This window comes from Thermovenabulum gondwanense, assembly GCF_001601575.1.
GTDB classification, from domain to species: Bacteria; Bacillota; Thermosediminibacteria; order Thermosediminibacterales; family Thermosediminibacteraceae; genus Thermovenabulum; species Thermovenabulum gondwanense.
In genome coordinates this window covers 1-57,671 of the sequence record NZ_LOHZ01000036.1, presented here as the reverse complement: position 1 = coordinate 57,671, position 57,671 = coordinate 1, and the positions used below count along the sequence as shown (strand labels likewise).

At 35.8% G+C, this 57,671-nt stretch carries 56 protein-coding genes, 7 tRNA genes, 1 rRNA gene and 1 riboswitch (1 of these 65 running past the window's edge); of the genes, 61 read left to right on the top strand and 3 right to left on the bottom strand.

Going from position 1 to position 57,671, the window contains the following annotated elements; genetic code table 11:
• The 4 genes from ATZ99_RS08610 to fsa all read left to right on the top strand — a co-directional run.
• On the top strand, positions 1–272 hold the end of the coding sequence (locus ATZ99_RS08610) for a PTS galactitol transporter subunit IIC (RefSeq protein WP_068748833.1). 979 nt of this gene lie to the left of the window's left edge; only the last 272 of its 1,251 coding nucleotides appear in the window; its start codon lies beyond the left edge, outside the window; it ends in the stop codon at positions 270–272.
• 136 nt (positions 273–408) lie between these two features.
• Complete coding sequence (locus tag ATZ99_RS08605; RefSeq protein ID WP_222927102.1) at positions 409–1,230, top strand: transketolase; 822 nt, start codon at positions 409–411, stop codon at positions 1,228–1,230.
• Positions 1,231–1,309: 79 nt separating this feature from the next.
• Entirely contained in the window at positions 1,310–2,245 is a 936-nt protein-coding gene (locus ATZ99_RS08600) for a transketolase family protein (protein ID WP_068748832.1), read from the top strand.
• Between the two features lie 53 nt (positions 2,246–2,298).
• The gene (gene fsa / locus ATZ99_RS08595; RefSeq protein WP_068748831.1) at positions 2,299–2,946 is read left to right on the top strand and encodes a fructose-6-phosphate aldolase; all 648 of its coding nucleotides are present in this window, start codon (positions 2,299–2,301) and stop codon (positions 2,944–2,946) included.
• 24 nt (positions 2,947–2,970) lie between these two features.
• On the opposite strand, the gene ATZ99_RS11875 is transcribed toward fsa, so the two are convergent.
• A complete protein-coding gene (locus ATZ99_RS11875; RefSeq protein ID WP_157074740.1) occupies positions 2,971–3,132 on the bottom strand; it encodes a hypothetical protein in 162 nt (53 codons plus the stop codon).
• Positions 3,133–3,291: 159 nt separating this feature from the next.
• Here ATZ99_RS11875 and ATZ99_RS08590 point away from each other — a divergent pair, with 159 nt between their 5' ends.
• The 27 genes from ATZ99_RS08590 (at position 3,292) to cobC (ending at position 30,389) form a co-directional block, all read left to right on the top strand.
• Positions 3,292–4,422: a saccharopine dehydrogenase family protein gene (locus ATZ99_RS08590; RefSeq protein WP_068748830.1), complete on the top strand. Its 1,131-nt coding sequence runs from the start codon at positions 3,292–3,294 to the stop codon at positions 4,420–4,422.
• A 156-nt stretch (positions 4,423–4,578) separates the two neighbouring features.
• Positions 4,579–4,941, top strand: a complete 363-nt coding sequence (locus tag ATZ99_RS08585; RefSeq protein ID WP_068748829.1) for a PTS glucitol/sorbitol transporter subunit IIA — start codon at positions 4,579–4,581, stop codon at positions 4,939–4,941.
• Positions 4,942–4,956: 15 nt separating this feature from the next.
• Entirely contained in the window at positions 4,957–6,255 is a 1,299-nt protein-coding gene (locus ATZ99_RS08580; RefSeq protein WP_068748828.1) for an NAD(P)H-dependent oxidoreductase, read from the top strand.
• A gap of 184 nt (positions 6,256–6,439) precedes the next feature.
• Entirely contained in the window at positions 6,440–7,405 is a 966-nt protein-coding gene (locus ATZ99_RS08575; protein WP_068748827.1) for a sugar-binding transcriptional regulator, read from the top strand.
• Between the two features lie 45 nt (positions 7,406–7,450).
• On the top strand, positions 7,451–8,620 hold the full coding sequence (locus tag ATZ99_RS08570) for an ABC transporter substrate-binding protein (protein ID WP_068748826.1): 1,170 nt from the start codon (positions 7,451–7,453) through the stop codon (positions 8,618–8,620).
• A 100-nt stretch (positions 8,621–8,720) separates the two neighbouring features.
• Positions 8,721–9,578: a branched-chain amino acid ABC transporter permease gene (locus ATZ99_RS08565; protein WP_222927101.1), complete on the top strand. Its 858-nt coding sequence runs from the start codon at positions 8,721–8,723 to the stop codon at positions 9,576–9,578.
• Positions 9,579–9,594: 16 nt separating this feature from the next.
• Positions 9,595–10,476, top strand: a complete 882-nt coding sequence (locus ATZ99_RS08560) for a branched-chain amino acid ABC transporter permease (RefSeq protein ID WP_068748824.1) — start codon at positions 9,595–9,597, stop codon at positions 10,474–10,476.
• Complete coding sequence (locus tag ATZ99_RS08555) at positions 10,473–11,249, top strand: ABC transporter ATP-binding protein (protein WP_068748823.1); 777 nt, start codon at positions 10,473–10,475, stop codon at positions 11,247–11,249. The genes ATZ99_RS08560 and ATZ99_RS08555 overlap by 4 nt, the downstream gene beginning before the upstream one ends.
• On the top strand, positions 11,243–11,944 hold the full coding sequence (locus tag ATZ99_RS08550; protein ID WP_068748822.1) for an ABC transporter ATP-binding protein: 702 nt from the start codon (positions 11,243–11,245) through the stop codon (positions 11,942–11,944). The genes ATZ99_RS08555 and ATZ99_RS08550 overlap by 7 nt, the downstream gene beginning before the upstream one ends.
• Positions 11,945–11,960: 16 nt before the next feature.
• Complete coding sequence (locus tag ATZ99_RS08545; protein WP_068748821.1) at positions 11,961–12,938, top strand: sugar phosphate isomerase/epimerase family protein; 978 nt, start codon at positions 11,961–11,963, stop codon at positions 12,936–12,938.
• Between the two features lie 13 nt (positions 12,939–12,951).
• Positions 12,952–14,001, top strand: a complete 1,050-nt coding sequence (locus ATZ99_RS08540; protein WP_068748820.1) for an alcohol dehydrogenase catalytic domain-containing protein — start codon at positions 12,952–12,954, stop codon at positions 13,999–14,001.
• 37 nt (positions 14,002–14,038) lie between these two features.
• Positions 14,039–15,232 carry a trans-sulfuration enzyme family protein gene (locus tag ATZ99_RS08535; protein ID WP_068748819.1) on the top strand — a complete coding sequence of 398 codons (1,194 nt, stop codon included), beginning with the start codon at positions 14,039–14,041 and terminating at the stop codon, positions 15,230–15,232.
• Positions 15,233–15,259: 27 nt separating this feature from the next.
• A complete protein-coding gene (locus ATZ99_RS08530) occupies positions 15,260–16,744 on the top strand; it encodes an FGGY-family carbohydrate kinase (RefSeq protein ID WP_068748818.1) in 1,485 nt (494 codons plus the stop codon).
• Between the two features lie 20 nt (positions 16,745–16,764).
• Entirely contained in the window at positions 16,765–17,412 is a 648-nt protein-coding gene (locus ATZ99_RS08525) for an L-ribulose-5-phosphate 4-epimerase (RefSeq protein ID WP_068748817.1), read from the top strand.
• A gap of 22 nt (positions 17,413–17,434) precedes the next feature.
• On the top strand, positions 17,435–18,478 hold the full coding sequence (locus ATZ99_RS08520) for a zinc-binding dehydrogenase (RefSeq protein ID WP_068748816.1): 1,044 nt from the start codon (positions 17,435–17,437) through the stop codon (positions 18,476–18,478).
• 39 nt (positions 18,479–18,517) lie between these two features.
• On the top strand, positions 18,518–19,042 hold the full coding sequence (locus ATZ99_RS08515; protein ID WP_068748815.1) for a C-GCAxxG-C-C family (seleno)protein: 525 nt from the start codon (positions 18,518–18,520) through the stop codon (positions 19,040–19,042).
• Positions 19,043–19,232: 190 nt separating this feature from the next.
• The gene (locus ATZ99_RS12020; protein WP_068748814.1) at positions 19,233–20,192 is read left to right on the top strand and encodes a thiamine pyrophosphate-dependent dehydrogenase E1 component subunit alpha; all 960 of its coding nucleotides are present in this window, start codon (positions 19,233–19,235) and stop codon (positions 20,190–20,192) included.
• A 24-nt stretch (positions 20,193–20,216) separates the two neighbouring features.
• Positions 20,217–21,194, top strand: coding sequence for an alpha-ketoacid dehydrogenase subunit beta (locus ATZ99_RS12015; RefSeq protein ID WP_068748813.1), 978 nt, complete (start codon positions 20,217–20,219; stop codon positions 21,192–21,194).
• An 11-nt stretch (positions 21,195–21,205) separates the two neighbouring features.
• The gene (locus ATZ99_RS08500; RefSeq protein ID WP_068748812.1) at positions 21,206–22,516 is read left to right on the top strand and encodes a dihydrolipoamide acetyltransferase family protein; all 1,311 of its coding nucleotides are present in this window, start codon (positions 21,206–21,208) and stop codon (positions 22,514–22,516) included.
• Positions 22,517–22,534: 18 nt separating this feature from the next.
• Positions 22,535–23,917 (top strand): dihydrolipoyl dehydrogenase, encoded by a 1,383-nt coding sequence (gene lpdA / locus ATZ99_RS08495; protein ID WP_068748811.1) that lies wholly within the window; start codon positions 22,535–22,537, stop codon positions 23,915–23,917.
• Between the two features lie 68 nt (positions 23,918–23,985).
• Positions 23,986–24,312: a bh protein gene (locus ATZ99_RS08490; protein ID WP_068748810.1), complete on the top strand. Its 327-nt coding sequence runs from the start codon at positions 23,986–23,988 to the stop codon at positions 24,310–24,312.
• Between the two features lie 13 nt (positions 24,313–24,325).
• On the top strand, positions 24,326–26,059 hold the full coding sequence (gene ptsP, locus ATZ99_RS08485) for a phosphoenolpyruvate--protein phosphotransferase (protein ID WP_068748809.1): 1,734 nt from the start codon (positions 24,326–24,328) through the stop codon (positions 26,057–26,059).
• 18 nt (positions 26,060–26,077) lie between these two features.
• A riboswitch (cobalamin riboswitch) is annotated at positions 26,078–26,255 on the top strand.
• 150 nt (positions 26,256–26,405) lie between these two features.
• A complete protein-coding gene (locus ATZ99_RS08480) occupies positions 26,406–27,377 on the top strand; it encodes an ABC transporter substrate-binding protein (RefSeq protein ID WP_068748808.1) in 972 nt (323 codons plus the stop codon).
• A gap of 15 nt (positions 27,378–27,392) precedes the next feature.
• Positions 27,393–28,424, top strand: a complete 1,032-nt coding sequence (locus ATZ99_RS08475; RefSeq protein ID WP_068748807.1) for a FecCD family ABC transporter permease — start codon at positions 27,393–27,395, stop codon at positions 28,422–28,424.
• 19 nt (positions 28,425–28,443) lie between these two features.
• The gene (cobU, locus tag ATZ99_RS08470) at positions 28,444–28,998 is read left to right on the top strand and encodes a bifunctional adenosylcobinamide kinase/adenosylcobinamide-phosphate guanylyltransferase (RefSeq protein ID WP_068748806.1); all 555 of its coding nucleotides are present in this window, start codon (positions 28,444–28,446) and stop codon (positions 28,996–28,998) included.
• A gap of 11 nt (positions 28,999–29,009) precedes the next feature.
• Positions 29,010–29,741: an adenosylcobinamide-GDP ribazoletransferase gene (cobS, locus tag ATZ99_RS08465; protein ID WP_068748805.1), complete on the top strand. Its 732-nt coding sequence runs from the start codon at positions 29,010–29,012 to the stop codon at positions 29,739–29,741.
• Between the two features lie 24 nt (positions 29,742–29,765).
• Positions 29,766–30,389, top strand: coding sequence for an alpha-ribazole phosphatase (cobC, locus tag ATZ99_RS08460; RefSeq protein WP_068748804.1), 624 nt, complete (start codon positions 29,766–29,768; stop codon positions 30,387–30,389).
• A 32-nt stretch (positions 30,390–30,421) separates the two neighbouring features.
• Here cobC and ATZ99_RS08455 read toward each other — a convergent pair whose 3' ends face one another.
• Positions 30,422–30,646, bottom strand: a complete 225-nt coding sequence (locus tag ATZ99_RS08455; RefSeq protein ID WP_068748803.1) for a NifU family protein — start codon at positions 30,644–30,646, stop codon at positions 30,422–30,424.
• A gap of 166 nt (positions 30,647–30,812) precedes the next feature.
• Between ATZ99_RS08455 and hisC the strand changes: the two genes are divergently transcribed.
• The 27 genes from hisC (at position 30,813) to ATZ99_RS08325 (ending at position 52,737) form a co-directional block, all read left to right on the top strand.
• Positions 30,813–31,916, top strand: a complete 1,104-nt coding sequence (gene hisC / locus ATZ99_RS08450; protein WP_068748802.1) for a histidinol-phosphate transaminase — start codon at positions 30,813–30,815, stop codon at positions 31,914–31,916.
• Between the two features lie 52 nt (positions 31,917–31,968).
• Entirely contained in the window at positions 31,969–32,208 is a 240-nt protein-coding gene (locus ATZ99_RS08445; protein WP_068748801.1) for an alpha/beta-type small acid-soluble spore protein, read from the top strand.
• A 143-nt stretch (positions 32,209–32,351) separates the two neighbouring features.
• Positions 32,352–32,427: transfer RNA gene (locus ATZ99_RS08440), tRNA-Val, on the top strand.
• A 5-nt stretch (positions 32,428–32,432) separates the two neighbouring features.
• Positions 32,433–32,510 (top strand) — tRNA-Asp (locus tag ATZ99_RS08435).
• A 10-nt stretch (positions 32,511–32,520) separates the two neighbouring features.
• Positions 32,521–32,596, top strand: a tRNA-Phe gene (locus ATZ99_RS08430).
• Between the two features lie 7 nt (positions 32,597–32,603).
• Positions 32,604–32,678 (top strand) — tRNA-Gly (locus ATZ99_RS08425).
• Positions 32,679–32,691: 13 nt separating this feature from the next.
• Positions 32,692–32,766, top strand: a tRNA-Cys gene (locus ATZ99_RS08420).
• Positions 32,767–32,777: 11 nt separating this feature from the next.
• A tRNA-Leu gene (locus ATZ99_RS08415) sits at positions 32,778–32,866 on the top strand.
• A gap of 293 nt (positions 32,867–33,159) precedes the next feature.
• The gene (locus ATZ99_RS08410) at positions 33,160–33,528 is read left to right on the top strand and encodes a LysM peptidoglycan-binding domain-containing protein (RefSeq protein ID WP_068748800.1); all 369 of its coding nucleotides are present in this window, start codon (positions 33,160–33,162) and stop codon (positions 33,526–33,528) included.
• 125 nt (positions 33,529–33,653) lie between these two features.
• A tRNA-Val gene (locus ATZ99_RS08405) sits at positions 33,654–33,728 on the top strand.
• Positions 33,729–33,835: 107 nt separating this feature from the next.
• The gene (gene ytxC / locus ATZ99_RS08400) at positions 33,836–34,711 is read left to right on the top strand and encodes a putative sporulation protein YtxC (protein ID WP_068748799.1); all 876 of its coding nucleotides are present in this window, start codon (positions 33,836–33,838) and stop codon (positions 34,709–34,711) included.
• A 15-nt stretch (positions 34,712–34,726) separates the two neighbouring features.
• Entirely contained in the window at positions 34,727–35,323 is a 597-nt protein-coding gene (locus ATZ99_RS08395; protein ID WP_245641349.1) for a DUF445 domain-containing protein, read from the top strand.
• 279 nt (positions 35,324–35,602) lie between these two features.
• Positions 35,603–37,510 carry a threonine--tRNA ligase gene (gene thrS / locus ATZ99_RS08390; protein ID WP_068748798.1) on the top strand — a complete coding sequence of 636 codons (1,908 nt, stop codon included), beginning with the start codon at positions 35,603–35,605 and terminating at the stop codon, positions 37,508–37,510.
• 211 nt (positions 37,511–37,721) lie between these two features.
• Positions 37,722–38,264, top strand: coding sequence for a translation initiation factor IF-3 (gene infC / locus ATZ99_RS08385; protein WP_083947430.1), 543 nt, complete (start codon positions 37,722–37,724; stop codon positions 38,262–38,264).
• Between the two features lie 5 nt (positions 38,265–38,269).
• On the top strand, positions 38,270–38,467 hold the full coding sequence (gene rpmI / locus ATZ99_RS08380; protein WP_068748797.1) for a 50S ribosomal protein L35: 198 nt from the start codon (positions 38,270–38,272) through the stop codon (positions 38,465–38,467).
• 26 nt (positions 38,468–38,493) lie between these two features.
• Positions 38,494–38,850, top strand: a complete 357-nt coding sequence (gene rplT, locus ATZ99_RS08375; RefSeq protein ID WP_068748796.1) for a 50S ribosomal protein L20 — start codon at positions 38,494–38,496, stop codon at positions 38,848–38,850.
• A gap of 90 nt (positions 38,851–38,940) precedes the next feature.
• Positions 38,941–40,242 (top strand): TrkH family potassium uptake protein, encoded by a 1,302-nt coding sequence (locus ATZ99_RS08370; protein ID WP_425428308.1) that lies wholly within the window; start codon positions 38,941–38,943, stop codon positions 40,240–40,242.
• A 29-nt stretch (positions 40,243–40,271) separates the two neighbouring features.
• Complete coding sequence (locus tag ATZ99_RS08365; RefSeq protein ID WP_068748794.1) at positions 40,272–40,922, top strand: potassium channel family protein; 651 nt, start codon at positions 40,272–40,274, stop codon at positions 40,920–40,922.
• A gap of 19 nt (positions 40,923–40,941) precedes the next feature.
• Positions 40,942–41,760 carry a 23S rRNA (guanosine(2251)-2'-O)-methyltransferase RlmB gene (rlmB, locus tag ATZ99_RS08360; RefSeq protein WP_068748793.1) on the top strand — a complete coding sequence of 273 codons (819 nt, stop codon included), beginning with the start codon at positions 40,942–40,944 and terminating at the stop codon, positions 41,758–41,760.
• A gap of 49 nt (positions 41,761–41,809) precedes the next feature.
• A complete protein-coding gene (locus ATZ99_RS12325) occupies positions 41,810–41,917 on the top strand; it encodes a YqzL family protein (RefSeq protein ID WP_083947423.1) in 108 nt (35 codons plus the stop codon).
• Positions 41,918–42,006: 89 nt separating this feature from the next.
• Positions 42,007–43,023 (top strand): phenylalanine--tRNA ligase subunit alpha, encoded by a 1,017-nt coding sequence (gene pheS / locus ATZ99_RS08355; RefSeq protein WP_068748792.1) that lies wholly within the window; start codon positions 42,007–42,009, stop codon positions 43,021–43,023.
• 12 nt (positions 43,024–43,035) lie between these two features.
• Entirely contained in the window at positions 43,036–45,438 is a 2,403-nt protein-coding gene (gene pheT / locus ATZ99_RS08350; RefSeq protein WP_068748791.1) for a phenylalanine--tRNA ligase subunit beta, read from the top strand.
• A 14-nt stretch (positions 45,439–45,452) separates the two neighbouring features.
• On the top strand, positions 45,453–45,728 hold the full coding sequence (locus tag ATZ99_RS08345; protein WP_068748790.1) for a cell division protein ZapA: 276 nt from the start codon (positions 45,453–45,455) through the stop codon (positions 45,726–45,728).
• Positions 45,729–45,732: 4 nt separating this feature from the next.
• Positions 45,733–47,454, top strand: coding sequence for a DNA polymerase/3'-5' exonuclease PolX (gene polX / locus ATZ99_RS08340; protein WP_068748789.1), 1,722 nt, complete (start codon positions 45,733–45,735; stop codon positions 47,452–47,454).
• Positions 47,451–49,877, top strand: coding sequence for a U32 family peptidase (locus ATZ99_RS08335; RefSeq protein ID WP_068748788.1), 2,427 nt, complete (start codon positions 47,451–47,453; stop codon positions 49,875–49,877). Before polX ends, ATZ99_RS08335 begins: the two co-directional genes overlap by 4 nt.
• Positions 49,878–49,894: 17 nt before the next feature.
• Positions 49,895–52,270 carry an endonuclease MutS2 gene (locus tag ATZ99_RS08330; RefSeq protein ID WP_068748787.1) on the top strand — a complete coding sequence of 792 codons (2,376 nt, stop codon included), beginning with the start codon at positions 49,895–49,897 and terminating at the stop codon, positions 52,268–52,270.
• Positions 52,267–52,737, top strand: coding sequence for a 2-thiouracil desulfurase family protein (locus ATZ99_RS08325; RefSeq protein ID WP_068748786.1), 471 nt, complete (start codon positions 52,267–52,269; stop codon positions 52,735–52,737). Before ATZ99_RS08330 ends, ATZ99_RS08325 begins: the two co-directional genes overlap by 4 nt.
• Positions 52,738–52,821: 84 nt before the next feature.
• Here the strand turns inward: ATZ99_RS08325 and ATZ99_RS08320 are convergent, their stop codons facing one another.
• Positions 52,822–55,167, bottom strand: a complete 2,346-nt coding sequence (locus ATZ99_RS08320) for a transglycosylase domain-containing protein (protein WP_068748785.1) — start codon at positions 55,165–55,167, stop codon at positions 52,822–52,824.
• Positions 55,168–55,298: 131 nt separating this feature from the next.
• Here ATZ99_RS08320 and tyrS point away from each other — a divergent pair, with 131 nt between their 5' ends.
• From tyrS to ATZ99_RS08305, 3 genes are all read left to right on the top strand, one after another.
• Positions 55,299–56,522: a tyrosine--tRNA ligase gene (gene tyrS, locus ATZ99_RS08315; RefSeq protein ID WP_068748784.1), complete on the top strand. Its 1,224-nt coding sequence runs from the start codon at positions 55,299–55,301 to the stop codon at positions 56,520–56,522.
• 48 nt (positions 56,523–56,570) lie between these two features.
• Positions 56,571–57,215, top strand: a complete 645-nt coding sequence (yunB, locus tag ATZ99_RS08310; protein WP_068748783.1) for a sporulation protein YunB — start codon at positions 56,571–56,573, stop codon at positions 57,213–57,215.
• Between the two features lie 329 nt (positions 57,216–57,544).
• Positions 57,545–57,671 (top strand): 16S ribosomal RNA (locus ATZ99_RS08305); the annotation flags it as partial.

Sequence of the window (57,671 nt, the reverse complement as noted above, 5' to 3'; positions counted from 1 at the left end):
TATTGCCTTTTGGCGATCTTGCTACAATACCTTTCATGGTAGCCATGGTGGCTCCTATTTGCAAAGGTAATGTTTTTAGGTCTGTCATTATAGGCGCTATTGTTATAGCAGTAGGCTTATTGATTGCCACAAATGTATCGCCATTGCATACACAGGCTGCAATAGATGCTTCCTTCCAATTCCCTGAAGGAGCTTCGATGATTTCCAGCATCTGCGACGGAGCAAACCCGCTTACATGGATATTACTTCAGATTATGAAGATATTTGGTTAATACTTGGTATGTTTAGGGGCAACTTTGCGTTGCCCCTTTTTCTTTGAATAAATTGCATATAAAAGAAAAATATAGTATATTAGTGTAAGTAATTGAAAGTATAAAATTTTAAGACCAATGGTTAGGAGTGAATTAAATGCTGAACAACGAAAAAATAGAAGAATTATGCAATATCTCAAAAAGAGTTAGAAAAAATATCATTGAAATGATTACCGAAGCAGGTTCAGGACATCCGGGCGGTTCTCTTTCATGTGCGGATATATTAGTAGCATTATATTTTCACGTCATGAAAGTAGATCCCCAAAACCCGGGATGGGAAGATAGGGATAGATTCGTCCTATCGAAGGGACATGCTGCGCCTGCAATTTATGCGGTTCTTGCAGAAAAGGGGTTTTTCCCGGTAGATGAGCTAAAAACTTTAAGAAAAGTAGATTCCAGGCTCCAGGGGCACCCGGATATGAAGAAGACTCCCGGGATTGATATGACAACGGGATCCTTAGGGCAGGGTATTTCCGCAGCGGTAGGTATGGCTCTTGCTGGGAAACTGGATAAAAAAGATTACAGGGTTTATGCCGTGCTTGGAGATGGTGAATTGCAGGAAGGCCAGGTATGGGAAGCTGCTATGGCCGCCGCTCATTATAAATTAGACAATTTAACGATTTTTTTGGATCATAATCATCTACAAATCGATGGCACGGTAAAAGAGGTTTTGAGTCCCGAAGACGTTGGCGAAAAGTTTAAAGCTTTTAACTGGAATGTAATCAATATAAACGGTCATGACTTTTACCAAATAATTGATGCAGTAGAAAAAGCAAAAAAAATTAAAGAAAAACCCACGGCTATCATTGCGGAAACTATAAAGGGTAAAGGGGTACCTTTTATGGAAAATCAAGTGGATTGGCACGGTAAAGCTCCATCTAAGGAACAGGCAAAAGAAGCTTTAAACTACCTTAATTAATATTCTCAGGCTAATTTCTAATTGACCGCATAATTTTATATAATTTTCGTGCTAAAATAATTTGTTGGAGGTATAAAAAATGCCAAAGATTGCTACAAGAGAAGCTTATGGAGAAGCCCTAACTGAAATTGGTGAAAAAATAAAGGAAATCGTAGTTTTAGACGCGGATTTGTCCAAATCTACTAAAACCAGCGTATTTGCAAAAAAATTCCCCGAAAGGTTTTTCAATATTGGTATTGCAGAGCAAAATTTAATGGGAATAGCGGCAGGACTTGCTACCTGTGGCAAAATTCCTTTTGCCAGTACTTTTGCAGTTTTTGCTACAGGAAGGGCTTTTGAACAGATAAGAAACTCTATTTGTTATCCCAAATTGAACGTAAAAATTGCCGCTTCCCATGCGGGTCTTACGGTAGGAGAGGATGGCGCCACCCACCAGTCCATCGAAGATATAGCATTGATGAGAACTTTACCTAATATGGTTGTTATTAATCCTGCCGATGCGGTTGAAACAAAAAAAGCAATTTATGCTGCAGCTATGTACAATGGTCCGGTATATATAAGGCTGGGAAGGCATCCCGTCGATGTGATATTTGATGAAAGCTATGAATTTCAGCTGGGAAAAGGAATAGTGCTAAGGGAAGGCAAGGATGTGGCAATTATTGCAACAGGAGTTATGGTAGCGGAAGCACTAAAAGCTCATGAGGAACTCAAAAAGGAAAATATTCATGCCATGGTTGTAAATATTTCCACAATTAAACCTATTGATAAGGAATTATTACTTAAAGCTGCTGACTGCAAAGCTGTAATTACCGTAGAAGAGCATACTATCTACGGGGGATTGGGCAGTGCAGTAACGGAAGTACTTTCGGAAGAAAAACCTGTATTAGTAAAGAGGATCGGAATCGAGGATACTTTTGGGGAATCGGGAAAACCCGAAGAGTTGCTTAAAAAATACGGGTTAACGGTTGAAAGGATTGTATGCGAAGCAAAGAAGATACTGGGAATAAAAGGATAGTTATTTTTTAAAATAATTTTTAAGATTAATAAATTATAAAAAGAGGTGGTATAATGAAATTTTTCCTGGATACGGCAAATATTAATGAAATAAAAGAAGCGGTTTCTCTGGGTGTTATTTGTGGAGTTACCACGAATCCTACGCTTATCGCAAAAGAAGGAAGAGATTTCCAGAAAACGATTATCGAAATAACAAAACTGGTTGATGGTCCGATAAGCGCTGAAGTAATTAGCCTTGATGCCGAGGGAATGGTGAAAGAAGCCTTAGAAATATCCTCATGGCATCCGAATATTGTCATAAAAATTCCCATGACCTGGGAAGGTTTAAAAGCGGTGAAAGAATTGAGCAAAAAAAACGTAAAAACTAATGTTACATTGATATTCTCCCCAAATCAAGCGCTTCTTGCTGCAAGAGCAGGTGCTACTTATGTAAGTCCCTTCGTAGGAAGATTTACCGATATTTCCCAGGACGGTATTGCCCTTATCACGGATATAGCGGATATTTTTAGCCTACACGATATAAAAACAGAAATAATAGCGGCGAGTATAAGGACGCCAATGGATGTGATAAATGCTGCAAAGGCAGGAGCTGACATTGCTACCATACCTTACAAGGTATTAGAACAAATGATAAAACATCCCATGACCGATTTGGGGATAAAAAAATTTTTGGAGGACTGGGAAAAAGTACCGAAAAAATAAAAGCAGGGTATCACCCTGCTTTAATTATTTCTTTTTCTTTTTGTTTTCAGGCCCGCGCTCAGGATCTACGAAATTTTGTGCTCCTCTAACACGGTTTAGATCTTCTTTCCTTACAGCAAATTCTTCACCGATTTCTTCCTTTACTTTCTCTCGCTGGGCTTCCTTTTTGTTTTTGTTCTTATCCATTATTTCTGCCTCCTATGAAAAAATTTTTCTTTTTTTAATATGTATCATTTTTTACTTTTTATAACTTCATCATGAAAATTTGATATAATATTGTTGTAAATGAACTAAATATTTTTATAATAATAATTAAGAGGAATTATCAGACAAGGAGGAATTTTAATGAAAATTATAGTGCTGGGAGCCGGACTTGTAGGAAGTTTAATAGCAAGGGATTTATCCAGGGATTTTGATGTAACCGTAGCAGATAGAAGTGAAGAAGCTCTGAAAAGAATTAATGAATTGGCCGGGGTAGGCACACTTCAAATTGATTTTTCGAAAGAAAATGCAATTAAAGAAACGGTAAAAGATTTTGATCTGGTAGTGGGTGCGGTACCGGGTTTTTTAGGTTTTAATATGTTAAAACAGGTTATAGAAGCTAAAAAGAATATAGTGGATATTTCCTTTGCTCCTGAAGATTGTATTGTACTGGATGATCTTGCAAAGGAGAATAATGTCACCGCTGTCATTGATTGCGGTGTGGCCCCGGGTATGAGCAATATATTAATTGGCCATGTGACAAAAATGCTGGATGAAACTCAATATTGCGAAATACTGGTAGGCGGATTACCACAGTCAAGGTACTGGCCTTACGAGTACAAACTGGTTTTTTCGCCTTTGGATACCATTGATGAGTATATGAGGCCGGCAAGAATGAAAATTAACGGGGAAATAGTGGAAAAGCCTGCTCTTTCGGAGATAGAACTTGTAGATTTTCCTCCGATTGGCACCTTGGAAGCTTTTAATACTGACGGTCTGCGTTCACTTTTATACACCTTGAACATTCCCAATATGAAAGAAAAAACTTTAAGGTACCCCGGCCATGCAGAAAAAATGAAAATGTTAAGAGAAACAGGATTTTTTGCGAATGATCCAGTTGAAGTAAATGGAGTAAAAGTAAAACCAATTGAATTAACGGCTAAATTGTTGTTCCCGATGTGGAAGTTAAAGGATGGGGAGAAAGATTTTACAATTATGAGGGTTACCGTAAAAGGTAAGAAAGATGGGGAAATGATATCTTACATATATGACCTGGTGGATTACTTTGATGATGTGATGAAGGTCACTTCTATGGCAAGAACTACTGGATATACTTGTTCGGTTGTTGTAAGGTTACTTGCAAAGGGATTATACGATAAAAAAGGTGTATGTCCTCCCGAGTATTTGGGAATGGAGGACCGGGTTTTTGAGGAAATACTAAAGGGTTTAAGAGAAAAAGGTGTCATTTATAATGAAAGTATAGTAAAATCATGAAAAAATGCTCTTTATAACTTGCCCTTAAATAGGGCATTTTGTTTTAATAAAAGCAAAAATTTTGTAAAATTGACTGTATAAAAATGGCTTTTTATAATAAAATTAACAAAAGGAAGCGGAAAAGATATAAACCTTATAAATGCGAGGAGGTTTTTTATGGTCAAGTATGAGGTAATGGTTAACAGAATAGGTGAGCTGGTAGTGGAATATCTTAAACAAAAGGTATTAATTATTTTTGATGAAGATTGTCCTTTAGAACTAAAAGAAATATCAATCACTCATACGAAATCTGAACTCAAAAAAGATATTTCTGCAGGTGATACCATATATTTCAAGGAAGTACCCTATAAAGTTACCGCGGTGGGAGAACAGGCAAACAATAATATCAGAAAAATCGGTCACTGTGTTTTCAAGTTTGACGGCAGCAGTACACCGGAACTTCCGGGATACATCCATTTAGAGGATAAATTTTTACCGAACATTTTTCTGGGAGATAAAATACGTGTAGAAGGCGAATAAAGGAAGGAGAGTTCAATGCTGAATTTAAAGCAGAAGCTTTTGAAATTGGAGGAAGAGGGGAAAAAGATTAGAGTAGGTATAGTGGGAGCAGGGCAAATGGGGAGAGGACTTGTCTCCCAGCTTTGTTTTTTGAAAGGCATGGTAGCTTCCTGTGTATGCGATCACGATTTAAACGAAGCCAGGTTAGCTTATATTTTGGCCGGTGTAAAAGAGGAAGATATAAAATTTGCTTCCAATGAAAAAGAATTGGATTCTATAGTAAATCGCGGTTATTTTGCCATCACTGATGATTACACCCACATAACCGGTTCTAATTCAATAGATGTGGTCGTTGATGCTACGGGCGTAACGGAAGCGGGTGCCAATATCGCCTTTAATTCAATAAATAACGGGAAACATGTGGTTATGTTGAATGTGGAAACGGATGTGACGGTGGGAGCAATTTTAAAAAAAATGGCGGATAGAGCCGATGTGGTTTATACGGTATCTGCGGGAGATGAACCGGGTGCAATTAAAGAGCTTTATGATTTTGCAGATGCTATGGGGTTTGAAATAATAGCTGCAGGTAAGGGGAAAAATAATCCTTTAAATCGCGATGCAACTCCCGGAGATATGGACATAATTAAAAAAGCTGAAAAATTTAACATGAATCCTAAAATGCTCACTTCTTTTGTAGATGGTACAAAGACAATGGTAGAATTAACAGCGGTTTCTAATGCTACAGGCCTTCTGCCAACAAAAAGGGGGTTAATTGGGCCGGAAGGAAAAGTGGAAGATTTGCCCGATATATTTTCACTGAAGGAACAGGGAGGCATTCTTGAAAAAACCGGTGTAGTAGAATTTGTAAAAGGCATAGCCCCCGGCGTTTTTGTAGTAGTTTCTACCGGGTCTAAGATAATTAAGGAAGAGTTGGAATACCTTTCTATGGGTAAAGGGCCAAATTACGTTTTTTACAGGCCTTATCACCTTACCAGTTTGGAAACTCCCATTTCCATAGCCAGGGCCTATTTTTACAAAGAACCTACCATAGCACCAAGGGGAAAACCAGTTTCCGAAACGATAACGGTTGCAAAAAAAGATTTGAAAAAAGGTGAAAGGTTGGATGGGATTGGAGGCTATACTATTTACGGCCTTATTGACACCTGTGAAAATGCAAAAAAGGAAAGGGCTCTGCCCATAGGTCTTGTAAATAAAAACACGGTATTAAAAAAAGATGTAAAAAAGGGAAGTGTTATAACCTACGATGATGTGGAGCTTGATGAGAACTCGACAATACTTAATTTGAGAAGGCTGCAGGAAAAAATTTTTAAATAGTAGCTTATGTATTTATTAATTTATATACCCCTCAACGGGGTATTTTTTTTATAAAAAATTTTTTCGTGAAAAAGAAGGTAAATAAAAAAATATATAGAATAATATATTATATAAAAAATTTCATCAATGAAAAATTTTGCATATTTGATTTTTAATGATAAATTTTTTAAAAAGAGGCGGTCATATGATATGGAATGATATGGAACGTTTATTATCAAAAATTGCTACTTTGTACTACATAGAAGGAAAAACTCAAAAGGAAATTGCAGAACAACTTAATCTATCTCCATCTAAGGTATTTAGGATTTTAAATGAAGCAAAAACCATGGGGATAGTGCAGATCAGTATTAAACAACCTATAGTATCCTGTAACAGTCTTGAGCTCGAATTTGAAAGAAGATTCGGATTAAAAGAGGCAATTATAGTTAATGTAGAACAAGAGGATAAAGATAATTTGTTATCTTTACTTGGACAAGCAGCCTGCGATTATTTAAAGAGAATAGTTACTCCTGCGGATATAATCGGGATTTCGTGGGGGCAAACTCTCTATGAAATGGTAAAACAATTGCAACCCTTTGGAGTGGAAGGGACAAAAATAGTGCAATTAGTTGGGGGAATAAATAATGGGCAGGAAAATATTGAAGCGGTGGAACTTGCGAAAAGATTAAGTCAGGTTTTTAACAGTTCTCCTGTATTATTTTATTGTCCTGCGGTTGTGGCAAATCCTGAAGTAAAAAAAGGACTTTTACTTGATAATAATATAAAGAATGTCTTAGAGATGAGTAAAAATGCGACCATTGCACTTGTAGGCATTGGTACTATGGAAAAAGAATCTCTATTGTTCAAAAAAGGACACCTTTCAAGCAGCTGGCATTCGGAATTGTTAAAAAGAAATGCGGTTGGCGATGTGTGTATGCATTTTTTTAAACTGGATGGAACCCCCTGCAATGAAGATCTTGACGATTTAATTGTAGGTATAGAACTTGAGGATCTAAAAAAAATAAGGACAGTTATATGTATCGCAGGTGGAATCAACAAAGCAGAAGCTATTTTAGGGGCATTAAAGGCCAAAATACCAAAGGTTCTTGTTACTGATAAAATGACTGCCGAAAAAATTTTAGAGATTGAGGCAAAAGGAGGTGGGCAATAACTTTTTAATATCTTAAATTATCAAAAAAGGAGGACAAAAAATACAATGAGGAAAAATTCAAAATGGATTAAAGTTCTTGCGTTTACAACGGTTTTGATTTTTTTAATGGGTATTTTTTCAGGATGCGGTTCAAAACAAGCAAAAGATGATGTAATAAAGATAGGATATGTCGGTGCATTATCGGGTGATACAGCTGTATGGGGTCAAGCAGGATTAAATGGTATGAAATTGGCTGCAAAAGAAATAAATGAAAAAGGCGGTATACTGGGCAAAAAAGTTGAAATTGTAGGCATGGATGGCAAGGGTAACCCTGTAGATTCGGTTAATGCTTTAAAAAGGCTTATAGATGAAGAAAAGGTTATTGCCGTGGTGGGCACAAACTTTTCCAGCTGTAATATAGCAATGGCTCCTATTGCAGATTCGAAAAAAATTCCTCTTATAGCTACTGCTGCTTCAAATCCCAAAGTTACAGTAGATGAAAACGGAAATCTTCGTCCTTACTCTTTTAGAATAGGTTTTATAGATCCATTCCAAGGAAAAGTACTTGCAAGTTTTGCATTAAATGAACTAAAAGCAAAAACTGCTGCGGTAATAACTGATATAGGTTCAGACTACTCCACAGGTTTAACTGAATTCTTTATAAAACAATTTGAAAAAGATGGTGGAAAAGTTCTTATAAAAGTTGATGCTCACTCGGGTGATAATGATTTTAGGGCTCAATTGAGTAAAATTGCTCCATTAAATCCTGATGTAATTTTAATACCGTGGATATATAAAGATGTAGCATTAATAGCAAATCAGGCAAGGGAACTCGGGATAAAATCAATTTTCCTCGGTGGTGATGGTTGGGACTCAAAGGAACTTTTAACAATGGCAGGACCTGCTTTAGAAGGATGTTATTATACATCACAACCTTCTTTTGCAAATCCCATAACAAAGCCTTTTGCTGAAAGCTACATAAAGGAATACAACATAAATCCGGAAACTGAGGCTTTGTTTGGTAGAGACGGGCTTTACTGGATAAAAGATGCACTTGAAAGAGCAGGGAAAGTGGACCCGGTAGCTCTAAGAGATGCTCTTGAAAATACAAAAGATTTTAAAGGTTTGATGGGTGCAATAAATGTAGATCCAAAAACACATAATCCTGAAAAACCCTGCAGCATTTACAAAGTTTCGGGTGGAAAATTTGAATATGTTGGGGATTTTGCTCCATAACTTAAATAAAGAAAAATGCGAGGGAAAGCCCGTGGCTTTCTCTCGCGAATAAAAAAAGCCATTATGCAGAAAAAGGTGATGGAAAATGTTTTTACAACAATTGGTTAATGGAATTTCTATTGGCGGTATATACGCGTTAATGGCAACGGGATATGCTTTAATATATAGTTTGCTTGGCTTTTCAAACTGGGCACATGGCGATGTTGCAATGCTCGGCGCATATATCGGATTTTTATGTGTTGCCTCTGCTAAACTACCTTTTTATTTATCATGTATTGCAGCGATATTAGGAGCAGGTCTTATTAGTATAATGAATGAGCGATTAGCCTATAGGCAAATTCGCAAGAATAAAGCTCCAACAATGTTTTTAATGATTGCAGCGATGGGTCTGTCTGTTACTTTTCAAAACATGGTAATAGTTTTTATAGGACCTAAATTTAGGACATTTCCTCCTGTAATTCCGGTAAAAGCAATAGCCATAGGAAATATAAAACTCGGAGTTTTAGATTTAATTTCCTTATGTATTGTGTTAATTGCAGTTATTTTATTAGAGTTTTTGATAAATAAAACCAAATTCGGGCTTGCTGTAAGAGCTGCATCTACAAATTTAAACACAGCATCTTTAATGGGTATAAATATAGATTACTATATAGCCCTTGTCTTCTTTTTAGCAGGTTCTTTAGCAGGTGCAGCAGGTGTTCTTTTAGGGCTAAAGTATACTGTATATCCTCAAATGGGGAATGTATCTTTGAAAGCATTTATTGCCTCAGTTTTTGGAGGACTTGGGAGTGTAAGAGGAGCTATAATTGGTGCATTAATTATCGGGATTATGGAAGTTTTTATATCAGGTTTTGTTATTTCTGGATTGAGAGATTTATTTACATTTGGACTTTTAATTGCAATACTTTTATTTAAACCAACGGGGCTTTTTGGCATAGAAGTACAGGATAAAGCTTAAAAAGGTAGGTGTTTAAATGTCAAGCTATTTAGAAGGAATAATTATTTTAGTTGGAATAAATATAATTGCTGTATTGGGCGTCTCGGTATTGACCGGATTTACTAGACTTTTTTCTTTCGGAAATGCAGGGTTTATGGCAGTCGGAGCATATACATCCGCCATCCTAACAACAAAATACCATACTCCTTTTATAATTTCAATATTTGGAGGAATGCTGGTTGCAGCTTTGATAAGTTTTGCTCTGGGGAAACTCACCTTAGGTTTAAAGGGAGATTATTTCCTAATTACAACTTTAGGATTTGGAGAATGCGTAAGAGTTTTGATTGAATTTTTGGATCCTATTACTGGTGGTGCAAGGGGATATGCGGGAATTCCACAAAAAACGGACTTAACTGTTGTTGTAATTGCTGTCATCATTTGCATTATTATTACAAGAAACTTGATTACTTCGAAATACGGGCGAAATATTATGGCAATACGTGAACAAGAATTGGCGGCTGAAGCTGTAGGCATTAATACTACTTATTTTAAACTACTTTCTTTTACTGTTAGTGCGGTTTTTGCAGGACTTGCTGGTGCATTGTTTGCCCACTATTTCATGTTTATTACACCAGGAATGTTTAATCTTGATAAATCAGCTGAGCTTACCATTACTGTAGTCATTGGTGGTTTAGGTAGTATTACAGGCTCAATTATAGCAACGACTATATTAACTTTACTTCCGGAAATTTTACGTGCTGTTGCAAATTACAGAATGCTTTTATACGGAATTTCAGTAGTATTAATAATAATTTTAAAGCCCAATGGTTTGATGGGCTATAAAGAGTTATCTTTTGAAACAATTAAAAGAATAAAAGACTTTATAATGCGCAAACGAAAGGAAGTGATGGCACGTTGAGCCAAGTTTTAGAAATTAATTCTCTTGTGAAAAGGTTTGGCGGAGTATGTGCCATCGATAATTTTAATATAGATATTAAAAAAGGCTCAATTCACGGCCTTATAGGTCCAAATGGGGCGGGGAAAACCACTATTTTTAATCTTATTACCGGTATATACAAACCAGATTCTGGCAAAGTCCTATTTAATAATGAAGATATTACGGGGAAAAAACCATATGAAATTGCAAATTTAGGAATAGGGAGAACATTTCAAAATATTAGGCTTTTTTCACAGCTGAGTGTTTTAGAAAATGTATTAATAGCAGCTCATAAAGATGCAAATTACAATTTATTGACTGCAGTGACTCATTTTGGGCATTTTAAATCGAAAGAAAAACATATTAGGGAAACTTGTTTAGAGTTGCTGAATATTGTTGGTCTCGGTGATAGACTGGTAGAAAAAGCTGGAAATTTACCTTATGGACATCAACGAAAGCTTGAAATTGCAAGAGCTCTTGCATTAAAGCCGAAGCTGCTTTTGTTAGATGAACCTGCTGCGGGTATGAATAAAGAAGAATCTAAAGAATTAGTAGGCTTTATAAAATATGTTTATGAAAAATTTGATTTGACAATTTTAATGATTGAACATCACATGGATGTGGTAATGTCAATTTGCGACGAAATTACCGTGTTAAATTTTGGTAAGACCATTGCAAAAGGTACACCAAAAGAGATACAAAAAGATAAGCAGGTAATTGAGGCTTACCTCGGAGGTGAAAATAAGTCGTGCTAAATGTAATAAATGTAAATGCTGCTTATGGAGGAATTAAAGCGTTACGAGGTGTTAGTCTAGAAGTAAATGAAGGTGAAGTAGTTGCTGTATTGGGCGCTAATGGTGCAGGTAAAACAACTCTTTTAAAGGTAATTTCTTCAGTGATGAAACCTATTTCAGGAGAGGTGCTTTTTTATAATAAGAAAATACCTTCTGTCTCATATCAATCCGTGAAAATGGGTATAATACATGTTCCTGAAGGCAGACAAATTTTTCCTAAACTTACGGTATATGAAAATCTGATGGTTGGCGCATTTTTAAACAAAGACAAGAAAAAGGTGAAAGAGGATTTAGAATGGGTTTATACTCTTTTTCCAAGGCTTAAAGAAAGAGAAAATCAGTATGGGGGTCTTTTGAGCGGAGGAGAACAGCAGATGCTCGCAATAAGCAGGGGATTAATGGGACACCCAAAGCTTTTACTGTTAGATGAACCATCATTGGGCCTTGCGCCTATTATCGTTAATCAAATATTTGACATTCTTAAAGAAATCAGGAAGAAAGGTACTTCAATACTCATTGTAGAACAAAATGCATATAAAGCTTTATCAATTGCCGACAGGGGCTATATTATGTCAACGGGTGTAATTGAAAAATCTGGTACAAGTAAAGAGCTTTTGTCTGATGAAAATTTATTAAAAGCTTATTTAGGAGAATGAAAAGCGAGGGGAAATAATGAATAAACGAAAGCTTAGTGTAGGCATATGGTCTTTTGGAAAAGGTACTGACCGTTACGTTTCCGAGGGCTATAAACCTTATTTTAATTTTTATGAAAGGATCGAGCTTATTTCTACAATACCCGGAATAAGTGCGGTAGAGCTGACCTTTCCGCAGGATATAGACGAACAAAATGCAAAGGAAGTAATGGAATATTTGAACAAAAAAAAACTTGCAATAAGTGTGCTTGGTGTTGAACTTGTCTGCGATAAAGAATGGAAAAATGGATCCTTTTCCTCTACAAATTACGACAGAAGGCAAAAATCCATTCACCTTACCAAGCGTGCTATGGATTTGGCAGAAAAAATTGGGGTAGAAGTGGTAAACCTATGGCTCGGTCAGGATGGTTTTGATTATGTTTTTCAGTGCAAATATAATACGGCTTTTTCATATCTGGTATCTGGGCTAAAAGAATGCGCTCAACACAATAAAAATATTAAATTATCCCTTGAATATAAAAAAAGCGAACCCAAAATGAATTGCCTTGTTAATTCGGGTGGAAAAGCTTTGGCTCTATCTTTACTGACGGGCTGCGAAAATGTTGGAGTTACTCTTGATGTCGGACATGCTTTTAACTGCGGAGAAAATCCTGCAGAAATAGCTTCCATACTCATGGAGTACGAAAAATTATTTCATATACACCTTAATGATAACTATTCTATCACTGATGATGATATGCCTTTAGGTACGGTACATATTCCCCAGTATATAGAATTTTTTTACTGGTTGGAAAAAATGGGGTATAAAGGATGGTATTCATTGGATTTATACCCTTACCGTGATGACCCTTATTCGGCATGTGAGGTTTCTTTAGATTTTATGGATAAAACCATTAGGGTTGCAGAAAAACTTTGTAAAGAGAACATTTTTGATTTTAACGATAGTAAACCTCCGAGTCAGATAATTAAGACCTTGCTAAATAATATATTTAACTAAAGGTGGGGAAAAAATGAAAGCAGCAGTTTGGTACGGACACAAAGATATAAGAGTAGAAGATGTCCCAGAACCAAAAATAAAAGATAATATGGTGAAAATTAAAGTGGCTTACGCCGGAATATGCGGAACGGATAAGCATGAATACTTGGGGCCAAATTTTATTCCAGCCCAAAAACCTCATCGACTGACGGGAAGAACAGCGCCTTTAATAATGGGACATGAGTTTACCGGGGAGATTGTAGAAATAGGGCCAGGAGTCAAAGGGTGGAAGATTGGCGAAAGAGTTTCAGCATCTGGAAGCTTAGTTTGTGGCCAGTGCGATTACTGTCAAATAGGGAAATACAATATTTGCGAAAAATTGGGATTTAATGGAGTAAGCGATGACGGTGCTTTTGCCGAGTACATTGTTGTTCCTTCATACCAGCTTATAAGGATACCCGATGAAGTTTCTTTAAGGGATGCGGTTTTGGCAGAGCCTTTAGCATGTGGAATTCATGCATCTAAACTAATAGGAGATTTAAAAGGCAAAAGAATTGTCATAGTTGGCACGGGTATGATTGCTGTGAGCTGTTTGATAGCTGCAAAAGCAAAAGGGGCCGAAAGCATATTGGTAATAGGAAGAAACAGTAAAAAGACAAATTTAATAAAAAAAATAGGTGCTGAATTTATAAGTACAAAAGAAATTGATGTTGTGACATATGTAAAAGAATGGTCAGAAAACAAAATGGCTGATGTGGTTTTTGAATGTGTTGGAACTGATTCAACGTTGGATTTGTCTATAAAAACTGCAAAGAATGCGGGAATTATAATGGTCATGGGGGTTTTTGAGAAAAAACCAATCATAGATATGAATCTCCTTCAAGAAGGCGAAAAAATCATAATGACTTCTCAGGCATATGTAGATGAAATGATAGAGGCTTTGGAATATATAAAGCAAGGTATTGTTCCCTGCGAAGACGTTATTACCTCTGAAATAGCTTTAGAAGAAATTGTTGAAAAAGGTTTTGAAGAAATGGTTACAAATAGTAGCAATCATATAAAGATAATTGTAAAAATATCATAAATTCCATATTCAAGCATATATAAGGAGGAATATTTAAATGGAAATAAAAAGAGCCAGGTTTGGTACAAAAGCTGTCCATGCAGGTCAGCAACCTGATAAAGATACCGGTGCTTTGAATTTACCTATGTTTTTGACAAGTACCTTCGTGTTTACACCTGAAAAAATGGAAAGGTACTTATCGGGTAATAAAGAAGGAATATTTACTTACGGTAGGTCCAGGAACCCCACCCAGAATAGTTTTCAAGAAAAAATTGCCTCTCTTGAAAATGCACCTGCTGCACTTGCAACCAGTTCGGGGATGGCAGCGATCACCCTTGCCATTTTGAGTTTTGTACACCCCGGAGATCATATAATTTCGGTAAAGACCATTTACGGTGGAACGCATGCACTTTTTACAAAAATCTTTAAAGAGTTAAAAATAGAAATAACTTTTGTAGATTCATTAAGCGAAGAAGAGCTTTTAAAATCAAAAAAACCAAATACAAAACTTATTTATATTGAAAGCATATTAAATCCTACACTCGAGGTGCCTGATATTCCAACAGCAGTGGATTTTGCCAAAAAAAATGGCTTAAAAGTAATTGTAGACAATACCTTTACAACTCCTTACCTTTTCAAACCATATGATATTGGTGTTGATATAATTGTTCACAGCACAACAAAGTATATAAACGGCCATGGAGATCATCTCGGAGGAATTATACTCGGAGATAAGGATTATATAGAAAACATTAGAAGTGGGATATATCAGGAATTTGGACCTGTACCCAGCCCGTTTGCATGCTGGCTTGGCTTAAGGGGAGTGAAAACACTTCATTTGAGGATGCGACAGCACTGTGAAAATGCCGATAAATTCGCAAGGTGGTTAAAAGGACATCCTTATGTGGAAGGTGTGGTATATCCGGGACTGGAAGAACATCCCCAGCATGAACTTGCTAAAAAGCTTTTTAAAAATGGTTTTGGCGGGATGGTTAGTTTTATGGTAAAAGGTGGATTAAAGGATGCCCAGAGGGTGATAAACAATTTAAAAATGGCTCATTATGCTGTAAGTTTAGGGGATTTGGATACGCTTGTTCAACATCCGGCTACAATGACTCATGGGAAAATTGCCAAAGAAGAGAGGTTAAAAATGGGAATACCAGACAACATGATACGGGTATCAGTTGGTGTTGAAGAAATAGAAGATATTATAGAGGATTTTGAACAGGCTTTAGAAAAAGCATACAAATAAAATTTATTAAAATAAATGGGTGAAAATATGACAAAAGATTATATCTTAGGAATAGATGCCGGGACTACTAAGATAAAAGCAGGATTATTTGATATTTATGAAAAAATGATAGATGTAGAATCTACTAATTGCAAAGTATCAGTAGGGAAAAATGGAGAAGTTGAAATGAACATGTACGAAACATGGAATGCAGTAATTAAAGTAATAAAAGCTTTATTAGAAAGAAATGAGGGCTTAAAAAATAAAATAATAGGCATTGGGGTTACAGGACAGGGGGATGGTTTTTGGCCATTGGGAAAAGATAAAAAACCTGTATATAATGCGATACTATGGAATGATACTCGGGCAAAGGATATTGTTTTGAAACAGGAAGAAAAGGTAAGAGAAATTTGTTTTAAAAATAATATTATTCCTCTTTTTACTGGTGCAAATACCGCAATATTAAAATGGTTTTTGGAATACTCATCTAAAAATATAGATAATATTAGATATATTCTTCACTGTAAGGACTGGATAAATTATAATTTGACCGGTGAGATTTCTACTGACTATACAGATGCTTCTACCGCTGCTTTTGATATAAAGAAAAGAGAATACTGCGAAGAATATTTTCAAATTTTAGGTATTGAAGATTATTATAAATGTTTTCCTAAGCCAACTCAGTCTCACGAAATAATAGGATTTGTTAACAAATTAGCAAGTGAACAAACTGGTATTGCTGAAGGTGTTCCGGTTATTGCTGGAGCTATTGATGTTTCAGCGGTGGCATATGGAGTAGGTGTTGAAAAAAAGGGGCAGGCTTGTACGATAATAGGTACTACATTATGCAATGAGGTTTTGATCGAAAGTGAGGATGTGGATCTTTATAACGATATAGGTAGTACTTTATGTTATGTTATTCCCGATAAATATTTAAGGGTAATAGCATCTCAAAGTGGAACAACCCTTTTAGAGTGGATAAAAAATTTATTAGGACCAGATATGAATTTTTATGATATAGAAAAAATTATTTCCAATCTGCCTATAGGAAGTGAAGGTGTGGTAATTCATCCTTACCTTTACGGTGAAAGAGCACCATTTAAGGAACCATCAGCCTGCGGGGCAATATTAGGACTGAATGCAAAACATACTAAAGCTAATATATTTAGAGCAGCTTATGAAAGCCTTGCATTTGCCTTTTATGATTGTTATAGTTATATGCCCTATGAAATAAAAGAAATATTTGTAGCAGGTGGAGGTTCAAATAGTATTATTCTTTGCCAAATGTTTTCTGACATGATAAATCTACCTGTTAAAAAAAATTGCAACGAAGAAAACGGTATATTAGGAGTCGTCAAGCTTGTCAAGAAGTCCTTAGGGATTACTGATAAAAACTTTGAAAAAAACAAGGATTTTGAGGTGTTTTATCCAGACTATGGAAACCATCTACAATACAAAAATTCGTTTAATTTGTATAAAATGTTGCAGGTTGAATTGAGAAAATTTTGGGAGCAAAGGCAGGTTTTTAGTTAATATAAAGGAGGGCAAATTATATGCTTTTAGAAAATTTAAGAAAACAGGTGCTTGATGCCGCACTAAATTTAATAAAATATCGATTAGTGACCTTAACTGGAGGTAATGTAAGCGGGAGGGATCCCGAGACAGGCTTAGTAGCGATTACCCCAAGTGGAATGGAATACGAAGGTCTGACCCCTGAAGATATTGTAGTATTAGACCTTAACGGGAATATAGTGGAAGGCAAATGGAAACCTTCGGTAGATACTAAATTTCATATTTATATATATAAAAACAGAAGAGACATAAACAGTGTTATTCATACTCATTCTACCTTTGCAAGCTGCTTTGCAGCGTTAAATGAAGAGATACCCTGTGTTGTAACAACACTTGCCAACGAAGTTGGCGGGAGCGTGCCGGTAGCAAGGTATACTCCTGTTGGGACAGACGAGATGGGGCCTGCTATTTTAGAAGTAATAGGAGATAAGAGAGCTTGCTTACTTGCAAATCACGGTGTAGTGGCTGTTGGCCCTGATGTAAGGCATGCCCTTGTTGCAGCGGTAATGCTTGAAGATGCGGCAAAGGTCTACTTTGCAGCAAGATGCATTGGAAAACCAATTGAGCTTCCAGAATCGGAAGTGATAAAGGCAAAAGAACTATTCTTATATAAATACGGGCAGAAATAATTTTTAGCTGGAGGTTTAATGGATGAAAGCAATAGTTAAATACGAACAAAACGCCGGAAATATTAAACTGATGGATATACCCGAACCTTTTCCAGGAAGAGGGCAGGTAAAAATAAAGGTTATGGCTGCGGGGGTATGCGGGACTGATCTTTTAATATGGAAAGGGATACATAAAACCAATTTGCCATTAGTATTAGGACATGAAGTTTCAGGGATAGTAGTCGAGGTAGGGGAAGGAGTTGAGAATGTAAAAGTTGGGGATAGAGTAACAACTGAAACAACCCTTGCTACCTGTGAAACTTGCGATTACTGTGTAAATAAGGAGTATAATTTGTGTTCTAATAGAAAAGGAATTGGAACACAGGTAAATGGAGGTTTTGCTGAATACGTAATCACACGTCAGGAAAGTATTCATATTCTTCCTGAAAATGTAGATTTTATTTCCGCTGCATTAACCGAACCTTTAGCATGCGGAGTGCATGCTGTGATGGAAAAGTCAAGAGTAAAAGAAAATGATTTAGTAGTTGTTTTCGGGCCAGGAGCAATTGGCCTTTTAACCGCGCAGGTGGCAAAGGCTGTAGGTGCAAAAGTAATTGTTGTTGGAATTTCAAAAGATAAAAGAAGACTGGAGCTTGCAGAAAAACTTGGAATTGACTATGCAATTAATTCTCAGGAAACTGATTTGAAATCTCTTGTTATGGATTTATCAAAAGGTTACGGTGCAGATGTAACATTTGAATGTGCTGGGTCGCAAAAAGCAATTAGCCAGGGTTTAGAAATACTTCGCAAAAAAGGTCAATTTGTCCAGATGGGGCTATTGGAAGATCCTTCAGCGGTATTCAATACAGATTATATAGTCCATAGAGAACTTGAGATAATAGGAAGCAGAAGTCAAAAGCCTTCATCATGGCCAAAAGCTTTAAAATTATTATCGGAAAAAAAGGTCAATACAAGAAAATTAGTAACCAAAATATTACCTTTAGAAGAATGGGAGAATGCTTTTGAAAGTTCTTTAAATGGTGAAGAAGTAAAAATTGTTCTATATGCAGGTCAAATACCTGAATAATTATGATAATAATAATGTTATCAGAAAAGGAGAACTATAATGGATTGTTTGGAGTTTAATAAACAAAAGATTTTAGATGAGATGTATAAAAGAGGTTACTTTTACGAGGGAAAGTATAGGGGATGCTCTCAAGCAGTAATAGCTGCTATCAGGGAATTTTTCGAAATTGACGATTTGGTTTTTAAATGCGCCAGCGGATTTTCGGGAGGTATAGCAGACCAAGCAAAAGGAACGTGCGGTGCATTTAGCGGTTGTGTAATGGTTATTTCATACTTTTTTGGGCGAAGTTTTGAAGAATACGGTATAAGCGGTTCAAAATTTAAATACAGAAGTTTAATAAAACAAATTAGGGAACGTTTTGAAGAGGAATTCGGCGGTGAAACATGCCCATTAGTTCAGACAAAGGTTTTTGGGAAGTACTATAATTTTAGCAAGCCTGATGAAAAAGAGAAATTTGAGGAAGCGGGAGCACATAAAGATAAATGTACACATGTTGTGGGGCTTGCAGCTATGTGGCTTGCTGATGTTTTAATAAGAGAGGGTATTTTACCTAAAAATATATAAAATTAAGTGGCTAATGCCACTTATATTTTTAAAATGTAAAATTACAAAAGGCATAAATTGTGGAATAAATTGTTGAAAATGTGTCGGATATTTACTGTTATTTAAATGATTTAATTGATGGCATGTTTATTGCATTATATAACATTATTGATAAATTAGTTGTCAAAAAATGATTGGGGTGATGTATAAAATGGAGCTTACTAAAGAAAAAAGGCTATGGATGTATAAAAAAATGTATGAAGTTAGGTTGTTTGAACAGGAAGTTGATAGACTCTTCAAAGCCAATATGATTTGGGGTACATGTCATTTATCTGTAGGTGAGGAAGCAACGGCAGTAGGATCTATAGCTGCTATAAGAGAAGATGATATGATTACAAGTACTCATCGGGGACATGGACATTGTATAGCAAAGGGCGGGAAACTCCCTTTAATGTTTGCGGAGCTTTTGGGAAAGGAAACGGGCTATTGCAAAGGTAGAGGCGGTTCCATGCATATAGCCGATATAGAATCGGGTAATTTAGGTGCAAATGGTATAGTAGGAGGAGGTATTCCTATAGCTACGGGTGCAGCCCTTGCATCAAAGCTGAAGGGAGATAATAAAGTTACTCTTTGTTTCTTTGGAGATGGTGCTAATAATCAGGGAGTTTTCCATGAATCATTAAATATGGCATCTTTGTGGAAACTTCCTGTTGTTTATATTTGCGAAAATAATGTATACGGTATGTCTCTACACGTAGGAAAATCAACGGCAGTAGCAAATATTGCCGATAGAGCCTCCGCTTATAGTATGCCCGGGGTAATAGTTGACGGAAATGACGTGGAAGCTGTATATTTTGCGGTAAAAGAGGCGGTGGAAAGGGCAAGAAGGGGAGAAGGGCCTACCCTTATTGAAGCAAAAACTTATAGATGGCTGGGACATTCAAAAAGCGATGCAAATCTTTACAGAACGAGAGAAGAAATTGAATCATGGAAACTAAAGTGCCCGATTAAAAGATATAGAGAAAAGTTAATATCTGAAAATATTGCTACGGCTGATGAACTCGATGAAATAGAAAATAAAGTTAAAAAAGAAATAGAAGAGGCATTAAAGTTTGCAATGGAAAGCCCTGAGCCCTCCGTAGCTGATATAGAATTAGATGTATATGCATAAATATTGTAAAAAGAGGTGTAAAAAATGGCTGAAAAACTTTATATAGAAGCACTAAGAGAAGGTTTAAGGGAAGAAATGTTAAGGGATAGTTCGGTTTTTCTAATTGGAGAAGATATAGGGGTTTATGGGGGAGCCTTTGGTGTGACAAAAGGGCTTGTTCAGGAATTTGGTGAAAAAAGGGTTATAGATACCCCTATATCTGAAACTGCAATTACCGGAATAGGAGTAGGAGCTGCTCTATGTGGCATGAGGCCGGTAGTGGAGATTATGTTTTCTGATTTTACCACGCTTGCGATGGAGCAGCTGGTAAATCAGGGTGCTAAGATTAGGTACATGTTTGGAGGAAAGGCAAAGGTACCTATGGTATTAAGAACCCCTATGGGTTCGGGTACTGGAGCTGCTGCACAGCATTCTCAAAGCTTCCCTGCTGTTTTTGCTCATTTTCCGGGATTAAAAGTGGTAATGCCTTCTACTCCATATGATGTAAAGGGTTTAATAAAAGCTGCAATACGCGATGATAACCCGGTGGTATTTTTTGAACACAAACTACTTTACAGGGTAAAAGGCGAGGTACCTGAAGGAGATTACGTGCTTCCGTTAGGGAAGGCAGATATAAAAAGAAAGGGTAATGATGTAACCATTATTGCGGGTTCAATAATGGTAATAAAAGCTCTGGAGGCAGCTAAAGAACTTGAAAAGGAAGGAATTGATGTTGAAATTATAGACCCCGTTACAATTAAGCCGTTAGACATGGAAACTATTGTAAAATCTGTAAAAAAGACAGGAAGGGTTTTAATTGTTGAAGACGATCCTAAAAGCTTCGGATGGGGTGCGGAGGTAGCAGCAGGTATTGTTGAAAGCGAAGCTTTCGATTATTTGGATGCTCCTGTAAAAAGGCTTGCAGGAAGAGATATACCCATACCTTACAACCCGAATTTAGAAAGACATGCGGTACCTCAGATAGAAGATATATTAAAGGGAGTAAAGCAAATTTTACGTTAGGAGGAAGGAAAATGGCCTTTGAAGTTAAAATGCCCAAGCTTGGCACTACCATGACCGAAGGTACAATAATAAGATGGATTAAAAAAGAAGGAGAAAGAGTAGAAAAAGGAGAACCTCTCCTTGAAATTCAAACAGATAAAGTAAATTTGGAAGAAGAATGCCCGGAAAGCGGTATATTGAAAAAAATCGTATATTTGGAAGGACAAGTTGTTGAAGTAGGAAAAACCATTGCTATTATAACAAAAGAAGGAGAAGAATATAATGACGTTGGCAAGCCGGAAGAAATAATGGAGAAAAAACAAGAAGTAACAGGTGAAATTAGAGGAAATACGGAAGAAAAGAAAAATGCTGAAAGTGAAACTGAGAAGGTAAAGGCTTCGCCTGCGGCAAAAAGATTAGCAAGGGAAAATAATATAGACATAAAAGATGTTAATCCTACTGGTCCTGATGGAAGAATTGTAGAAAAGGATGTAATAAATTACATTAACAAAACAAAAGTAACGCCGGTAGCAAAGAAAATTGCTGAAGAAAAAGGTATAGACCTTTCTACAATTACAAAACAAGAAGGTATGAGAATTACAAAAGAAGATGTTTTATCAAAAATAAATGAAAATCTTACTTTAGAAGAAAATATAAAACGTATTCCTCTTTCAGGGCCAAGGAAAATTATTGCCGAAAAAATGAAAAAGAGTAAAATAGAAGCTCCGCATTTTTATTTAACATTATCCGTTGATATGACAAATGCCATAAAATTGAAAGAAGAACTCTCGGTTAAAATTGAAAAATTGACGGGAGTGAAACTTTCCTTAAATGATATAATTATAAAATCGGCCGCAAGGGCATTAAAGGAATACCCGATGTTAAACAGCAGTATCGAAAACGAATTTATTATAGTTAAGGAGGATATTAATATCGGACTGGCAGTTGCATTGGAAGAAGGCCTTGTGGTTCCGGTAATAAGAAATGCTGATAAAAAAGGTTTGAGCGAAATTTCAAAGGAAAGCTCGGAACTTATTATAAAAGCACGGAGCGGAAAACTTTTACCCGATGATTATCAAGGAGGAACTTTTACCATTTCAAACCTGGGAATGTTCGGGATTGAGGAATTTAAAGCTGTAATTAATTTACCTGAAAGTGCAATACTGGCTGTAGGAAAAATCGTAAAAACTCCCGTGGTTGATGAAAATGATGAGCTAAAGGTAAAGCCCATTATGAAATTAACCCTTTCCTGCGATCACAGAATAATTGATGGTGCTTTGGGTGCGAAATTTTTAAACAGGATAAAAGAATTGCTGGAGAATCCTGTGGAAATGCTTTTATAACGAGGAGGAGAATTGTCAATGCATTACGATGTAGCTATTATAGGCGGCGGTCCCGGTGGGTACGTCGCCGCCATTTATTTAGGGAAAAAAAATAAAAAGGTGGCTTTGATAGAAAAGGGAGAATTGGGAGGAACCTGTTTAAACAAAGGTTGTATTCCAACCAAAGTACTCAGTCATAGTGCTGAATTTTATTCTTCAATACGAAAAGCTAAGAGTTTCGGAATTGAAGTTGAAAGTACTTCCATCAACTGGGAAATGTTGATGAAATACAAAGAAAAAGTAATAAAAACACTGCAAAAAGGAGTAGAAAATCTTTTAAGAGCTAATGGTGTAAATGTTTATAGTGGAGAAGCGGTTCTTGAAAGCGAAAAGGAAGTGAAAATTTTATTTAACGATAGGGAGCAAATAATAACCGCGGATAATATAATTTTAGCCTGTGGCTCAAAGCCATTAAAACCTCCTATTCCGGGCATCGATTTGCAAGGAGTTTTGACAAGTGAAGAAATATTAAATCTGAGGGAATTACCCTCGTCACTTGCAATAATCGGCGGAGGAGTAATAGGATTAGAAATGGCTTTTATCTTTAATTCCTTTGGAGTGAAAACTACAGTAATTGAAATGCAGGATCGGCTAATACCTAATTTTGATAGAGAGATTTCTGAAGAAATAAAAAAGCATTTGCAAAGAGCTGGTATTAACATATATGTAAATTCGAAAGTTTTAAAAATAGAGGAAAATAGTAGTGGTCTAAAGGTTGTGGTGGAATCAGAAAAAGAAATAAGGGAATATGCGGTTGAAAAAATACTTGTTTCGGTAGGGAGAAAGCCGGATTTTAGTTCGGTAGTTAAACTCAATATTGAAAAAAACGAAAAAGGGATACTGGTGAATGAAAGAATGCAGACAAACATAAAAAATGTATATGCAATTGGAGATATTGTTGGAAAATACCAGCTGGCTCATGTGGCTTCCCATGAGGGGATTGTTGCAGCAAAAAACATTCTTGGAGAAAACGAAAAAATGGATTATAAAGCCATTCCCTTTTGTGTATATTCCCACCCGGAAATTGCAAGTGTGGGCATGAGTGAAGATGAAGCTAAAAGAATTTACGGAGAGATAAAAGTGGGCAAATTTCCTTTCATTGCAAATGGACGGGCTTTAACTTTGGGACAAAATTCCGGTTTTGTAAAAATTATTTCTGAACCCAAATATAATGAGATACTGGGTGTTCATATGATAGGCCCAAACGTAACTGAACTTATTTCGGAGGCTGTACTTGCTATAAAATTAGAATGTACCGCGGAAGAATTGGTAAATACCGTGCATGCTCATCCAACCCTAAGTGAAGTGACTATGGAAAGTGCTTTCGATTTACTGGGTATTCCGATACATAAAATCAATTAGGAAAATATTGCAACTTCTTAAATTAAAAGTTATATTATATTTATAATAATCGTCAGGAGGTCCGGGGTATGGATGGTAAGACCTCGAGAATGGAGGCTGAGCTTTTTTGCCTGCATTGCAATAAAGAAACCCCGCATACAGTGTATTACGCAGGAAATATTTTGAAGAGGATAAAATGCGAGGAATGCGGTAGCGAAATAGAGATAAGAAGGGAAAAACTTCTTGAAAACTATGCCCTTGACTTTATTGAGAGGATTTTGACGAAACCTTACAGAATGACAAAAGAACTGGAAGGGGATTTAAAAAAATTTATCCTTTCCCTGCCCATTAGAATTGTTACCAAACCTTATCGAATTGTAAAAGAGGTGGAAGATATTTTAAAAAAAGAAGAATAGTTGGGGGGAGAATATGTATAAAGGTATTGCAGCTTCACCGGGTATAGCTATTGGGAAAGCTTTTATTTATAAGAACATTGAAGTGAAAGTTGAACAAAGATGGGTTAATGAGGATGAAGTTGAGGCAGAACTTCTAAAACTAAATAAATCCATAAATTTATCCAAAGAACAACTGCAACGGATAAAAGAAAATGCTCTGGAAAAATTAGGAGAAGATAAGGCCAGAATCTTTGAAGCTCATTTAATGGTTTTAGAGGACCCGGTTCTATTTTCAGAGATTGAGGAAAAAATAAAAAACGAAAAATTATGCGCTGAATTTGCAGTTAAAACGGTAATTGACGGATATATAGATATTTTTTCTTCTATGGAAGATGAATACATGAGAGAGAGGGCAGCGGATATTAGGGATGTAGGGGAAAGGATAATTAAAAATATTTTAGGCATCCCAATAAAAAGCTTATCGGAGTTAAATGATACGGTGATTGTTCTGGCAAAGGACTTAACCCCTTCCGATACCGCTCAGCTGGACAAAAATAAAGTGTTAGCCTTTGCTACCGATATGGGTGGCAGAACTTCTCATACCGCCATTATGGCAAGATCGCTGGAAATTCCTGCTGTAGTTGGGTTGCAGGAAGTCAGTGAAAAAGTAAAGGACGGAGAACTGGTTATTGTGGATGGTATAAACGGAATCTTAATAGTTAATCCCGATAGCGACACATTGAAAAACTACATGGACAAAAAAGATGAGTATTTAAAAATTAAAGAAGAAATGAAGGAACTTCTTTTTTTAAGTGCTGAAACTGTAGATAAAAAAAGAAGGGTAGAGTTATCGGCGAATATAGGTACTCCCAAAGATGTTAAGGGTGCCTTGGAAAATGGAGCGGAGGGTATTGGACTGTATAGAACAGAGTTTTTATATATGGATAGGGAGGACATGCCCTCGGAAGAAGAACAATATAAAGCTTATAAAGAAGTAGTTGAGGCAATGCAGGGTAAGCCGGTAATAATAAGGACCCTCGATATAGGAGGAGACAAAAAACTACCCTACCTTGAAATGCCCGAAGAATTAAACCCTTTTTTAGGGTTCAGAGCTATCAGACTGTGTTTGGATAGAAAAGATTTATTTAAAGTGCAATTAAGGGCGATTTTGCGAGCCAGTGCTCATGGCAAGATAAGGATTATGTACCCAATGATTTCCGGGATAGACGAGATAAGAAAAGCTAACCGGGTATTAGAAGAAGCCATGGAAGAACTGAAAAAAGAAGGAGTAGCCTTTGATGAAAATATAGAAGTAGGCATAATGGTAGAAATTCCTTCTGCCGCAGTGTGTGCGGATATTCTTGCCAAGGAAGTGGACTTTTTCAGTATTGGGACCAATGACCTTATTCAGTATACATTGGCAGTAGATCGAATGAACGAAAAAATCGCCTATCTTTATGAACCCTTTCATCCTGCAATAATAAGGCTTATAAAGAATGTAATTGATGCCTCGCACAGAGAAGGAAAATGGACGGGAATGTGCGGGGAAATGGCAGGAGAACCCCTGGCAGTACCGCTTCTTTTAGGTTTAGGGCTTGACGAATTTTCTATGAGCGCTACTGCAATACCTTTTGCAAAAAAGATAATAAGGTCCTTCGAATACGATGAAGCAAAAGAACTGGCGGAAAAAGTACTTTTAATGGAAAGTGCGGAGGATATCAGGTTACTAATAAAAGAAACTTGTAATAAAAAGGGAATTAACTTATAATAGTTCTTAGAATAAAATGAATAAAGTAAAGCTTCAGGTGCGGATTGCTTAATAGGGAATCAGGTGAAAGTCCTGAGCGGTCCCGCCACTGTAACCGGTGATGTACTGCAGTTTGCCACTGGGGAGTTATACCCCTGGGAAGGCGCAGGAAAGATGAACCGGGAGCCAGGAGACCTGCCTGAAGTTTTGTACTGAACCTTCGGAAGAAAGGGGGAGTACAGGTATTAATGGAGAAAAACCCAACTTTTCCTTCCCGAAAGGTTGGGTTTTTTAGTTACATAAAAAGTAATTTCTCAGGCTTGAATAAAAAATAAATTAAAAACATGCAATAAGAGGAGGAAGAACCGTGAAAAACAAAATTATTGTCAAAAATCTCTTAACAATTTTGTTAATAGCTGCCATTATTGTAGTTGGTTTGTCTGGCTGCAGCAAAAACAGCAAAAATAATGATTCGCAAAATTCAAATTCTAATAATGGACTTTTCCCTGTAACGTTAAAAGACAGCCTTGGCAGGGAGGTTAAGATTGAAAAGGAACCCTTAAGAATAATTTCTTTATCCCCCAGCAATACGGAAATATTATTTGCCCTGGGTTTAGGCGATAGGGTTGTAGGTGTTACAAACTATTGTGATTATCCCGGAGAAGCTAAAAGCAAAGAAAAAATAGGAGATTTTTCAAATCCTAATATAGAAAAAATAATATCGCTAAATCCGGATCTTGTACTTGCCACAACCATGCATGAAAAGCCAGTAAAAAGATTGGAAGAATTGAAAATACCGGTTATAGTGCTGGAACCAAAAAATATTGAAGAAATGCTTGATAGTTTGATTCTCGTAGGGAAGGCCACCGGAAGAGAAAAGGATGCCACTGAACTTGTAAATTCTCTGAAAAAGAGAATAGATGCCGTAAAAGAGAAAGTTTCATCTATACCTGAGGATAAAAAACCTACTGTATTTTATGAATTATGGCCTTCACCCATTACCACTGTCGGGCCGGGGACTTTTGTAGATGACCTTATAACCAAAGCGGGTGGGAAAAATATTGCAGGCGATTCGGATAAGCCTTATCCCGTTTATGGACAGGAAGTAATAATAGCTAAAAATCCTGATATTATAATATTTTCTCATCACGGTACTAACGGTGTAAATGAACAGACAAAAGAAGACATTCTTAAAAGACCCGGTTGGAGCAATATCAATGCAGTAAAAAATGACAAGGTATTTTACGTGGATGAAAATATTATTCAAAGACCCACACCGAGACTGGTGGATGGGTTGGAACAATTTTCAAAAATTATACATCCAGAGATTTTTAAATAATTACCGGAGGGGAAGATGTTCCGTAAAATTACGAAAAGGTATATCTATTTTCTATTAATATTATTAATTTTCCTGGGAAGCGTAATATCCATAAGTATAGGTGCCTTTTATATACCGGCAAAAAAGATACCCCTGATCCTGTTATCCTTATTTACTAAAAGAGAATATGACTTAACTTTTGCGGAAAAAGTTATAATTCTTAATTTCAGGCTTCCCAGGATAATACTTTCTTTTATTGTGGGGGCTGAACTTTCCTGTGCAGGAGTAATTTATCAGGGAATGTTCAGGAATCCTTTAACCGATCCTTACGTTATTGGGGCGTCGTCGGGAGCATCCTTAGGAGCTTCGGTAGCTATATTGTATTTTCAAGGTATGAATTTTATTGGAATGAACGCGACCCCTTTTTTTTCTTTTCTTGGCGCTCTTTTTGCAGTATTTCTCGTATGGTCTATAGCACGAATTGGTGGGAAAACCCTTTCATTTTCAATTTTGCTTTCGGGAATAGCTGTTAGCAGTTTTCTTTCAGCTATTGTGTCGTTTCTCATGTACGCTTCAGGAGAAAAATTAAAAAACATTTATTTCTGGCATCTGGGCAGCTTTTCTTATCAGGGATGGAAGGAAGTGATTATTAACCTTCCTTATGGAATAACAGGATTTTTAGCGGGTTTATTTATTTTAAGAGGACTGAACGTCTTGCAACTGGGCGAAGAAACTGCTTTTTTCACCGGGGTGGACGTGGAATTATTAAAAAAACTATGTTTGATTTCAGCTTCTCTACTTACCGCTTCTGCAGTTGCTTTTTGTGGTATAATTGGGTTTGTGGGTCTCATTATACCCCATATTTCAAGACTAATAATAGGCCCAGACCATAGAAATCTATACGTTTTTTCTGCTTTATTTGGTGGACTTTACCTTATGGTGATGGATACCCTTGCAAGAGTGATTATAGCCCCATCTGAAATGCCCGTAGGTATAATCACAGCTTTAGTGGGTGGGCCTTTCTTTCTATATCTATTGATAAAAAATAGGAAAATAGATTTTTCATAAGTTTCGGGAGGATTAAAAGATGATAATTTTTATCACCGGAGGGGCAAGAAGCGGGAAAAGCTCTTTTGCGGAAAAATTGGCAAGAGAAACTGACGGCAGGGTAATTTATATTGCTACCGCTGAAGCAAAGGATGAAGAAATGGAGAAAAGAATAGAGAATCATAAAAAAAGAAGACCCGAAAACTGGATAACCATTGAAGAACCACTTTACGTTTCTAAGGTGTTGGAAAAAATCAAAAAAGAAAATTATATTGACGATGTAAAATTCGTACTATTAGACTGTATTGCCCTTTATACTTCAAACTGGATTTTAAAGGATTTTTCTGAAAATATATTTTTACAGGAAAGAATCCGGGGAGAATTTTTGAAAGAATTAGAAGAAATGCTTAAAAACGCGAGAAAGTTGAATGCCAAGTTTATTATAGTCTCAAATGAAGTAGGTTTAGGGATTGTTCCCGAATACCCATTAGCAAGATTTTACAGAGACCTTCTGGGTGAAGCCAATCAAAGAATTGCTGAAGCTTCGGAAGAAGTTTATTTTATGGTTTCGGGTATTCCTTTAAAGATTAAATAGAGGTGGTATCTTTGTCTTTATATGCAGCTCTTTTGTTTTTAACCCGATTTCCTCAATTTTTAAAAAAGCCAATCACCGAAAAAGATTTACAGCGATCGGTGTGTTTTTTCCCTTTAATCGGTGCATTTATTGGAGTTATTTTATATATAATTTTTTTTGCATTAAAAGGCTTACTGGAAGAATCTTTCCTTTGTGCGTTAATTTTAACTGCAGAAACCGTCATTACGGGCGGTATCCATCTGGATGGGCTTGCGGATACTTCTGATGGTATATTCAGTGGAAAGGAAAGGGACAAAAAGCTGGAAATAATGAAAGATAGCCGAATCGGTGCTTTTGGGGTAATTGCAATAGTTTTAGATTTTCTTTTAAAGTTTTCGGGTATTTTGTCTATTTTAAAAGAAAATCCCCTTTTATTAATAATTGTACCGGTTGCCGGAAGATGGCTTATTAGTTATGGTATCGTTTTCTTTCCCTATTTAAGGGAAAAAGGCCTGGGCAAGGCTTTCAATTGCGGAAAAGACAGGATAAGATTTTTTATATCTTCATTTATATGTGTTATTATATGCGGTATAATTTTGAAAGTGAAAGTATTTTACTTTTTAACGACATTAATTTTTTCGGGTCTTATATTTAGTTTTTACATAATGAAAGAATTAAAAGGAATGACCGGTGATACTTATGGAGCTTTGAACGAGGTTGGAGAAATATTTTCTTTATTAATTTTAATGCTGTTATATAAATAATATTGTTGGATGGGTGAAATTAATATGCCGAGAATTTTTCTTATTAGACATGGAGAAACCTTATGGAACAAAGAAACCCGATATCAGGGGCAGTTAGATATTCCTCTTAGTAAAGAAGGGGAGCAACAGGCCTGGAAATTAGCTAATGTATTTCGAGAGGAAAAAATTGAAGCAATTTATTCCAGTGATCTTACAAGAGCTATAAATACAGCAAAAATAATAAATAAATTTCACAATAAAAAAGTAGCGATAACCCCTCTTTTAAGGGAATTATGTTTTGGAAAATGGGAAGGCAAAACCTATGAAGAGCTTATGAAGGAAGAAAAAGACGAATATACTAAATGGCTTGATAATCCTTTTTGTTTACAACCACCCGGAGGAGAAAGCCTTTCAGAGTTAATAAATAGGGTGGATTATATACTTTCGGAAATGGCAAGATCCCACAAGGGAAATAAAAATATCCTTGTGGTGACCCACGGAGGCCCAATTAAAGCAGTGATATCCGCTATACTTGGGATAAATACCGAAGCCTTTTTTAAAATAAAAATAGGAAATGCTTCTATTACGGAGATTGTGGTAGAAGAAGATGGAGATATTAAAAAGAATGCTTTTATTGTGAAAATAAATGATACATGCCATTTAAAATAGGGAGTACGGTAAATATACCGTACTCCCTTTAATTATACTGCTTTCACTTCTTTTACCTGAGGAATTTCTTCCTTTAAGATTTGTTCGATTCCATTTTTCAAAGTCATTGTTGAAAAAGGACAACCAAAACAGCTACCCGTTAATCTTACCTTTACTATTCCTTCTTTTTCATCCACATCCACAAGTTCTACATCTCCGCCGTCTGCTTGCAGAGATGGACGAATCTTATTTAATACTTCTTGAACTTTTTCTTTCAAATTGATCCCATCCCTTCTTTAAAAGTTTTCCAGTTAATTATATCAAACATGTTAATTATTATAAAGAAGAATATCAACTATATTTAGTATTGACGCATAATAATTTTATATGATATAGTACCGCAAAAGTATATGCATAAATATGCAGAAAAAGGAGGAAAATAATTTGACCACCGGATACCTGAGAAAGGATTTATATGGGATAGAACCCTTTTTTGAAGAAAGACCCGATTTTATGATAAAATTAAATGCCAACGAATCATATTTTGATGTGCCGGATGATTTGAAGGATGAAATTTTCAACGAAGTAAAAAATAAACCCTTTAATTTATACAATGATCCGAATTCTGATGAGTTAAGAAAGTTATTATCTGAATACTGCGGCTTAGAAAAAGAGCAAATATTTGTAGGAAATGGGGCTGATGAAATAATAGCAGATATCAATTTTGCCTTTGCCGGACCGGAAAGTAAAGTTTATATTTTTGCACCTACCTTTCCCAGCTATGAGGTTTTTGCAAAAATTTCGGGGGCAGAGGTTATTAATATTCCACTGGTAAAAATAAAAGACAAAGAATTTTATAGATTCGATATAGATTTAAATGAATATTATTATAGATTAAAAAAAGATTCCATGGGGAACAAAAACAAAGTACTATTTATTTGTTCTCCAAACAACCCTACGGGTGACTATTTTAATGAAGAGGCAGTAAAAGAAATAATTGAAAGCTTTGATGGGATAATCTGCATTGATGAAGCGTATTTTGAATTTGGTGGTAAAACGTACCGAGATATGATCTTTGAACATGAAAATCTGATTATAATAAGAACCATGTCAAAAATTTTTTCCATAGCCGGCTTAAGAATAGGATATGCGATGGGAAACAAAGAAATAATTAGAGAACTTTTTAGGGTCAAACTTCCGTTCAATGTAAACCTTTTTTCACAGACTGCTGCTTCATTGATAATAAAAAACAGGGAAAGATTTTTAAATAATACTCGTGAAATAATTAAAGAGAGGGACAGAATGATAGAGGAATTGATGAACATAAAGAATATCAGGATATTTACTACTTCTACAAATTTTATTTTATTAGAATCAAATATCGAAGCAAAGAAAGTTTTTGAGGAACTTTTTAAAAGGGGAATATTGGTGAGGATTTATAACAGTGAAGCATTAAAATTTTCATTTAGGGTTTCGGTGGGGAAAAGAGTAGAAAATAATAAATTTATTAAAGCTCTCAAGGAGATATTAGAAGAAGCCAATGCATAAAGGTAATTTTTTTTGGAAATTATAAGAAAAAAGTCTTTTTGGAGGTATTTATATGGGAAGAAAAAAACCGGTTAACCCAAAATCTAAGGATGAACTGGAAAGTTTAAAGGAGGAAGTTGCAAAAGAGCTTCATTTGGATGATGATATAAAAAAGAGGGGATACGAAAATATGACTACAAGAGAGGTAGGTAAAATTGGTGGACATATGGTTAAAAAGATGATAAATCTTGCAGAAGAAGAAATGGATAGAAAGGATGGAAAAATAGATTTAAAAAAGGAAGAAAAAGAGTAAATTATAAGAGCTATAAAATGCAATAACAAGAAATAAGGAAAAAACATGCGTATATATAAAAAAAGTGACAAATTTCCCTGCAAATTAAGCAAATTTGGCTTTGACACTCTATAAATTATCGGGTATACTAAGAATTGTCTCGCGGGCGGATAGCTCAGCTGGGAGAGCACATGCCTTACAAGCATGGGGTCACAGGTTCGAGCCCTGTTTCGCCCACCATGCGCGGCCCAGTAGTTCAGTAGGTTTAGAACGCCAGCCTGTCACGCTGGAGGTCGAGGGTTCGAGCCCCTTCTGGGTCGCCATATTTTTTGAGCCTTGGTAGCTCAGTCGGTAGAGCAGAGGACTGAAAATCCTCGTGTCGGTGGTTCGATTCCGCCCCAAGGCACCATCAAAATGCGGAAGTGGCTCAGCGGTAGAGCATCGCCTTGCCAAGGCGAGGGTCGCGGGTTCAAATCCCGTCTTCCGCTCCATTTTTTTATTTACGGCGGCATAGCCAAGTGGTAAGGCAGAGGTCTGCAAAACCTTTATTCCCCAGTTCGAATCTGGGTGCCGCCTCCATAACTTAATCTGCCGGGGTGGCGGAACAGGCAGACGCACAGGACTTAAAATCCTGCGGGTAGAAATACCCATACCGGTTCGATTCCGGTCCCCGGCACCACTTGTAAAATAAGAAAAGTAATAGTAATGAAAATAAATAATTTTTATGATAAAAAAGATGAGTAATCTTTTTTTATTTTTTTGCTATAAATAAAAGTTACAAATTATTATAAGCACTTTATCGGGTGTTTATCATAACGCATCTAGTAAAGTGCTTTTTTATTTTTAAAAGCAAACCAAATTTTAGTATAAAAATTATTTTTAAAAATTATTTTTAACAATAATTTAATTTTACTTGTATCCTGTAAACATTTGACTTTTATTGAATATTATGATATCGAAGGAGGGATACGTATGATAATTTATATTGTGCAACCCGGAGATTCGCTTAATTTAATAGCTTCACGGTTTGGAGTATCGGTTAAAGACATATTAAGACATAACTGGGTACGCGATGACCTCACAATTTACCCCGGTCAATTTCTTTTTATTCCGAGAAATGGCCATGATGATTATGACGAACATCATCCATTTACAATGATGAATCCTGTTATAAGGCATGAAGCTTTTTATGAAGTTCAACCGGGTGATACCTTGAGCCGCATTGCAGCATTATTCGATACTACGGTAGAGGCGATTGTACAGGCAAATAACCTCAGGGGCCCTGAGGAAACCATATATCCGGGTCAGGTCCTTAGAATACCAATAATTGAATTTAAATAAAAATCAGCAAGATACTAAGAGTGGTTTGTACCACCCTTAGTATCTTTTAACATATTATCATAAAAACTTGACTTATTTATCGACAATATGATAAAATAAAAAACGCAAATAAATACAAAATTTGTGGGCGCTTAGCTCAGTGGGAGAGCACTTCCTTGACGCGGAAGGGGTCGTAAGTTCAATCCTTACAGCGCCCACCATTTTTTTTATTTACGATTTGTTAATTTCAGGAAGCCCTCCCTTTCTTTTGTCGTATATGCTTTGTTACCATGAAATATAATAGTAAAAAGGGAAGGGAGTGGTTTGCGTGAAATGTTTCTCCATAGGAACATTTCATGATATATATTTTTTTGAAAAAGAAATTAGAAACCTTATTGATGAATTGAAAAAAAATAAAATAAATACTTTCCTAATTAAAGAAGAGAAGGAACCGCTTAGTTTTTATAAATTATATTACGAGTTAAACGGTGATGAAGGTAAAATATTATTAAAGAATAAGTTATCAGAAACTATTAGCAGAATAATAATAAATTTTTGGGAACCGAGAGTAATTTGCGGGATATTGGATAAAATACATTTTTACTTAAAACCGGAAGACAGGGCAAGAACTTATGAAATAGCCTTAAAAATATTGTCCGAAAGTAAAGAACCGGCTCTTGTAATTCCGAATTATAATGAAAGAAAAGAAAAAATTAAACAAAAGGTTAAAGAATATATAGAAGAAAATGAAATTTTTATTATAGAAGGGTTTATTAACTTTAGGTTAAAAAGTTATATAGATATAATTGAAGAAGCTGTAGATAAGGCCGTCGATGAGCTTTTAATAGAAAAGGAATACAAAGACTTCATGGCTCTGTTAAAATTTTTTGTAAAAAATTTGGAACCTAAAAAAGAAGTGGTTAATTTATTTTTTAAGGGAAGGGAAGTTCTACTTCTTGATGGGGAATTAAAAGATATTAAGGATAATGAGATAGAAGATTTATTAAATAAAAATGGATCGTTGAGTAAGGACGATATTTTGATAAGCTTGTTAATAAATCTCGCTCCCAAAAAGATAGTCATTCACGGAGAGATACTGGATTCGAAAAGGGATGTTTACGATGCTGTTTTAAATATTTTTGAAGAAAGGGTTACTATTTGCGAAGATTGCATTCTCTGCAGTAAGGTGAAACCAAAAAAATAGGGTATGGTGATTGCATTGAAATTTTATTTTTTTTTAATTGCTATGCCGATTATAGGGGGGTTTATAGGCTGGATTACCAATCTACTTGCCATAAAGTTAATATTTTGGCCTATCCAACCGATAAATATTTTTGGGATTAAATTTCAAGGAATTATTCCCAAAAGACGATTTGAAATAGCTAAAAATATCGGAATTGCTTTAGAGAGCGAAATTTTATCCTTTGAAGAATTTGCTGCCCTGCTAACCAGCAGCTCTTTAAAATATGAAATTTTAGATAAGATAAAATATATTCTTAATGACCGAATTATAGACAAACTACCTTTATTTATACCAAAAAAAATAGTTTCGAATTTTTTTAATGAAGCTATTGATTATTATGGTATGCCCGTAATAGAAGATTTAAAAAATGACATAATGAACAAAGCGAGAGAAGAAATAAAAATAGGCAAGCTTGTAGAAGAAAAAATAAATTCCTTTGATATCATAAAGTTGGAAGAATTGATAATAAAACTTTCAAAGAGAGAGTTAAGGCAGATAGAAATTTTAGGAGGATTGATAGGTTTTTTTATAGGCCTTCTTCAAGCGCTGGTATCGGTATTTTTAAAGATGTAAATTTTTCTTGACATTTTTATGCTTTTTATTATCATATAATTAAAACTTAAAAGTTAGGCAATGAGGAGACGAGTAAGCTTGTGATTTCTCCCAGAGAGGGGCGAAAAGGTGGAAAAGCCCTGAGAATAGCAAGCTGAAGACCACCTCCGAGCCATTGGGCATGCCCTTTATAGCTAAAGAGTAATTAAGTAGGGTGGAACCACGGGAGATAACCTCTCGTCCCTTGATTCGGGGGATGAGAGGTTTTTTTAGTATAAAATTCAAAGGAGAGGGTTTAATATGGAATTAATTAGAGTAAAGGTCGATGGAATTGAAAGAGAAATAGAAAAGGGTATTACTGTTTTTGATTTAATTAAAATGTGTTTTCCCGACAAAAAAAAGACAGCTTTAGTGGCAGAAGTAAACGGTGTTGTGGTTGATCTAAGTACTAAATTAAATCGGGATGGAGAAATAAAAATTTTGACCTTTGAAGACGAAGAGGGGAAAAGGGCTTACAGACATTCTACTTCTCATGTGCTTGCGCAGGCGGTTAAAAGATTGTATCCAGAAACCAAGCTTGCCATTGGACCAGCTATTGAAGATGGGTTTTATTACGATTTTGACAGGGATGAAAGTTTCTCTACGGAAGACTTTCAAAAAATAGAGAAAGAAATGAAAAAAATAATTGAAGAAAACCTTCCTATTGAGAGAATTGAAGTTACAAAGGAAGATGCTATCGAGCTCCTTAGAAAAATGGGTGAGCCTTATAAGATTGAATTGCTGGAAAATTTACCTGAAGACGCGACGATTAGTTTTTACAGACAGGGAGAGTTCATTGACCTTTGTGCTGGGCCTCACGTTCCTTCTACAGGTTATATTAAGGCATTTAAACTTACAAGCTTGGCCGGTGCCTACTGGAAGGGCGATGAAAAAAACAAAATGTTGCAGAGAATTTACGGTACCTCCTTCCCTGATAAAAAACAACTGGAAGAGTATATTTTCAGAATAGAAGAAGCTAAGAAAAGGGATCACAGAAAATTGGGGAAAGAACTCGGTATATTTAGTTTGCACGAAGAAGGTCCTGGTTTTCCTTTCTTTCACCCAAAAGGAATGGTATTGTGGAACCTGTTGATAGATTTTTGGAGAAGGGAACATAAAAAACGTGGGTATCAGGAAATAAAAACACCGATAATTCTAAATGAAGAATTATGGAAGAGATCGGGGCACTGGGATCATTATAAGAAGAATATGTATTTTACTACAATTGATGAACAGGGTTTTGCTATAAAACCCATGAACTGTCCAGGAGGAATGCTTCTTTATAAAACGGATGTGCACAGTTATAAGGAACTTCCTTTAAAACTTGCTGAACTTGGAATCGTTCACCGGCATGAATTGTCCGGAGTTCTTCATGGCCTTTTAAGAGTGAGATGTTTTACTCAAGATGATGCTCATATTTTCATGATGCCTTCACAGATTGAAGATGAGATTCTGGGAGTAATTGACCTGGTAGATTATTTTTATAAGGTATTCGGCTTTGAATATCATGTGGAACTGTCTACAAGGCCGGAAAATTCAATGGGTTCCGATGAACTATGGGAGAAGGCTACGAATGCACTGAAAGGCGCTTTAGAAAAGAAGGGATTAAATTACAAAATAAATGAAGGAGATGGTGCTTTTTACGGGCCTAAAATAGATTTTCACTTAAAAGATAGCATTGGAAGAACGTGGCAATGCGGCACAATACAGCTTGATTTTATGATGCCGGAGCGCTTTGACCTGAATTATATAGGTCCTGATGGGGAAAAACACAGGCCCGTAATGATTCACCGGGTAGTCTTTGGCAGCATAGAGAGATTTATAGGTATTTTAATCGAACATTATGCAGGGGCATTTCCTGTATGGCTTTCTCCTGTGCAGGTAAGGGTTTTACCTATTAGCGAAAAATATCTTGAATATGCAAGAAAGGTAAAGGAAATTTTAGATGAACATGATATTCGCGTAGAGTTGGATGAAAGGAATGAAAAAATTGGTTACAAAATTCGTGAAGCCCAGCTTCAAAAGATTCCTTACATGATAATAGTAGGTGAAAAGGAAGAATCGAGCAACACAATTTCGGTAAGGAACAGGGAAAAAGGAGATCTTGGAAATTACACAATAGAAAACTTTATTAATGAGGTAAAAGAAAAAGTAAAAAATAAACAATAATCATTGACATTAAAATCGGTAAATGATATATTAGTTTACGTGAATGGTTATAGGCTTTTAAGTAGAAGGATACCACCTTCTCACCTTACGGCATTTGCTGATAAGGTTTACGCCTAAGGGTAATGCTTTATAAGCTTATTTCTATCTTTAGGCTTCAGGGGACAGGTGGATTTATCCTGTCCCTTAAATTTTTAGAAAAAATTTTTTGGAGGTGAACGATATTACAAAAGAAAAAGAATTAGAAGTAAACCATGAAATAAAAGCAAAAGAAGTAAGGGTAATAGATGTAGATGGGAAACAATTGGGGATAATGCCTATTAAAGAAGCCCTTCGCCTCGCTCAAGAAAGACAGTTAGATTTAGTAAAAGTAGCTGCAAATGCAAAACCACCGGTATGCAAGATAATGGATTACGGTAAATACAAATATGAGATGAGCAAGAAAGAAAAGGAAGCGAGGAAAAATCAAAAGGTAATTAATATAAAAGAGATACGTATGAGTCCCAGTATAGAAACCCACGACTTTATGGTAAGGGTAAAAAGTGCCCTCAGATTTTTAGAAGATGGTAATAAAGTAAAGGTTACGATAAAGTTCAGAGGAAGGGAAATAGCACATTCGCAAATCGGGGAAGAGGTATTAAAAAGATTTGCCGAAAGTGTAAAGGAAAAAGGTGAGGTAGAAAAGCCTCCTACTATTGAAGGTAGGAATATGATTATGATGCTTGCACCAAAACAAAATACATTGGGTAAGGAGTGAAACCAATGCCAAAAATTAAGACTCATAGGGGTGCTGCAAAGAGGTTTAGTTTGACAAAATCGGGGAAGATTAAAAGAGCAAAAGCTTACAAAAGCCATCTGCTTACTCATAAGTCCAAAAAAAGGAAGAGAAATCTCAGAAAGCCTGCTTTTGTTAGCAGTGCCGATTATAAACGCGTAAAGAAATTAATACCCTATAAATAAAATAATAATTCATTGAGGTGATTAAAATGCCAAGGGTTAAAAAAGGTGTAACGGCAAGAAGAAGACATAAAAAGATACTAAAACTGGCTAAGGGATATTTTGGAGCTAAAAGCAAGAGATTTAGAATTGCGAACCAGGCTGTCATGAAGTCCCTTATGTATTCTTATATAGGTAGGAAACTAAAGAAGAGGGACTTCAGAAAGCTGTGGATTACCAGAATTAATGCGGCTGCCAGGACAAATGGATTATCCTACAGCAAATTCATAAATGGATTAAAAAAGGCTGGAATTCAAATTAATAGAAAGATACTGGCCGAAATGGCCGTAAATGATCATAAAGGATTTACTCAGCTGGTAGAAATAGCAAAAGCAAATCTAAAATAAAAGCGGCTTTTAGAGTCGCTTTTTCTCCTTTTTGGGAGGCGATTAAAAATTTTAGTACTTTCGCAAAAAATAAGATTAAAACCTGCCCAGATTTTGGTACTGGGATTTGCAGCAGTTATACTAATTGGCACCATTTTGCTTTCCCTGCCTTTTGCGGCAAAGAGCGGGGAAAGCGTGGGTATTTTAAACGCTTTTTTTACGGCAACTTCTGCCGTATGTGTGACCGGTCTTGTGGTGGTTGATACTTATACCACTTATAGCCTTTTTGGGCAGTTAGTCATCCTCATTTTAATTCAGACCGGTGGGCTCGGATTCATGACAATGGCTACTTTAATATTTTTTATTCTGGGTAAAAGGATTACGTTAAGGGAAAGACTTGTTATACAGGAAGCCCTAAATCAAATGCATATTTCAGGGGTAGTCAAACTGGCAAAATACGTTATAACAACAGCGATATTTTTTGAATTATGCGGTGCGGCTTTGTTATCCATCAGGTTTATACAAATGTACGGTCTTTTAAAAGGAATTTACTATGGAATTTTCCATGCGGTTTCTGCATTTAATAATGCTGGATTTGATTTGATAGGAGATTTCAGGAGTTTTACACCTTTCGTGCTGGATCCACTAATCAATATAGTAGTTATGAGCCTGATAGTTATAGGAGGCTTGGGATTCAGCGTAATCCATGAAATATTTTCCGTAAGGGATTTTTACAAGCTGAGCCTTCATTCAAAAATAGTAATTACGATGACTGCTATCCTTTTATTAACGGCCTTTTTTATATTCTTGCTTCTGGAATATTCTAATCCGAGAACCTTAGGACAACTGCCCTTAGGAGGGAAAATTTTAGCCGCAGCTTTTCAATCGGTAACACCTAGAACCGCTGGTTTTAACACTATAAGTTTATCGGACATGACTTTACCGGCTAAGCTTTTTACGATTTTTTTAATGTTTATCGGAGCATCACCCGGCTCAACGGGTGGCGGTGTAAAAACTTCAACTTTTTTTATTGTGATTCTTCTAATTTATACCGTTGTTGTAAACAAAGAAGAGGTAGAAATATATAACAGGAGAATCTCCATAGAAAATGTTTACAGGGCAATAGTTATTGTCGTAATTTCCTTTTTGTTGATTTTTAGTATTACATTTTTGCTTACAATTACTGAAAAAGGAGAAGATCTGCTAACAATAGTATATGAGGCTACTTCGGCGTTTGGGACGGTAGGACTTTCTCTTGGTTTAACCCCTAAGCTTTCAAGTGCGGGCAAATTATTGATAATAATCCTTATGTTTACTGGAAGGGTTGGACCACTTACCATTGCTATGGCTCTGGCAAGTTCTAAAAAAACTGCATTATATAAATTTCCTGAAGACAGGATACTGGTAGGATAATACAATGTAATCCCATAGGGAGGATTTTTATGAAACAATTTGTAGTAATAGGGCTGGGACGTTTTGGATCCAGCGTAGCAAAAACTTTATACAAGTTAGGGTATGATGTTTTAGGAATTGATAGCAGCGAAGAAATTGTTCAATCAATGGCCGATTCTATTACCCATGCGGTTCAAGCTGATGCCACTGATGAAAATACGATGAAAGCACTGGGGATTAGGAACTTTGATGTGGGGATTGTAAGCATAGGCAACGATATTCAATCAAGCATTCTCGTAACGTTGATACTAAAAGAATTGGGACTCAAGTATGTGGTGGCCAAAGCAAATAATGAACTTCATGGTAAAGTACTATATAAAATAGGCGCGGACCGAGTGGTATTCCCTGAAAGGGATATGGGAATTCGGGTGGCCCACAATTTAGTTTCTTCCAATATTTTGGACTACATCGAGCTTTCACCGGATTTTTCTATTGTAGAAATTGAGGCATTACCCGAATGGTATAACAAAACCTTGAGAAACCTTGATATGAGGGTTAAATATGGATTGAATGTAATGGCAATAAAAAGAAATGATGATATAATTGTAGCTCCTGGAGCTGACGATATAATCCTGGAAAAGGATATTCTGGTGGTTGTGGGTAAAAATAAGGATATAGAAAAAATAGAAAAATCAATTTAAAAGATTCCGGGAGAAAACTATGTACGAGAATTTAAGTAAAGGTTTAAAAAATAAAATAATTTCTGCTTCAAATATGAAAAGTTACAGAGAAAGGCACGGTATATTTGTTGCAGAGGGTATTAAATGTGTAAAGGAAGCGGTTAATTCCGATTATAGAATAGAGTTTATTGCGGTTTCGGAAAGTTTTGTTCGATCAAAAAATGATTTTTTGAAGGAAATGAATAAAAAAGGGATAAGAGTATATCGCTTGTCGGATGAAGATTTTAAAAATATTTCATCTACCGAGTCTCCTCAGGGAGTAATAGCGCTAATAAGAAAAAGAGATATTGAACCTTTAAATTTAATAAAGGAAGATGTTTTAAATCCTTCCCCCATGTTTATTGCTTTAGAGGATGTCAGAGATCCAGGTAATGTGGGAACTATAGTGAGAACAGCTGATGCGGCAGAAGTAAAAGCTGTAATCTTAAGCAATGGATGTGCAGATTTATATAATCCTAAAACGGTGCGTTCCACGATGGGCTCTATATTTCACATGGAAATTTCCGAAGTGGAGGATTTTACAAAAACTCTCCGGGAGTTTAAAAAAAAGGGCATAAAATTATTTACCGCAGATATTAGAGCTAAAAGAATTTACTTTGATTTAGATTTTACGGTTCCCTTTGTGCTGGTTCTGGGCAATGAATCAAGAGGTGTTTCTGAAAAGGTCGTAGAAATTTCCGATGAGCTTATAAAAATTCCTATAAGTACGCGCACAGATTCATTAAATGTGGCTGTAGCTGCAAGCATAATAATTTTTGAGGCGGTGAGACAAAGAAAAATCCTATCTCCTTGTAAATAAACGTTTTCTGTGCTATAATAGTTGCAAATGACAGGAAAGGGCGTGAAATATGCTCGCCGCTGAATTTTTTTGGAAGTTATTTGAGATAACGGGTTCAATTACAGCCTATCTAATATATAAAGAATTAGCCTTGGGACAGTATGGGAAGCTGAAATAAAGTTTCCCCGGGATGACGAAATACGGAGGCGTAAGTTGCTTTCGTCCCTTACGGGGCGAAAGCTTTTTTACTAAAAGGAGGTATTTAAGGTGAAGGAAGAATTAATTGCATTAAAAAGTGAATTGGATGAGCTTTTAGGAAGTATTGATGATCTTACAGAGATTAATAGCTTAAGGGTTAAATTTTTAGGGAAAAAAGGTAAATTAACCGCTTTGATGAAAAAAATGGGGGAACTGCCTCCGGTAGAAAGACCGGTAATAGGACAACTGGTAAATAGGATTAAAGAGGAAATGGAATTTGCTATAGAAGAAAAAATTAAAACAATAAAAGAACAGATAAAAAAGGAAAAGATTGAAAAGGAAAAAATTGATGTAACCGTACCTACAAAAGTAATTTTAGGTCATCGACACCCCCTTACAATCGTTTTGAATGAAGTAATAAACTTTTTCTACGGTCTTGGATATGAGGTAGTGGAGGGCCCAGAAGTAGAATGGGATTATTACAACTTTGAAGCATTAAATATTCCAAAGGATCACCCCGCAAGGGATCTTCAGGACACTTTTTACATAACCGAAGATATTCTTTTAAGAACACATACTTCTCCTGTACAAATAAGGACGATGGAAAAATCAAAACCCCCTATTAAGGTAATAGTACCGGGAAGAGTATACCGATCCGATGCGGTGGATGCTACTCATTCGCCGGTTTTTCACCAGGTAGAAGGTTTGGTAGTAGGAGAAAGCGTAACCATGGCTGATTTGAAAGGTACATTGACGGCCTTTGCTAAAGCTATTTTCGGTGAAGAAAGAAAAACCAGATTCAGGCCGAGTTTTTTCCCTTTTACGGAGCCCAGTGCGGAAATGGATATATCCTGTATTTCCTGTAATGGTATAGGATGCCGTTTGTGTTCTTACACGGGCTGGATTGAAATACTGGGTTGCGGAATGGTGCATCCTAATGTTATCAAAAATGGAGGATACGACCCGGAAAAAGTTTCGGGATTTGCTTTTGGGATGGGATTGGAGCGTATTGCTTTATTAAAGTACAATATAGATGATATGAGATTGTTGTTTGAAAATGATTTAAGGTTCTTATCACAATTTTAAGGAGGTAATATAATGCTCTTTTCAATAAACTGGGCAAAAGATTTTATAAATATATCGGATGAGGCTGAGGCTATAGCAAAAAACCTGACGATGGTTGGATTTAACGCCGCATCGGTGGAACACTTAGGTAGAGAAATCAAAGGTATTGTCATAGGTCAGGTTTTAGAAATAAAAAAACATCCTAATGCACAAAATTTGAGGGTAGTTAGTGTAGATATAAAGGAAAAGATCTTGACAATTATAACTGCTGCTCAAAATGTAAAAGAAAAAGACAAGGTGGTTGTAGCTGTAGAAGGAGCGGTGCTTGCCGGTGGGAAGGAAATAGTCAAAAAAGATTTTATGGGAGTAATTTCGGAGGGAATGATATGCTCGGCTGAAGAAATCGGTTTAGACGATCATGGTCTTCCTCAGGAAATGCGTGAAGGTTTACTTATTCTTCCTGCGGATGCTCCGGTAGGAGATGATTTTAAAGCTTATTTTCCCCTTGAAGATAGCGTAATAGAATTTGAATTAACACCAAACAGGGCAGATTGTTTTAGCATATTAGGATTAACCAGAGAAATTGCCGCTTTTTACGATTATAAGTTGCAATATCCTTCCATTAAATTAAAAGAAGAAGGTAAGGAAGAAATAAATAAGAAAATTCAAGTTTCTATAAAAGACACGGATTTGTGTTTTAGGTACATAGCGAGAGTTATAGAGGATATCAAAATAGGTCCATCGCCTTTATGGATGCAAAGAAGGCTTCAAGCTTGCGGTGTAAGACCGATCAATAATATTGTGGATGTAACCAATTATGTAATGCTTGAGCTGGGCCAGCCCCTTCATGCCTTTGATTATGATAAAATTAAGGGTAAGGAAATAATTGTAAGAAGGGCTTCTAAAGGAGAAACAATTACTACTCTTGATGGAAAACAAAGAGAATTAAATGAAGAAATGCTGGTAATAGCAGATAAGGAAAGACCGGTTGCGATTGCAGGAATTATGGGAGGGGAAGATTCAGAGATTAAAGAAAATACAAAAACGGTTTTGCTGGAATCGGCTGTATTTTATGGTCCCAATATAAGGAGGACAGGGCGCGCCTTAGGACTGAGGACAGAAGCTTCCTTGAGGTTCGAAAAAGGACTTGATCCGGAAATCGCAATGCTCGCTTGTGAAAGAGCTTGTCAGCTGATAGAAGAATTAGGGATAGGAAAGATTTCAAAAGGGTATATTGATGTATACCCGGTTATTCAGGAAAAAGTACGTCTTAAATTGGACCATAAAAAGATAAACCGGTTGCTGGGAACAAATATTTCCCTTGATAAAATGGCCGAAATACTAAAGAAACTGAATTTTGAAGTCGGAGGAGAAAATGGAGAGCTATATGTTATACCTCCTTCTTACAGGAGGGATATTACCTGTATTGCAGATTTAGCTGAGGAAATAGCAAGAATTTATGGATACGATAATATTCCTTCGAGTTTACCTTCTGAAATTTCTACAGTCGGAAAAACGAAAAAGGTCCACAGGATAAAGTCAAGAGTAGAAGAATTACTTATAAATAATGGTTTTTCAGAAGTATACAATTATTCTATAATTAACCCCAGAAAATTAGACATGATAAGGGTTCCGGAAGGACATCCGCATAGAAAGGTGATTTCAATAATTAATCCTTTATCGGAGGAAATGAGTGTTTTAAGGACGACTTTATTACCGGGTATTATTGATGTAGTAAAATTTAACATTAATCAAAAGGCGGAAGAGGTAAAGATCTATGAGATTGGCAAAACATACCATACAGAATCCTTACCTTTGAAAGAACTACCCGAGGAAAAGACGAGGCTTATCCTCGGCATGTTTGGTAGCAATATAGATTTTTACGAAATAAAGAAAGTTATAGAAACCCTTCTGGCTGCTTTGAGGATAAGACAAGTAAAGTTTAAGAGGGCTGGATATTATGCTTTGCATCCGGGGAGATGCGCTGAAATATATTTAAACGATTATCTTCTGGGCGTTGCAGGGGAAATACATCCGGACGTAGCTGAAAACTACGAGCTGGAGGGTAAAAGAATTTATGTGGCAGAATTGGATTTTGATCTTTTAGTAGAAAAATCCGATGAGGTAATAAGGTATACACCACTTCCTAAATTTCCCCCGGCTGACAGAGATTTAGCCTTTGTCCTGGATGAAAATATAGAAGTGGCCGATGTGATTGAATTGATAAAGGAAACTGCAGGTCCTTTACTCGAGAATATTGAAATTTTCGACATATACAGAGGAGAAAAAATTCCGGAAGGGAAAAAGAGCGTAGCCTTTTCACTTTTATTCCGTTCTTATGAAAGAACTTTAAGAGATGAAGAGATAAACGAAATCCAGGATAAAATAATAAAAGCTGTAGAAGAAAAATTCTCAGGAAAATTAAGAGAAAGCTGAGCGGAGGGAAAATAATGCGAAAATTACCTGAAAACAGTAACAGGGTAAAGGTAAAAATAAATGGAGAAGATTATTTTTTAAAAGGCTCAGCTTCTCAAGAATATATTAAAAAGGTTGCTTCTTATGTCGACGAGAAATTCCGATTAATATCCAAGCTGCATCCAGAATTGGGGAGGGTAGATTTAGCGGTACTTACGGCAATACAAATTGCTGACGAATATTTTACTTTGAAAGCAGAGTATGAGGAATTCTTAAAATTATTTGATGAAGAAAAAAAAGATAAGAGGTAGGATTATGAAAAATTTTGAGATTGCGGGTATTTTTATGAGAATTTCCGAAATGCTGGAAATAAAAGGAGAAAACTCATTTAAAATAAAGGCTTACAAAAAGGCAGCTGAATCTATAGCAAGCCTTGGAGTTGAGTTAAAAGATTTAGTTGAGAGAGGCTATCCGCTCAAAGAAATCGAAGGGATAGGTCCTGCTATTGAAGCAAAAATTAATGAAATATTAACAAGGGGTACATGTGAATATTATGAAAAACTTAAACGGGAAATCCCCGAAGGTTTGCTGGAAATGCTCAAGATACCCGGGCTGGGAGCAAAAAAAATAAAAATAATTTACGATGAACTTAAAATTGATACTCTTGAAGAGCTGGAAAGAGCTGCAAAAGAAAAGAAATTAAGAGTTCTAAAAGGTTTCGGAGTAAAAACTGAACAGGCGATTATCAAAGGTATTTCAATGCTTAAAGGAAATCAAGGGAAAATATTATTGTCCACGGCGCTTTACCTTGCAGAAGAAATCCGGGATTTTATAAAATCTTCCAATTTAAAGGTGAAAATTGAATTTGCCGGTGACATGCGCCGAAGGGTAGAAATGATTGAAAAAATTGTGGCGATTATTTCCTGCAATGAGGAAGATAAAAAGGAAGTCGTTTCCGTTCTTTTAAAATTTCCTCGTATAAAAAATATTAAGGAAATCTACGGAAACAAGATAGAGCTTTTTCTTGACTTAGGAATAACCTTAGAGTTTATTTTTGTTGAAGAGAAATCCTTTTTTACATCCCTTTTTGTATATACGGGTAATGAAAAACACCTCTTACAATTGGATGAGCTTGGCAAATTAAAGGATTTAAAAATTTCTGAAAAATATATTTTAATGAATAAAGAAAAATACTATCCGGATTCCGAAATAGATATTTATCGGAAATTAGGCTTTCCTTATATTATTCCGGAACTTAGAGAAGGCATGGGAGAGGTGGAAAAAGCTTTAAAAAATGAGCTGCCCGAATCACTTAACGTTGAAGACATAAAAGGTGACCTTCATATGCACTCCGATTGGAGTGATGGAATTGATAGCATTGAAGAAATGGCTCAAAAAGCAATGGAGCTTGGCTATGAATACATCGCTATTACAGATCATTCAAAATCACTCAAAATTGCCAATGGACTGAACGAAGAAAGATTAAAAAGACAGATATATCATATAAAAAATTTGAATGCTAAATACAAAAATTTTGTAATCTTAACAGGTATTGAAGTAGATATTTTGTCGGATGAAATACTTGATTTTGGAGATGAAATATTAAAGGAACTGGACATCGTGGTGGCTTCTATTCATACAGGATTTAAACAAGATAAGGATAAGTTAACGAGAAGAATAATAATGGCTATGGAAAATCCCTATGTAAAAATAATAGGACATCCCACAGGTAGGTTGCTGGGCAAAAGAGAAAATTATGAATTAGACCTTGACAAAATAATTGAAAAGGCCTTTGAAACAAATACCGCTCTGGAAATAAACTCCACTCCTGACCGTTTGGACCTGGTGGATGTTTACGCTAAAAGGGCAAAAGAAAAGGGAGTAAAGCTGGTTATAAACACCGATGCCCATGAAAAAGGGGCTCTACAGGATATAATAAATGGTATTTATGTGGCAAGAAGGGCATGGCTTGAAAAAAAAGATGTTTTAAATACCAGAAGTTTAAAAGAATTATTGACGGAGTTGAAAAAACCATGAAAAAGCCTGAATTGTTGGCCCCTGCAGGAAGTTTTGATGCTTTAAAAGCTGCTGTAGAAAATGGTGCCGATGCGGTTTATTTGGGAGGAAAAGAATTTAATGCCCGCCGCTCGGCATCGAATTTTTCAAGAGAAGAATTAAAAGAAGCTGTTGAATACGCCCATCTTAAGGGTGTAAAAATTTACGTTACAGTGAATATCTTAATATACGATGACGAGTTTTACGAAGCCGGTGATTTTATTAATTTTTTAAACGGGATAGGTGTTGATGGAATTATTGTTCAGGATATAGGACTCGGCTATTTTATTAAGAAATATTTTCCCGATATGGAAGTCCATGCCAGTACCCAGATGACCGTACACAGCTTAGACGGAGTGAAATTTCTGGAAAAAATGAATTTTGACAGGGTAGTTCTTGCACGGGAGCTATCTTTAAAAGAGATAAAGTTAATAAAAGAAAATACCTCTTTAAAAATAGAAACTTTTGTTCATGGTGCCCTCTGTTTTTGTTATTCGGGGCAATGTCTTATGAGTAGTTTCATAGGAGCAAGGAGCGGAAATAGGGGACAGTGTGCTCAACCCTGTAGATTACCGTATTACTTATTGGATCAGCAGGGGAACATAATATCATCCAAATTACATCTTATGAGTACAAGGGACCTCAATCTTATCAAAAGGATACCTCTTTTAATAGAAGCCGGGATAGATTCGTTTAAAATAGAAGGAAGATTAAAACGACCTGAATATGTAGCAGTGGTAACTTCTATATACAGAAAGGCTATTGATAGATTTTTACAAAATCCAGGAAAATTTTTTATATCCGATGACGAATATAAAAAGCTCTTACAAATTTTTAACCGGAGTTTTACTACGGGCTATTATTTTGGAAATCCGGGAAAAGATTTGATGAGCATAGATTGTCCGAGGAACAAAGGTATACTGCTGGGAAAGGTAGTAGGCTTTGAATCTGAAAACAGTATGACAAAAATATTATTGCAAGAGGAGCTTCGTGTTGGAGATGGAATAGATATAAGGGATGATGAGGGATTTGGATATGTGGTCACCGAGTTTTATGTAAAAAATAATAAAAGATTTAAGGCTAAGCCCGGAGAAATAGTGAAAATTAAAACAAAAGGGAAGGTAAAAGAAGGCACTGCAGTTTATAAAACATCAGATGCGGAATTACTGGAAGAAGCAAAAAGGTCCTATGAAGAACCAGCTTTGAGTAAAAAAATCCCGGTAAAAATTAAACTTTATGCAAAGCTTAATGACAGATTAAAGATTTTTATTGAAGATGAGGATAAAAATTATATATTTTCAGAGTCGGATTATATTGTAAAAAAAGCTCAAAAACGTCCAACCTCCTTGGAGGAAATTAAAGAAAAATTGACAAGGCTCGGAAATACTGTATTTTACTTAAAAGAGTTTAAAGTAGATATGGATGAAAATATCCTCCTACCTTTTAGTGCGTTAAATGATCTAAGACAGGAGGCAATAAAAAAACTTTATGAACGAAGAATAGAAAAATATAAAAACAAAAGGGTCAATGGTAATTATAAGGCATTTTTATCTTATTTTCAGGAGAAAAATAAGGGCAATGAACAAAAAAATAAGGAAATAATGAAGATTACTTTAAGAGTTGATAGCCTGGAAGGGCTAAAAAAAGGCATATCATATATAGACGAAATTTATTTTGGAGGACAAAATTTTAAAGAAACCTTATTTCAACTAAAAAGTGCGCTAAATATTACAAAAAAAGAAGGAAAGAAATTTTATTTGGCTTTACCTCAAATAACGAAACAGGAAGATGTTCGCGAGATATCTGAGCGTTTAGATGAAAGTCTGCTCACGGAAGTCGACGGCGTGGTTGCTGGAAATAACGGGTTATTAAATTATTTTATTGAGAGGAATGTAAATTGTATTGTTGATTTTTCATTAAATATTTTTAATAGTGTAAGCATAGAAGTATTAAAAGAATTGGGTTTTAAAAGAGTGGTACTTTCTCCCGAACTTTCTCTTAAAGCAATAGAAAAATTGAAATCAGATCTGGAGTTAGAGAGTATTGTTCATGGGTATTTACCTTTGATAGTGAGCGAACATAATATTATAAAATCCAATTCGGGGAGAGATTTAAATATAGCCTATCTTAAGGATAGGCTCGGAAAAGAATTCAAGGTGTTTGTGGATGAAAAAAATAGGAGCCATATCTATAACTGCTATGAAATCTGTATGATAAATCACATCGAAGCTTTGACAATGGCTAATATAATGTACGGGCAATTATATTTGGTTGGAAGAAAACCCGAAGAAATAGAGAAAATAACAAAAGCTTATTATTTAAGTATTCGAGAAAAAGAAAAAATCCCTGAAGAAGATGTAGCAAAATACTATACCTTTGGGCATTATTTTAGAGGAGTAAAATAGTAAAAAGGGTGATTTTATTGAATAATAAGGTTTTAGCAAAGCTGGAATTTGATAAGATCAAAAATATCTTAAAAGAATACGCTGTATCGGATATTACCCGGGAAAGGATTGATAAATTAGAGCCCCAAAAAGATCTCCCCTTAATTAGAAGATTGCAAAAAGAAACATCAGAAGGAGTAGCATTGCTGAAAAGGGGGTTCAGACTGCCTTTCGAGTATATTCCGGATATTTCCTCTTCATTAAAGAGAGCAAAATTTGGTGCAGTGTTAAGTAATAGAGAACTCCTTGATGTAGCTCAAATAATGAAGACTTCAAGAGTAATTAAAAAAAATTGGGAAGAGTGGAAAATAGAAGGCTATGAAATATTGCAAAATTTGGTTACTTCCCTTCATAATTTTTATTCATTAGAGGAAAAAATATTTAAAGCGATTCTCAATGAGGAAGAAATAGCCGATAATGCAAGTCCCGCACTGGCTTCTTTAAGGAAAGAAAAAAAGGTCCTCTTTTCGCGTATTAGAGAAAAACTTGAATCAATAATTTCATCACCTTCTTTTCAAAAATTCCTGCAGGAACCAATAGTAACCATAAGGCAGGGACGCTACGTAATACCGGTAAAGCAGGAATTTAGGACAAGTGTTCCAGGTATTATTCATGATCAATCGTCAAGCGGTGCAACTTTGTATATAGAACCTTTATCGGTACTGGAATTAAATAATGAACTTCGGAAAATAGAAATTGAAGAAAAAAAAGAAGAGGAAAGGATATTAAAAGAACTAACCAAAAAGATAGCGGATAATTATGATTCTATTAAAAATAGTTATGAAGTAATATTGGAGCTGGATTTTATTTTAGCAAAAGCTAATTACAGTATAGAAATTAACGGCATTGAACCGATGTTTAATGAAAAAGGTTATCTAAATATTAAACGGGGTAGACATCCTCTCCTTATCTTAAAGGGCGAAGTAGTTCCAATAGATTTATTTCTTGGAGATAAATTCCATGTACTGGTCATTACTGGTCCAAATACCGGTGGGAAAACGGTTACCCTAAAAACCGTAGGACTTTTTTCTATCATGGCTCAATCGGGACTCCACCTTCCAGCGGAAGAAGGAACTGAAGTAGCAGTTTTTAATGAAGTTTTTGCCGATATCGGAGACGAACAGAGCATAGAGCAGTCTTTAAGCACCTTTTCTTCTCATATGAAAAATATTGTGGAAATAATTGAAAACGCTGATGAAAAAAGCCTTGTCTTACTTGACGAACTGGGAGCGGGTACGGATCCCGCCGAAGGGGCCGCTCTTGCCATGGCAATATTAAACTATTTTTATGAACGGGGTATAAGAACAATTGCCACAACCCATTACAGTGAATTAAAAACCTTTGCATTTTCCAGGGATGGTATGGAAAATGCAAGTGTTGAGTTTGATGTAGAAACCTTAAGTCCAACATATAAATTGACCATAGGAATACCGGGCAAAAGTAATGCCTTTGAAATTGCAAAACGATTAGGGTTAAAACATGAACTTCTTGAAACGGCTAAGGAATTTCTTAAAAAGGAAAATTTGGAATTGGAAGGGCTTTTAAAAAGTCTGGAAGGAGAGAGAAAAAAGTTTAACGAAGAATTAAAAAGGTTAAATGAATTAAAAGAAAATTATTATAAAAAAATAACATATCTGGAGGAGGCCCAAAAAAAGCTTGCTGAAAAGGAAGATAAAATTATTGAAAAAGCCAGAGAAAAGGCAAAAAGCATTTTAGAAAAGGCAAAAGAGGAAGCAGAGGATATTATCGAAGAATTGAAAAAGGTAGAGGATTTGGATGATAGGCAAAACAAAGATCGTATAATAGAACTGGCAAGGAAAAGGTTAAGGGAAAACCTGGGAGAGTTAAAGGATGAGAAACCTCTGATAAAAAAATCCAAAAAGCTCTTAAAGGATGTTAATTTCAAACCGGGAGATAGGGTTTTTGTAGAAGGTTTAAATCAAGAAGGTTTTATAGTCGAAATTAATGAAAAAGAAAAAGAAGCATTGGTTTCCATCGGAATTATGAAGATAAATTTACCTTTAAATACTTTGAGCAAAATAGAAGAGGCTTCAACGGGAGTAAAAGATTCAATCAGTTACTCAACTATCAGCATTGAAAAAGCAAAAAATATAGAAAGTAAAATTGATTTAAGGGGACTGACTCTTGATGAGGCAATTTTAAAAGTGGAAAAGTATTTAGACGATGCAAGAGTTGCTGGACTTCCGAGTATAATGATAATTCACGGTAAGGGTACGGGCATTTTAAGAAAAGGTATTCAGGATTTATTAAAGAAGAGAAAAGATGTGAAGACATTTAGACCCGGAAATTATAATGAAGGTGGAATTGGAGTAACGGTGGTGGAGTTTAATTGATTATTATAAGTTCCTGCCTAATTGGTTTAAACAGTAAATACAATGGTGAAAATAATTACGATAAGAATTTTCTCGACATATTAAAAGAAGAAATTATAATCCCTTTTTGTCCCGAGCAGGCTGGAGGGTTACCCACTCCCAGAAGCCCTGCAGAGATTAGCGGAGGGGATGGATTTGATGTTTTGAAGGGGATTGCAAGGGTAGTTACAAAAGATGGGGTAGATGTTACGGAAAATTACATTAAAGGTGCCTATGAAGCCTTAAAATTGGCAAAGATTTATGGTATAACAAAAGCAATATTAAAGTCTAAAAGCCCTTCCTGCGGCTGCGGTGAAATTTACGATGGTTCCTTTAAAAATAAAATTAAAGATGGCACGGGGGTAACCGCAGCGCTATTTTTAGAAAATGGGATTCAAGTGATTTCTTCGGAAGAGTTTTTAAAAGGAAAAAATAAAACAAAAAAATAAAATATAAAACCCCTTAAAAGCTATACGCCTCGCGAAAGGCTAAACTTTTAAGGGGTTTTTTTACATTTAGATTATTAATGTAAATTATAAATTATCATTCGTATTGTTATTTCCATTATTATTTAAATGATTATCCTGGTTTTGTAAAGGATTTTCATCAAGCTCTCCTTCTACAGGAGATTGGAATACGGGGTTTTGAGCAGAATGAACGGGGCAGTACTGCTCCGGAGCCTGATATTTTACATCTAATGGAATTTTTCCTTCTTTTGAAGGAACAAAGGGCGGACGTTTAATAAATACCCTCTTTTGAACCAGCTCAGGAGGACAATAGGGAGTTGCGAGCAGTCCGTTTGTAATATCCACATCCAGTTCTACATGCACGTCGCAAAATTCCGTTGGCTCCGTTCCTTTAATGAAGTATTGTTCCACTACCCTTGGACCCCTTGGATCTTTATAACATAGTTCTGTAGGAAGTTTTCCCGAATCCATGCATACTGGGATTGGCCCGACTATATTATCAGGTCTATCAAAGTCTTTATAAGGTAGATTTTTATGAGCTTCTTTCATTACCTGCATCCAGATATTAGCGGGTTGATTACCGCTGGATACACCTTTCATGGGAACCGGTTCATCGTGACCGATCCAAACAGAAGCTACGTAATAAGGAGTATATCCTACAAACCATACGTCTTTATTATCGGAAGTTGTACCTGTTTTACCCCTGACCGGGTAAGGAAAACTTGATAACCTTCTTGCAGTACCCTCGGGGTCATAAATAGGACCTTTTAATAAATTCGTCATAATAAAAGCTGTCTGAGGGCTAACTGCAACCCATTTTTGCGGTTTTTCTTCATATAAGGTTCTTCCGTTTTTGTCCACGATTTTCAATACGGCAATTGGTTCTATGTGAACTCCCTGATTTGCTAAGGTTTGATATGCGGAAGCGAGTTCTAAAGGAGTAACTCCTTTTGTAAGGCCGCCGAGAGCTATGGCAAGTTGTCTATCGTTTTTGCTACCTTTTAAAACTAAGTCTTTTATTCCCAGCTTTTTAGCATATTCAATTCCTCTGTCAACCCCTATGGAATCAAGAACTTTTACTGCAACAACGTTTACCGACCTTGCAATTGCCTTCCAAAGAGGTGTTAATCCTCTGTAATCGTCGGAAAAGTTTTGAGGAGACCAGGTGCCACTACCGCTGGGATAAAAAACAGGAGAATCATCTATTACGCTGGCAGCTGTAAATCCTGAATCTATTGCTGCTGTGTAAACCACAATGGGTTTAAATGCAGATCCGGGTTGTCTGTAAGATTGATAAGCTCGATTAAGACCTAATTTTTGATAATGTTCTCTTCCTCCTACCAGTGCTTTAATTGCTCCGGTCTTTACGTCAAGAACCACAATAGCGCCTTGTGGCTGGGGTATTCCGTTTTTGTCGTTTTTTGTATATGGGTAATTTGCAGGATTTGATAATGCTTTTTCTGCAGCTTCCTGAATGTTAACATCAATAGTTGTATAAATTTTTAAACCCCCATTATAAATTCTATCATAAGCTTCCTCCTGGGAAATTCCTAAGGATTGTTGCAGTTTTTCAGCAGTTTCCTGCACAACGTAATCTGTATAATACGGGGCTTTGTAATTAGCCTTTGGTGTATTTAAACCAGCTAAAATAATTTTCTCATCCTTCGCCTTTTTTGCTTCTTCTTTTGTAATGTAACCCAATTCTGCCATTTTATCGAGAATTAACTCCTGACGTTCCTTGGCGTTTTTAAAATTAAGATAGGGTGAAAAATACTGAGGGCCTTTGGGTACTCCGGCCAGCATTGCACACTCGGCTAAAGTAAGATCCTTTACATGTTTTCCAAAAAATAGCTGAGAAGCTGCCTCTACTCCATAGGCAGAATGACCGAAATAAATCTGATTCAAGTAAAATTCAAGAATTTGATTTTTTGTGTAATGTCTTTCTAATTGTATTGCCAGCCATGCTTCTTGAATTTTTCTTTTTAACGATTTTTCCTGCGTAAGAAAAGCATTTTTAACCAGCTGCTGGGTAATGGTGCTTGCACCTCTATGATATCCTCCTTTAATGAGGTCCGTAATTAAAGAACCTATTATTGAACGGATGTTTATCCCTTTATGAGAATAAAAATATTGATCTTCTATCGCAATAAAGGCATTTTTCAAATTATCCGGGATTTCTTCTAAGGAAACGGGTATCCTGTTTTGTTCTCCATGAAGTTCCGAAACCACCTTGCCCTTTTCGTCCAGTACAAAAGAAGTTTCGCTGGGTTTTAACTTTTTAGGATCAAAGGGTGGAGCCGTGTTTATATATGAATATGCAACTCCAAAGGCAACTCCGGAAGCGAGCAGGAAAAAAAATAAAATTATTAATGCAAGCCCTCTAAATAGGTTTCTTCTTTTCTTTTTTCCCATACAATCCCCCTCTCTATAATTTTTATTATACCACAGTTGTCAAAAATAAAATAAATCAAATAACATGGGTTTGAAATAATGTTTTGACTATGTTATAATCGTTAAAAAACATAAAATGGAGAGGGAATAGAATGAGACCAGAGGAACAATTTGAAATTCTAAAAAGAGATACTGCTGAAATTATTTCGCCGGATGAATTATTAAGTAAATTGAAAAAATCCTATGAGAGCAAAACACCTCTGAAAGCAAAATTAGGACTCGATCCCACTGCGCCGGATATTCATCTTGGACATGCGGTAGTATTAAAAAAACTGAAAGAATTTCAGGATTTAGGGCATGAAGTTATTTTGATTATTGGGGATTTTACCGGGATGATTGGGGATCCCACTGGAAAATCCGAAACAAGAAAACAATTAACAAGAGAAGAAGTAATGGAAAATGCAAAAACTTATAAAGAACAGGTTTTTAAAATCCTGGACCCTGAAAAGACTACCATCAGGTTCAATAGTGAATGGCTTGCCAAATTGAATTTTGAAGATGTTATTGTACTTTCTTCCAGGTATACCGTAGCACGAATGCTGGAAAGAGAAGATTTCCAGCAGCGTTTTAAAGAAGGAAAGCCAATTTCTATTCATGAATTTTTTTACCCATTGATGCAGGGTTATGATTCAGTAGCATTAAAAGCCGATGTAGAACTGGGTGCTACCGAGCAGAAATTTAATATTTTAATGGGTAGGACATTGCAAAAAGAGTACGGTCAAGAACCTCAAATTGCCATGTTAATGCCAATATTAATAGGTATAGACGGCACAAAGAAAATGAGCAAAAGCCTTGGAAATTACATAGGTATAAATGAACCTCCGAAAGAAATGTACGGAAAGGTGATGTCGATTCCGGACGAGATATTGATCGAATATTACAACTTAGCAACGACTATCCCAAAGGATGAAATAAAGAAAATAGAGAAAGGTTTAAAAGATGGTTCGCTGCACCCGAGAGATGTAAAAATGGCTTTAGCTAAGGAAATAGTAAAAATGTATCATGGCCTGGAAGAAGCAAAAAAAGCTGAAGAAAATTTTATAAAAGTATTTCAGAAGAAAGATATGCCGGATGAAATGGTTGAATATTTCATCCCTGAAGATAATTTGAATCCAGAAAAAAAGATATGGTTGCCTAAACTTTTATCTATAACAGGTCTTGCCTCATCTAACAGCGAAGGTCAGAGATTAATTTTGCAGGGAGCCGTTAAAGTAAACGGCGAACGGATAGAAAATCCTGTTGATATTGATTTAAAGGAACCCGTAATAGTTCAGGTAGGAAAAAGGAAATTTGCCAAAATTTCAATAAAAAATTAAAACTTTTGCGAACCCCTTCAGCATATTTTAATTATGGAGGGGTTTTTTATGTGGGGTAAGTACAGATTGTTCAGGGTGAAAAGGGGTTATTTTAGTTTATATATTATCCTTTTTTTCATTTTTATTGCTGTATTAATTGTATTAAGTTTTATTGAACATCAAATAGCCCCTACTGTTCAGACAATTGCTGAAGCAAGAGCAAGGATGATTGCCACAGAGGCGATTAATAATGCTATTAAAGAAAAAATTGCAAAAAACATTCAATATAAAGACCTTATTACAATACATAAAGATGTAAATGGGCAGATTACACTAATTCAGATTAATACAGTAGAAATTAACAGGATAGAAACGGAAACGTCGTTAGAAGCAGTAAAAAAATTAAAGCAAATTTCGATGGAGACAATAAAAATACCCTTAGGGCTGGTTACCGGAAGTAAGATTCTGGCAAACATAGGACCTAATATTAATATAATGCTGCAGCCGGTAGGCACTGCAGAAGTGGATACTACGGAAGCCTTTGAAGAAGCGGGAATAAATCAAACAAGACATAAAATAATACTCTCAATAACGGCAAAAGTGAAAGTGGTTCAACCCTTTTTTAGCTCTCAGGTGGAAGTTAATACTAATGTTCCTATAGCTGAAACTATAATAGTAGGAACCGTTCCGCAAACTATTCTGGACTTTAAATAATATAGCAATAAGATGAATAACAGAGCATAATTAAATATAACTGATTAATTATTAGAAAAAATGTGTATGGAATAGCTTATTTAGTATTTATTCTACTTATACTGGTTTGAAACTAATCAATTTTTATGTTAAATTAAAATAGCTGTTGTTGTCCAAAATCATTAAAAAACATAATAAAAAAGTTGACAACAGGGCAAATCATATTATATAATAGAATCCCAAGCAAATGGACAAAATTTTTAAACATTATTGGACCTTGGAAACTGAACAGTGTCACGCCTGAGAGTTTCAAAGAAAAGGTGTGTAAGAGAAGAAGAGCTTAAAGGATATAACTTGAGAGTTTGATCCTGGCTCAGGACGAACGCTGGCGGCGTGCCTAACACATGCAAGTCGAGCGGAGGTGTTGGAAGGTGAAAGCCGGAAGACACCTTAGCGGCGGACGGGTGAGTAACACGT

Excerpts from the sequence above, each read along its gene's own strand:
- ATZ99_RS08605 (WP_222927102.1), top strand. The coding sequence starts at position 409 with ATGCTGAACAACGAAAAAATAGAAGAATTATGCAATATCTCAAAAAGA.
- ATZ99_RS08600 (WP_068748832.1), top strand. The coding sequence starts at position 1,310 with ATGCCAAAGATTGCTACAAGAGAAGCTTATGGAGAAGCCCTAACTGAA.
- fsa (WP_068748831.1), top strand. The coding sequence starts at position 2,299 with ATGAAATTTTTCCTGGATACGGCAAATATTAATGAAATAAAAGAAGCG.
- ATZ99_RS11875 (WP_157074740.1), bottom strand. The coding sequence starts at position 3,132 with ATGGATAAGAACAAAAACAAAAAGGAAGCCCAGCGAGAGAAAGTAAAG.
- ATZ99_RS08590 (WP_068748830.1), top strand. The coding sequence starts at position 3,292 with ATGAAAATTATAGTGCTGGGAGCCGGACTTGTAGGAAGTTTAATAGCA.
- ATZ99_RS08585 (WP_068748829.1), top strand. The coding sequence starts at position 4,579 with ATGGTCAAGTATGAGGTAATGGTTAACAGAATAGGTGAGCTGGTAGTG.
- ATZ99_RS08580 (WP_068748828.1), top strand. The coding sequence starts at position 4,957 with ATGCTGAATTTAAAGCAGAAGCTTTTGAAATTGGAGGAAGAGGGGAAA.
- ATZ99_RS08575 (WP_068748827.1), top strand. The coding sequence starts at position 6,440 with ATGATATGGAATGATATGGAACGTTTATTATCAAAAATTGCTACTTTG.
- ATZ99_RS08570 (WP_068748826.1), top strand. The coding sequence starts at position 7,451 with ATGAGGAAAAATTCAAAATGGATTAAAGTTCTTGCGTTTACAACGGTT.
- ATZ99_RS08560 (WP_068748824.1), top strand. The coding sequence starts at position 9,595 with ATGTCAAGCTATTTAGAAGGAATAATTATTTTAGTTGGAATAAATATA.
- ATZ99_RS08545 (WP_068748821.1), top strand. The coding sequence starts at position 11,961 with ATGAATAAACGAAAGCTTAGTGTAGGCATATGGTCTTTTGGAAAAGGT.
- ATZ99_RS08540 (WP_068748820.1), top strand. The coding sequence starts at position 12,952 with ATGAAAGCAGCAGTTTGGTACGGACACAAAGATATAAGAGTAGAAGAT.
- ATZ99_RS08535 (WP_068748819.1), top strand. The coding sequence starts at position 14,039 with ATGGAAATAAAAAGAGCCAGGTTTGGTACAAAAGCTGTCCATGCAGGT.
- ATZ99_RS08530 (WP_068748818.1), top strand. The coding sequence starts at position 15,260 with ATGACAAAAGATTATATCTTAGGAATAGATGCCGGGACTACTAAGATA.
- ATZ99_RS08525 (WP_068748817.1), top strand. The coding sequence starts at position 16,765 with ATGCTTTTAGAAAATTTAAGAAAACAGGTGCTTGATGCCGCACTAAAT.
- ATZ99_RS08520 (WP_068748816.1), top strand. The coding sequence starts at position 17,435 with ATGAAAGCAATAGTTAAATACGAACAAAACGCCGGAAATATTAAACTG.
- ATZ99_RS08515 (WP_068748815.1), top strand. The coding sequence starts at position 18,518 with ATGGATTGTTTGGAGTTTAATAAACAAAAGATTTTAGATGAGATGTAT.
- ATZ99_RS12020 (WP_068748814.1), top strand. The coding sequence starts at position 19,233 with ATGGAGCTTACTAAAGAAAAAAGGCTATGGATGTATAAAAAAATGTAT.
- ATZ99_RS12015 (WP_068748813.1), top strand. The coding sequence starts at position 20,217 with ATGGCTGAAAAACTTTATATAGAAGCACTAAGAGAAGGTTTAAGGGAA.
- ATZ99_RS08500 (WP_068748812.1), top strand. The coding sequence starts at position 21,206 with ATGGCCTTTGAAGTTAAAATGCCCAAGCTTGGCACTACCATGACCGAA.
- lpdA (WP_068748811.1), top strand. The coding sequence starts at position 22,535 with ATGCATTACGATGTAGCTATTATAGGCGGCGGTCCCGGTGGGTACGTC.
- ATZ99_RS08490 (WP_068748810.1), top strand. The coding sequence starts at position 23,986 with ATGGATGGTAAGACCTCGAGAATGGAGGCTGAGCTTTTTTGCCTGCAT.
- ptsP (WP_068748809.1), top strand. The coding sequence starts at position 24,326 with ATGTATAAAGGTATTGCAGCTTCACCGGGTATAGCTATTGGGAAAGCT.
- ATZ99_RS08475 (WP_068748807.1), top strand. The coding sequence starts at position 27,393 with ATGTTCCGTAAAATTACGAAAAGGTATATCTATTTTCTATTAATATTA.
- cobU (WP_068748806.1), top strand. The coding sequence starts at position 28,444 with ATGATAATTTTTATCACCGGAGGGGCAAGAAGCGGGAAAAGCTCTTTT.
- cobC (WP_068748804.1), top strand. The coding sequence starts at position 29,766 with ATGCCGAGAATTTTTCTTATTAGACATGGAGAAACCTTATGGAACAAA.
- ATZ99_RS08445 (WP_068748801.1), top strand. The coding sequence starts at position 31,969 with ATGGGAAGAAAAAAACCGGTTAACCCAAAATCTAAGGATGAACTGGAA.
- ATZ99_RS08410 (WP_068748800.1), top strand. The coding sequence starts at position 33,160 with ATGATAATTTATATTGTGCAACCCGGAGATTCGCTTAATTTAATAGCT.
- thrS (WP_068748798.1), top strand. The coding sequence starts at position 35,603 with ATGGAATTAATTAGAGTAAAGGTCGATGGAATTGAAAGAGAAATAGAA.
- rpmI (WP_068748797.1), top strand. The coding sequence starts at position 38,270 with ATGCCAAAAATTAAGACTCATAGGGGTGCTGCAAAGAGGTTTAGTTTG.
- rplT (WP_068748796.1), top strand. The coding sequence starts at position 38,494 with ATGCCAAGGGTTAAAAAAGGTGTAACGGCAAGAAGAAGACATAAAAAG.
- ATZ99_RS08365 (WP_068748794.1), top strand. The coding sequence starts at position 40,272 with ATGAAACAATTTGTAGTAATAGGGCTGGGACGTTTTGGATCCAGCGTA.
- rlmB (WP_068748793.1), top strand. The coding sequence starts at position 40,942 with ATGTACGAGAATTTAAGTAAAGGTTTAAAAAATAAAATAATTTCTGCT.
- ATZ99_RS12325 (WP_083947423.1), top strand. The coding sequence starts at position 41,810 with ATGCTCGCCGCTGAATTTTTTTGGAAGTTATTTGAGATAACGGGTTCA.
- pheT (WP_068748791.1), top strand. The coding sequence starts at position 43,036 with ATGCTCTTTTCAATAAACTGGGCAAAAGATTTTATAAATATATCGGAT.
- ATZ99_RS08345 (WP_068748790.1), top strand. The coding sequence starts at position 45,453 with ATGCGAAAATTACCTGAAAACAGTAACAGGGTAAAGGTAAAAATAAAT.
- polX (WP_068748789.1), top strand. The coding sequence starts at position 45,733 with ATGAAAAATTTTGAGATTGCGGGTATTTTTATGAGAATTTCCGAAATG.
- ATZ99_RS08335 (WP_068748788.1), top strand. The coding sequence starts at position 47,451 with ATGAAAAAGCCTGAATTGTTGGCCCCTGCAGGAAGTTTTGATGCTTTA.
- ATZ99_RS08320 (WP_068748785.1), bottom strand. The coding sequence starts at position 55,167 with ATGGGAAAAAAGAAAAGAAGAAACCTATTTAGAGGGCTTGCATTAATA.
- tyrS (WP_068748784.1), top strand. The coding sequence starts at position 55,299 with ATGAGACCAGAGGAACAATTTGAAATTCTAAAAAGAGATACTGCTGAA.
- yunB (WP_068748783.1), top strand. The coding sequence starts at position 56,571 with ATGTGGGGTAAGTACAGATTGTTCAGGGTGAAAAGGGGTTATTTTAGT.